Source organism: Pantoea folii (assembly GCF_056678875.1).
Map to the genome: position 1 here is coordinate 55,879 of NZ_JBWXON010000008.1, position 57,671 is coordinate 113,549.

Genomic DNA, 57,671 nt, shown 5'->3' on the forward strand with positions numbered 1-57,671 from the left:
CCAGCGGCATGATCACAATCATCGCGCCCGCCATTAGCACCGGAATATCAATGGTGTTTTTGTTCTGGAAGAACATCATGCCGATTGGCAAGGTGCGCAGTTCATCCTTGTTTACCAGAATCAGCGGAATCAGGAACTCATTCCACGTCCAGATAAACAGCAGCAGCGCCAGCGTCGAGAGCGTCGGCCAGATGGCGGGCACCAGAATGCCCCACAGGATTTTGCGCCGGGATGCACCATCCATCACTGACGCTTCAACCAGTTCACGTGGCACCTGTTGCAGTGCAGTGGCAATCATCAACGTGGTGAACGGCAGTGATAAGGCAATTTGTGGCAGGATCAGCGCCAGATACGTGTTCGTCAGCCCCATCCAGCGCAGTTCGTGGTAGAGCGGGATAATGAAAGCCTCGCTCGGTAGCACCATGCCCAGACCCAGCATCGCCGCTATCACCTTCTTACCAGGGATTTTCAGCCAGGCAAAACCAAATCCCGCCAGAATCCCTAACAAAATGCTGCTGATCACCACCGGAATCACCACCAGCACCGAGTTCATAAAGTAGACGTTGAAGTGCCCCTGCTGCCAGGCCGTCACGTAGTTTTTGAAGTTCAGCGATGAAGGCAGCGTGAACACGCCCTGAAACAGCTCCATCTGGGTTTTGAACGAGGTCATCAGCGCCATTAAAAACGGCAGGATGGTCATCAGCGCGACAATCCAAATCAGTGCGCGTGAGACAACAGGCGTACCGCGCATCAGTGACGCTCCCGAATAGCAAAATGAATACAGGCGTTGATCATCAGCACAATCAACATACTGAACACGGCAACCGCAGACGCGTAGCCAAAGTAGTGCAGATCAAAGCCCTGCTTATACATAAAGATGTTGGTCACCATAGTCGACGTACCCGGCCCGCCTTGCGTCATCACATACACCAGATCAAAGGCCTTCAGGCTGGCAATCACCGTCAGCAGCAGCGCGATGCGCAACTCCGGGCGCAGCGAGGGCAGCGTGATACGCATAAACTTCTGGCGGCGAGAAGAACCATCCAAATCGGCGGCTTCTAACAGCGAAGGATCCATGCGCTGTAATCCAGCCATAAACAGCACCAGACAGAATCCAAAGAAATACCAGGTGGCGACAAAACCCACTGCCGGTAACGCCCAGGTGAAATCCCCCAGCCACGACAGAGCCAACTGCGGCAAGCCAATCGCGCGCAGGAACTGATCGATAGGACCAAACGCGGGGTTATACAGCCAGCGCCACACCACGCCCAATACCGCCATCGGCATGATGTAAGGCAGGAAAAACAGAATACGCAATACGCTGCGCTCTTTGCCGTTGCGCGTTTCATACAGGAAGCTGCACAACAGCAGACCGACGCCAATTGGCAGCAAGGTGTAAAACAACATCAGCAGCGCGTTGTTGCCGAGCGCCACCCAGAACACCGGATCCTGGAACATGCGCACGTAGTTGCTGATACCGGTGAAAATCGGCAAGGAGGTGCCATCCCACTCGGTGAAACTGATGCCGAGCGAGGCCAGCAGCGGCAGGAGTAAAAACACCGCATAGACCAGTACGGCAGGCAGAAGATAGAGCGCATTGCGCCAGGCAGATTTGTTCAGCATAACCTTACTCGCTTGCAGGCTAATTCACGACCCGGCATTGCTGTCGGGCCGGACATCATCAGTGCTTCAGGGTTTTCAGGTAACGTTGATAGTTGTTGTCGAAATTGGTGACCATCTGCTCCGGCGTCTGTCTTCCGGCCAGTAACAGCTGCACGTTCTGATTCAGCTCGGCGTTCATGGTCGGCGTGGCCCAATCCAGATAATGGCCGAGGCCATCATGCTCGTTGAGGGTCACCCAAACCTGATATGTCTCTGCCAGCAACGGGTTATCCGCCGGGATTTGTGCATTCTTGCTGGTGCCTGCCGGCAGGAAGCCCACTTTCAACCAGCGGTTAGCCATCTCATCCGATACGATGTAATCGATAAATTTGGCCGCCGCATCCTGCTGCTCTTTGGTTTTCGCGGTATTGGTGATCGAGAACGCCAGATCGGTACCGCCCACCATTAGCGCATGTTGCACACCCTCACCCATCGGCATCGCCGCGAAGTGCACATCTTTATTGTCTTTGAACTGACCGAGATACCAGGTGCCACTCACCAGGAACGCGGCCTGACCATTCTGGAACAGCGTGGCCGCATCATCATGGCCAATGCCTTCGAAGCCAGGGAAGAAGTAGCCTTTATCTTTCCAGCTTTTCATCATGCTCGCCGCTTTCACCAGCTTGTCGTCTTTGAAGGTGCCGCCGACGTCGTAAATCAGATCGTCGAGGGCTTTGCGATCTTTACTCTCAATCTGTGCTTCCCATACCGTACTCAGCAGCTGCTGGCCCATATTGCCATCCAGCAGGCCGAGCATCATCGGCGGCGTACCCGCGGCTTTCAGTTTCTCCATTGCCGCTTCGAGTTCAGGCAGGGTTTTCGGTACCGCAACACCCGCTTTGTCCAGCAGCGCCTTGTTGTAATACAGCCCCACCATTTCACCGAGACTCGCCACGCCATACAGTTTGCCGCTACCAAAGTCTTGTTTATCAGACCAGCGGTTACGCTTGAGGATCGAATCCGGGAAGCGCGTGCTCCAGCCGTAAGTTTTGGCATAATCGTCCAGCGGCCACAGCAGTTTGTCTTTCACCAGCGAACCCATATCGCCACCGCCCTGATTGACCTGCGCGATTTGCGGGCCATCACCGGCAGTCAGCGCCAGCTTCAGTGGAATGCGTGTGTCTTCAAAAGAGTGAACCGAGCGCTGGATGGTAATGCCCGGATTCTTCTGCTGGAACGCTTTAACTGCTTCATCCACGGCTTCGGTTTGCTGCGGATAGTTATAAATATCCCATTCGTTCAGCGTGACCGCTTGTGCCGTCGCCAGGGTCGCACCGAGCAAAATCCCGGCTGAAACCAGACGCGACACACTGCGCAGTGAGCTTTTCATACGGGACGGACGTTTGGTTGAATCACACATCATGCTCGGTTTCTCCAACAGATGACTGGCATCCCTTCATCGCGACACCTGCATGTCCTGGCAGGTTGATTCAGCAGCAGTAATAACGACGTTAATTCATACTTACTTTATGAACAAAAGAAAGTCAAACACCCTCACTGCGGAATTTTTGCTCTGTGATACAGTGCAAACTGTGAGAAGAAAAGCGGGCTATGCAGTAGAGAATTCTGCAAGACAGCCGCTGAAGCGCACACCATAAGAAGACATGCCTCTGCCGACAGCACAAATCACTTACGCCATTCAGCCGCATTAACCCACTGACAGACCATATGAAAATTCTATACTTATTGAGAGATGTGAGAGGCCTTTGCGGCAAAATCATCCCAGAACACAGGCACCACAGGCTCTGCGCCGCTTCACGTGGCCGTTCACGCCACCGTCCGCCCTCAGGATTTACCTCGATGTTGTGCGGTAGCGCAATTATTACACCTTGAAAACTAAGTCAGCTTTATTTACCGTAAAATCTGTTCATCTCATGACCACAGAGGCACCACCATGACGGCTAAAGGTGTTATTCGCCGCGCCAGCGAGAGCGATTTTCCGGCCCTGTCGCGCATCTGCTTAGAAACGGCCAATGCGGGCACTGATGCCACCGCGCTCTATTCCGACCCGGCACTGCCCGGCCTGCGCTTTGTCATTCCCTACGCGCGCTTTGCGCCTGACTTTGCTTATGCCCTTGAAATAGAGGGTGAAGTGATGGGTTATGCGGTGGCAGCACCGGATACACGCGCCTTCGAAGCAGAACTGGATGCGCAGTGGTGGCCGCCACTGCAACAACAATATCGCGACTACACGCCGCGAGCCCCCCTCGACAGCAAAGTGCTGGACGCCATCCTCCAGCCAGATGCCGCTGCAGAACAACTGGTAGCGCAATGGCCTGCACATCTGCATATCAATCTGCTGCCGCCAGCCCAGCAAGGCGGCTGGGGACGAAAACTGATTGAGCAACTGCTGCAGGACCTACGCGCCGCTGGCGTAGCGGGTGTTTATCTGGGCGTAAGCCTGCAAAACGAGAAGGTGTGCGGCTTTTATCAACGTCTCGGTTTCACGCCCATTATGCGCAGCAACGCCATCTACATGGGCCAACTACTCTGATTGAGGCATCACCATGACCAGCCTGCATCTGCAAAGCGTTAAAAAGTCCTACGACCATGTGAATGTGATTCACGGTATCGATCTCACCATTAACAGCGGCGAGTTCGTGGTGTTTGTCGGCCCTTCCGGCTGCGGTAAATCGACCTTGCTGCGCATGATTGCCGGGCTGGAGGAGATCAGCGACGGCAAGCTGTTGATTGAAGGCGCAGACATGACGCACCAGCCCGCCACCGAGCGTGGCATTGCCATGGTGTTTCAGTCCTATGCGCTCTATCCGAATATGACGGTGCGCGGCAATCTGGCTTACCCGCTGGAAGTGATGAAGAAATCCAAAGCGGAAATTGAGAAAGCGATTAACCAGACGGCGGCGCGTCTGCATCTGACGGAACTGCTGGATCGCCTGCCACGTGCGCTCTCCGGCGGCCAGCGTCAGCGTGTGGCCATCGGTCGTGCCATTATCCGCCATCCACGTATTTTCCTGTTTGATGAACCGCTCTCCAATCTGGATGCTGAGCTGCGGTTACAGATGCGCATTGAGATTGCTCGCCTGCACGCCTCACTGGGCAACACCATGATTTATGTCACGCACGACCAACTGGAAGCGATGACGCTGGCCGATCGCATCGTCGTACTTCGCCAGGGCAAAATTGAGCAGGTGGGTGCTCCGATGGCGTTGTATCACGATCCCGACAATCTGTTTGTCGCCGGGTTTATCGGTTCTCCGAAGATGAACTTCCTGCAGGCGGAAATTGCCACGATCGCACCAGGTGCCGTGCAGTTGCGCGTGCCTGCCTTAGGCATTCACACGCTGACCATGAAGATCGACGCAGCCTGTCATGAAGGGCAAAAAGTCACATTGGGAATTCGACCTGAACACTTCTCGCCGGCTAATCAGGATACCGATGCGCTGAGCTTTAGCGCTGATTTGTCATTCAGCGAGATGCTGGGGCACACCAACTATCTTTACCTGGATATCGGTGAGGAGAAGTTACTGGTGATTGAGGAGCGTAACGCGGCAGAACATGAGATTGGCGACCGCGTCAGCTATCAGATCAATGCTGAGCGCGGAATGTTGTTTGATGAGCAGGGATTGCGCCTGCGTTAAGCGCCTGAACGAAGCAAGCGCCGTAGTTATGCTACGGCGCTCTCCTTATAACGAGTGAACAACGTCGATGCAGATCGCGCCACTACAGCTATTGCTGCTTTAAGACACCGTCTCTTCATCAGCCTGCGCCGCCAGTAAATCCAACAGCTTATTCACCGCAAAACCTGCCGCACCCTGTGCCCACATCCGATTCGACTCAGTGAGGAACTGCAGCGGCGTCATCTGCGGCGTGATCTTCAGGCGATAGGTCTGGAAGCTCTGCGTAATGTGGTCGAGCAGGATGCGCGAGGCCATCTGCGGCTCCATCGCCAGATACACCACGTCAGGATCGTAAGCCACCGACAGATTCGCCAGCGACATGCCCAGATGCTGCCCGGCCTCCGCCAGCGCGCTAAGCACTTCAGGTGTGGGCTGGCTATCCAGATCGCGTAACGTCTGCGGCAGCGCCTCTTTCAGTGAAACTGCCACACGCTGCAAAATCGCCTGTGACGAGGCGACATCTTCCAGCAAACGTTCGGAGCCATCACCGAGCAATGACACACCAATCTCACCGGCTTTGCCATGGCGGCCGCGATAGAGCTGGCGATCCAGCAAGATTCCGGCCCCAATCCCTTTGCCAAAGGTGGCGATCACTGCTGACTGCGCATGGCCCAATTGACCAAATACCAGCGCGGCCATGGCTAAGGCATTGGCATCATTTTCGATAAAGACCGGCAGTGAAAAACGTTCTTCCAGCAGGCGTGCAATCGGCACGTTGTTCCAGCCCAGCGCGCGTGACAAGACGCAAACGCCGTTGCTGGCATCCACCAGCCCCGAGAGTGCAAGCCCAATGGCACCGACTTTCTTTCCTTCCACACCACGCAAAAACTTCGCCAGCGCATCACCCAGTTGCTTGGGGGTCATCGCGCCTGAAGGGATCTGCTGTTCGCCAATAATGTTGCCGCTGAGATCGGTTAAGACGATCAAATTACGTTCGGCGTTAAGCTGAATGCCCACCACACTGGCGTGATCCGGGTTGAGGCCGAGCAGGGTTTTCGGTCGTCCCATTGATACACGACGCAACCCCAGCTCCTGCACAATACCGCCGGAGAGCAAGCGGTTGGTGGCCTGCGAAACCGTGGACATACTCAGGCCGCTACGGACTTTGAGGTCAGACTGGCTGATTGGCGCATTTTCGACAATCAGCCGCAAAATGCGTGCAGTTACGTTGGGAGCGCTCATGGATCTCTTTTTTAAGTTAGAAGAGGCTAAGCCGGTTGCTGGCTGAACTGGCTGGCAAGGCGCAGTGCGCCGCTTAAGGCATCGCCCTGCGGCGGCACAAGCTGTGCAGCAATCTCGGCCGGTAACCAGGGCTGAATCGGCACCGCAAGCCCCCCCATCAGGGCCAGTTTGCCGTGACTGCGTGCCAGCAAGGGTTGCACCATCTGCACGATATCGGCAGCGGCCTGCTGCACCAGCGCAATGCCATGGGGATCGCCCTGCTGTGCAGCGGCAAAGACTTCAGGTACCACGCTGCCCCACTCGGCGGGTGTTGCCTGCTGTGACCAGAGTAACATCTGTTCCGGGCTGTGTTGATGCAACGCCATAATACGTTCAGTCAGCGCTGAAGCAGGCACGATAGCTTCGTGCGCCAGCAACGCTAAGCGCCGTGCACGGCGTCCAAGGATGGCGCCTGAACCGGCATCCGACAGGGCAAAACCCCAGCCACCCAGCAGGGTAAACTGCGCGCCGTCCCAGGCTGCGCCCTGGCTGCCCGTCCCGACAATCAGCACCGCGCCTGGTGCACCATCGTGCGCACCCGCGCAGGCGATCTCGACATCGGTAAACAGATAACGCGCCTGACAACGAGGCTGCCAGCTTTGCAGCCGTGAATGCACCGATGCCACATTGGCCCCCGCCAAACCCGCCACCAGCAGGGTGCGGTCACGCGCATCAGCAGCCAGCCCCGCTTGTTGAAAGAGCGTGTCGATGACCGATTCAATGGCGTTGATGGCGGCATCATACTGCGACCAGACATTGGCGGGCCCGCCCGTTGCTTCCGCCAGCACGTGGCCAGCGTGGTCCGTCAGGCGCCCGCGACAGTGTGTACCACCGCCATCAATACCCAGCAAAAGTGATTGCACGCGCTTCCTCCTGCCTGCCACGAACGGCATGATGCTTATAGATGTGCGAAAGATAGGGGAAAAAAACTTAAATCGCAATCACAAATAAATACGCATTCCGTATAGTTAATTAATATTCATTTAAAACATAAAGATAACAAAAAGTACCAATTTGAGATCGGCGTTACGGATTGACATTAGTTTTTCTGCCGTAATAAGTTAATGGTCAGATTATCAGCAGCCTGATGGGTCGGGCAGCTAACAAGCAACGGGCTTCAGGGGTACAACATGAAAGTGGGCATTATTGGTCTGGGCTTTCGTCTTTCCCATGTGGTGAAAGAGTTCAACAAAGCTGACGCAGAGTTCTCCGTGGTGGGTTACGTCGATCCGGCTCCCGCTGGCTTGCCAAATCTTCACACCTTCGGTATTGATGCCGGGAAGGCGTTCGACAGCGTGGATGCGCTGCTCCAGCACGGTGGTTTCGATCTGTTGCTGGTGGGGTCACCCAACTTTATGCACCTCGAGCATATCCGTCAGGGGCTGGCCGCCGGTTACACCGTGTTTACCGAGAAACCGGTGGTGATCAATGAAGAGCAGACGATGGCGATGGCGCAACTGGTACAACAATATGGCCATGAGCGCATTCTGGTCGGCCTGGTGCTGCGTTACTCACCGCTGTATCACGATCTATTGAACGCACGCGATGAAAATCGTCTCGGTGAAATCACCTCAATCGAAGCCACTGAACACATCAAGCCTTATCACGGCGCCTTCTTCCAGCGCGACTGGCGACGTCTGGAAAAATACGCCGGTCCTTATATTCTGGAAAAATGCTGCCACGACATCGACCTCTATCAGGGATTGGTCGGTGAACGCCCGGTGCGCGTTGCCAGCTTTGGTGGACGTAAGAACTTCACCCCGCAGCATGCACCCACCGGGGCTGTCACGCCGCAATCAGAGGTGTATCACGTGAAGCCCAGCGGCTGGTCGAGCACGGATGCGGTGTTTGACGGCGACGCCGATATCGTCGATTACCAGACGGCGCTGATCGAATACGCCAATGGCGCAACTCTCGCCTTCCACGCCAACCTCAACGTGCCGGATGAATTTCGTCGTTTCTGCGTGATGGGCACCGACGGCATGGCCGAGGGCGACTTTGTGCGTAACTACTTCCGCGTACACAACGCCCGTACCGGCGAGCGCGAAGTCGATACCACCTACAGCGGCAATGCTTATGACGGTCACTATGGTGCCGATGCGTTGATGGCTGAAGAGATCGTCAAACACATTAAACAGGGAACGCCACTGAAAGTATCCGTGGTGGATGCACTGGAAGCGGGTCTGACCGCGATCAAAATCGATGAAGCACGAAAATCGAAAACCGTGGTGGATATGACAGACAGCTGGAAACAATTTGACGCCAGCCTGGGGAAAACCGCGACCGTATAAGGTCAACCTCCCCGCGCAGATCCCCCTTTGCGCGGGGCTTTTCATGGCAGTGCAGAGTGGTGACATCATTAACCGGCCCGCGAGCCGGTTTTTGTTGGCACTTAACCTGCGTTTTCATTCTCCAGCTTCTGCCGTTTGCGCAGATGCGGGAAAATCGTCATCCACACCGCCACCACCACCAGCGTGCCGATCCCGCCAAGTGCTGCGGCAGGCACCGCCCCCATCCACGCCGCCAGCAAGCCTGACTCAAACTCACCCAGCTGATTTGAGGTGTTAATAAAGATGGCGTTGACCGCATTCACGCGACCGCGCATATCATCCGGCGTATCCAGCTGTACCAGCGCACCGCGAATCACCATGCTCACCATGTCGAACCCACCCAGCGCGGCCAGCGCCAGCAGAGAGAGCCATAATTGCGTGGAGAGCGCGAACACCAGCGTGGCGACCCCAAAGCCCGCCACCGAACCAAACATAATCATGCCGACGTGTTTTTCCAGCTTGTGACGGCTCAGCCACACGCCAACAATGAGCGCCCCTACAGAAGGTGCACCGCGCAGCATGCCCAATCCCCAGGGGCCGGTATGCAGAATATCCTGCGCGAAGATCGGCAACAGCGCGGTGGCACCTCCCAGTAACACGGCGAACAGATCGAGAGAGATCACACCCAACACATCTTTGCGCTCACGAATAAAACGCACGCCCGCAAACATGGTGGTGAGATTCATCGGCATCCGCGTTTGGGGCGGACGTTCATAACGAAGGCGGCTGACCAGCACCAGAGAGAACAGATAAAACAGGGCGGAGACGCCGTAAACCACCTCGGGACCGGCCACATACAGCAGGCCACCCAAGGTTGGGCCGACGATCACCGCTGCCTGACCGCCCACTGAACTCGCCGCCATGGCACGCGCAAGAATGGGTGGAGGAACCAGCGCAGGGAGCATCGACGTGATCGACGGCCACTCCAGCGCTTTGGCCACGGAGATCAGAAACACCAATCCCCAAATTTCAATTTTATCCGCCCAGTGCATCAGCGTCAGTGCCACCAGGCCAAGCAGAGCTAGCCATTCAATCAATTGCCCGACCAGCACAATGCGGCGGCGATCAAACTGGTCGGCAAGATGGCCGGCCGGCAGAGCCAGTAATACCGAAGGCAGGAACTGCATCAGGCCAATCATCCCCAACGCCATCGCGCTGTGCGTAAGGGCGTAGATTTGCCAGCTAACCGCCACGGAGAACATCTGGAAACCAAACGATGAACAGGTGCGCGCCAGCCAGAAGGCGACAAACGACCTGTGCCGCAACAGAGAGTCTTCTGCTGCGGATAACGGTGAAGCCATATTTTATCCCATCCTAAATCATCTTCCGGCCAGCATCATTGCACCAGCCTGGTGAAAAGCCGTTTACCGACTCTCATTATCATCTTGCGGCCACAGAGTGCGACATCTGACGCTGGCAAGCAATGGCTAGCCGTGCGCTTTAAAAACAGTTGCTTATCTAAAATTTAACTAAGCATAGAGTTCTGAATATTAGCAGGCTGATTGTTTTCACCTGAAAATATCTGAATCATTCCAGAAATTCCAATAACTCAATATTAAATACATCTTTTAGCCGCCATATCTCTCTATCAGAGACAGCTAAAAAAGGTGACCTTAACAAACATTTCGATCTATATTGGAAGCGTAAAGATCACAGCAACCTTGCCGTCCTTATAATAATTAAGACGTTCCAGTTAATTAATTTATTCATAGAGATAAATGGAAAACAGTTCATACAATCCTTATGTTACTGAGCGTATCCGTCGCCTCGACGGGGCACTGATGGGCGTGTGTTATTCAGCACCCTTTATGCAATGTGAACAGGAAAGCACAGTATTACTTAACGGAAGCAACATAATTTCACTGCACAATCAGTTGCCCGATGCGCCCGAACGAATAATTATCCCTTTAGTGGGAAATAGTCTTGCGCGCTTTTTAAAGGCGCCAGAAAATTATCCCAGCCTGCAAATGAAAAATGTCTCCCTTGCTATCAATTGTGCCAGTTTAGTTAAGCATGAAGCGGCATTACGAGAAGCCGCACAGCATCACGCATTCTGGCTTTATGATTTGGCTCCGCCAGGAACGTGCTGGAAGAATATTGCCTCTTTTCCCTTCAGGGGAATTGTCCTGAACGATGATTTCTTCAATGATAATTATCTCAAGTTCAGCTTTCCCTTTTTGCTCGGATCCTGCCGGGAAAGAGAAGCAGAGGTGATATTACGCACTCCGCAATTAACTCTGCCGTTGTCTGTCTATGAAGACCTGCAACTTTCTGGCTGGCAGGAACAACGCACCAGCAACACCCTGTTTGAAGTGTAAACGCTTACACGAAATGCCGCCTCTTGCCGTTATGTCCCGATCTCTTCGGGCATAACGTTAGAATCTCCTCATAAAATGTCGCACTACTACCATTCCACAAGCGCAAAGCACTAAAAAAATCAAACCCGTTAACGTTTTTAAGATAAAATTTAACGCAAAGGGATCATCTTGCGTAACGGAAGCGCTGCGATCGAACATTTTAAGTCACTTCGTACTCTATGTCGGGAAACAACCTAATGCGTTGTTTCCTTTTAAGTTTATGGCAAAGAAAGAGGTTAATATTATGGGGAAAGCTTCCTCATCTTTTGGCGTGATTCGCTTTTTGACGGTGCTGTTCGCACTGCTCACAGGCGCATTTATGCTGGTAGGCGGTGTATGGCTAGCCGCAATTGGTGGTTCCTGGTACTACGTTATTGGCGGTGTGATTATGTTGATCACCGCTATCCTGCTGTGGCGCCGTAGCGGTGCAGCGATCATGCTGTATGCACTGTTGCTGTTGGCAACGCTGGTGTGGGGCGTTTGGGAAGTTGGTTTCGACTTCTGGGCGCTGGCACCACGTACCGATGTGCTGGTGATCTTCGGCATCTGGCTGATTCTGCCGTTTGTGTATCGCGGTCTGAATCATGCAGGTAAAGGCGCGCTGGGTCTGATGGCCGTTGCGCTGATTGCCAGCGTGCTGGTGCTGGCGTGGGCAGTGTTCCACGATCCGCAGGAGCTGAACGGTGAAATCCCAGCGGCGGCAGATAATGCCCCGCAAGCGCAGCCGCTGAGCAACATCAAGGATAACATCAAGGATGCTGACTGGCCTGCGTACGCGCGTGACCAGCAAGGCACGCGCTTCTCTCCACTGAAGCAAATCAACACCGGTAATGTGAAAGAGTTGCAGGTAGCCTGGCAGTTCCAGACGGGCGATCTGAAAACCCCGAACGACCCAGGTGAAATCACCGACGAAGTGACGCCGATTAAAATCCGCGACACCTTGTATCTCTGCTCACCGCACCAGATTCTGTTTGCGCTGGATGCAAAAACCGGTAAGCAGAAGTGGAAATTTGATCCGGGCTTAAAACCGAATCCAACCTTCCAGCATGTGACCTGCCGTGGTGTCTCTTACCATGAAATGCCAGCAGCAGCGGATGCGTCTAACACCCAGCCTGCGCTGTGTTCACGTCGCATTTATCTGCCAGTGAACGACGGTCGTCTGTTCGCGCTGGATGCCGAAACCGGTGAACGTTGTGCCGCGTTTGGTAACAACGGTGAGCTGGATCTGCAGCACAAACAGCCGGTACTGACCCCAGGCCAGTATGAGCCGACTTCACCACCGATCATCACGGATACCACTATCGTGATCGCCGGTGCGGTCACCGATAACTACTCAACCCGTGAACCGTCAGGCGCTATTCGTGGCTTTGATGTGAATACCGGTAAACTGCTGTGGGTGTTTGATCCGGGCGCGAAAGATCCCAACGCGATTCCAGATGATGAACATACCTTCACCATGAACTCGCCGAACTCCTGGGCACCGGCAGTATACGATCCAAAACTGGATACCGTATTCCTGCCAATGGGCGTGACCACACCAGACATCTGGGGTGGTAACCGTACGCCTGACCAGGAACGTTTCGCGAGCAGCGTACTGGCACTGAACGCCACCACCGGCAAGCTGGTGTGGTCGTATCAGACCGTGCATCACGATCTGTGGGATATGGACCTGCCGTCACAACCGACGCTGGCCGATATCACTGACAAAGATGGCAACACCGTTCCGGTGATTTATGCCCCGGCCAAAACCGGTAACATCTTTGTCCTGGATCGTCGTACCGGTAAGCCAGTTGTCCCCGCACCGGAAACTCCAGTGCCACAGGGCGCTGCGAAAGGTGATCACGTATCCCCAACTCAGCCGTACTCCGAACTGACCTTCCGTCCGAAGAACAATCTGACGGACAAGGACATGTGGGGCGCAACCATGTTCGACCAACTGGTGTGCCGCGTGATCTTCAAGCGTCTGCGCTACGAAGGTCCGTTCACCCCGCCGTCTGAGCAAGGTACGCTGGTGTTCCCTGGAAACCTCGGTATGTTCGAGTGGGGCGGTATCGCGGTAGATCCACATCGCCAGATCGCGATTGCTAACCCAATGGCGCTGCCGTTTGTCTCTAAACTGGTGCCACGCGGTCCGGGTAATCCGATCGAGCCACCAGCCGATGACAAAGGCGGTTCAGGTACTGAAACCGGTATCCAGCCACAGTACGGTGTACCGTACGGCGTCGAGCTGAATCCGTTCCTGTCTCCGTTGGGTCTGCCATGTAAACAACCGGCCTGGGGCTATGTCTCAGCGGTTGACCTGAAAACCAACGAAACCGTGTGGAAAAAACGTATCGGTACCGTTCGCGACAGCGCGCCGGTTCCGGTTCCGTTCAAAATGGGTATGCCAATGCTGGGCGGCCCAATTACCACGGCCGGTAACGTGTTCTTTATTGGTGCGACTGCCGATAACTATCTGCGCGCGTTCGACACCAACACCGGGGAAATGCTGTGGCAGGCACGTCTGCCAGCCGGTGGCCAGGCAACACCGATGACCTACGAAGTGGATGGCAAGCAGTACGTTGTCATTGCTGCAGGTGGTCACGGTTCGTTTGGTACTAAGCTGGGCGATTACGTCATTGCCTACGCACTGCCAGATGCTAAATAAGTTTCTGGTTTGATGTGACAAAGGCGGGCTGCGAAGCCCGCCTTTTTTATTGTCTCACTGCCTGCACTCTGGCGTATCGCATCGTTATGAAGAAGCTAATGGTTGTTCGAAGCGCCATACCTGTCGCCGTTACGGCTTCTTTAACACCCGCGCATTTAACAGCGCGCACAGCGCCATGATCACACAGGTCGCCAGAAACACTGGCCGCATGCCGAAAGCACCACCGACAAACCCGCCAAATAACGGACCTGAGACCTGACCGACATACTGGGCCGAAGTCGAATACCCCAACATTTTCCCCACCTGCCCTTGCGGCACATTGTGGCGAATCAGCGCCGTCACGCACGGCATCAAACCGCCCAACGCCATGCCCATCAGAAAACGCAGCACCACTAATTGCCAGGCTTGAGTAATAAACGCCTGCGGGATTAACAACAGGGCACAAACGACCAGGCCGTAAACCAGCACGCGGCCATGCCCTACCCGATCCGCCAGGCGCCCCAAACGCGGCGCAGAGAGAATACTGCCCAGCGCAGCCGCCGCCATCACCACGCCCGCCGTCACCGTAATCGCATGATCGCCCTGCACGAACTGACCGATATACAGCGTGATAATCGGTTCAATCGACATATTGGCAAAAATCAGCAGCATGCCTGATAACCACATCAGTCGCACCAGTGGCAGATTGACCGGCTTCTCACTCTCATCGTGAGTTTGCACCGTCTTTTTACCCGGCTGACGCGGCGCTTCTTTTAATAAAAAGGTGGTGGCAAGGAAGGCGAGGAAAATCACGGCGCCGGTCAGCCAGAAGGTATGGCGAATGCCAATCAGCGGTGGCAACACCCCGCCCAGCAGTGGCCCCACCACGTTGCCCGCCATAATGCCGGAAGACAACACGCCCAGCGCCCAACCGGTCTGCTCTTTTGGCGTTTGCGCCGCGACCATGATGGTTGAACCCGATGCGTAGCCCCCCAATAATCCCGCCAGCAAACGCAAGGCAACCAGTTGCCACGGCGCCGTCGCCATGCCAATCAGCGGCATGGCAATCGCCATTCCGAGGCTGGCACGAATCAACATCAGTTTGCGGCCATAGCGATCCGCCAGTTTGCCCCACAACGGTGCGGTTAACGCGGCGCTGAGGAAAGTGGCACCATATGCAGCACCCGACCAGCGCGCAATCGCGGCAGGTTCCTGCACGCCAAGTTGCTGCACATAGAGTGGCAGAAACGGCAGCAGCAACGTCATCGCCACAATGGTGCTGAACGAACCCAGCACGCAGACAAACAAATTACGTTTCCAGTGTTGCTGCTCAGGCGCTAACACTGTTGATGATTGCGACATAGTCATTCCCTGTTTTTGCTTTTTTAGCAGGCTAACAGCGGAGCACGACATAAAACAGGGAGAGAGAGATATTTGCCAAACAGCGTAATATTGTTGTCAGGCAACAACAATTAACTGCCGCTCAAGGCATTAATTAACGCATCACACAGCAACGTCACGGGGGATGAAGGTTGCGGCTGCTCTTTGAGCAGCAGATAACTGTGTAAACGATCCATTTGCCACTCAGGCAACACCTGTTGGATCTCGCCGCGCCCCAGCGCCTCTTGCGTCATATACGCTGGCAAATAAGCGATGCCGGTGCCGGCCAGCGCCGCATTCAGCAGCGCCATGCTGTTATTGGCGCGGAAACGGCTATGCACATCCAACGCCAGCCGCTGTTTATCGCGGCGAAACGGCAGTGCGGCAGTATGCGCGGGACCGTGGAACAGCAACAAATCGTGACGTGTCAGGCGCTCTGGATGGTCGATAGCGGGATGCGCTGCCAGATAATCCGGCGTGGCATAGAGTCCCCACTCGATGGTGCTCAGTTCGCGATAATTAGCGACTTCCGGCGCACGCGCACGAATCACGATTGCCACATCCGCGCTGGGCTGCGGATCGTCACTGGTGGTGAGGTCGAGATCGACATTGATATGAATATGACGGCGGATAAAGTCATTTAGAGTGGGGACGACGCACTGGCAGCCATAGGTGATTGGCGCCTGTAAGCGCACATTACCCGCGGGCAGTTGATGAACCTGCTGCACAAACGCATCGGCGCGGTGCATCTCTTCCAGCATGCGGGTACAAAACGGATAGTAAGCCTGACCCAGCTCGGTCAACGCCACTTTCCGCGTGGTGCGCTGCAGCAGTTTGATGCCGAGTCGCACTTCCAGCCGCGCGATTTCGCGACTGACATGCGATTTAGAGACACCTAAGGTTCGCGCGGCTTCGCTAAAGCTTTGCCGCTCAACGACGCGCGCAAACAGCATCATGGCGGTGAGATTATCGCTGTTGTCCATGTTCTCTGGTGGTTAACAAACTGAGAACAGCAGCTTAAAAGTAAAAGCCGCAATAAGCACCGAATTTAATCAGCGAACGGGGTGGAGCGGCGTAATTTATCGCGCAATCCCTTCGCGATTTACTGCGCAATAAATTGCGCCGCTACGTCTACTTTGCAGATCACTATCAGCGTCATCAATCAACTGGCCACCGCCAGCGGGAACAACAAACGTTCCTGTTCAACGCGGCGCTGACGACGCAATTGACCCGGCGTGACGCTGAAGTAGTTCTTAAAGGTGCGGGTATACGCCTGCTGCGTATCAAACCCGTAGCTCATCGCCACCTGCAGAATCGCTTCATCGCTGTTGATCAGCGTGAGCGCGGACTCAGTCAACCGGCGCTGACGGATGTACTCTGCCAGAGAAAAACCGGTGTGCTGACGGAACAGACGTTGCAGATGCCAGCGGGAGTATCCCGAGCGGCGTGCTACTTCATCCAGATGCAAATCGTGCCCTAAGTTGTCTTCAATCCAGTCCAGCAAACTACGGATAAATTCGCGCTGATTCATGGGAACCTCCTGCTTCGACAATATGTCCAGTGCAGTCACTGTAGCGCGTTAAATTTATCCCTTAATTAGCAGAAAATTAGCGCAGAATTAGCAAGAGGGGAAATGGGTGCTCCGCCTTAATAAGTCCAGCGGCAGAAAGGCAGCAAGAGCGTGAATCCTCAGGCTCTTATATAAGTCAGTGACGGGGGTGAATGCTCGCAGCTAACGCCTCTGCAGCGGGAAGTATGACGGAGGGTAATTCTGGCCTAATTATCTGGCGCTACACTGCGTCCATCAGTTTGGGAGAACACTATGCGTGTGCTGCTGGTAGAAGATGATGAAATGATTGGCGCCAACTTGCAGCAGGCGCTGGAAGCGGCGGGCTGGTCGGTGGACTGGGTGCGCGATGGCGTATTTGCCACCAATGCCTGGGCCGAAGGCGGTTATACCTGCGTGCTGCTCGATCTCGGTTTACCGCGTGAAGACGGTATTCACGTATTGAAGCGTGCGCGTACGCGTGGCGATATGACGCCCGTGCTGGTGCTGACTGCGCGTGACACGGTGCAACAACGCATTCAGGGACTCGACAGCGGCGCCGATGACTATTTGCTTAAACCCTTTGATCTGCAAGAGGTACTGGCGCGCATGCGTGCAATCACCCGACGTCGTCACGGAGCGGCGGATTCCCTGTTAGGCAGTGGCGATGTGCAGCTGGATATGATGACGCGCGAAGTGCTGTACAAAGGCCAACGCGAACAGCTGACTGCACGCGAATATGCCCTGCTCTACGCTCTGCTGGAGCGACCAGGTGCCATACTGTCACGCGAACAATTAGAGAACCGCATTTACGGCTGGGGTGAAGAAGTCACCAGCAACGCCGTTGATGTACTGATCCACGGCATGCGCCGCAAGCTCGATAACGAAGTGATTCGCAACGTGCGCGGTTTGGGCTGGCGAGTACCGGCAATATGAAACCTTTCACTTTTATGCGCTCCCTGCGTAACAAACTGCTCGCCACGCTGGTGCTGCTGCACCTGGCGATGATCGGCGGCGTCACCTGGTATTTCTACCATTGTTATGGCGACATGATGGGCACCATGAAGGACGATCAGCTCGCCAAGATTGCTGATGCCTGGTCCTCCAGCCAGCGTATGCCTGCGCTGATGCCAATGGTGATGCAGCAAGAGAAGCTGAAGAGCACCTACATCGTTCAGCTGTGGGACACCAATAATCATCTGCGTGCCAGCTCATGGCCTGCTTTACAGGCGCCGCTGCAGGCAAAAAAAGGCTGGTCCGATTTAAAAGTCGGCGACTGTGGCGATGACTGTGACTGGCGCGTGTATACCCGTCCCGGCGAACTGGGCAGTGAAATCGGTAATATTCAGGTTTTACACAACATCGGCTACATGAAAAGTTTGATGGTGAAGCGGGTGCTGTCCGCCATCATTCCCTTAATGCTGATGATGCCGCTGTCACTGCTGGTGATCTGGCTGGTAGTACGTGCCATCACGCGAGATTTGCGCGTTGCCTCGCGACAGATTGCCGCACAAGAAACAATGCATCCACACTCGGTATCGCCGGATGGCTTACCGGATGAAGTGCTACCGCTGGTGGCTGCTTATAACTCTCTGCTCGATAAGCTACGGGCAGCCTGGTCATCGCAGCGACAGTTCCTTGAAGATGCGGCACATGAACTGCGCACGCCGGTTACCGCCGTCACCTTGCAGCTGGAAAATCTGCGCCAGCATATTCAGCCTGGTGAAGCCAGTCGCCAGTTTGATCAGCTGGAAGCAGGCGTCACGCGCACCCGCCATCTGGTGACGCAGTTGCTGAATATCTCGCGCCAGGAAGATCAGTCGGTGGTGGCCACGGTGGAAACCATCCAGCTCGATGATTTGCTGAAAGAGAGCATCGAGCAGTTGATGGTGGTCGCCGATAAACGCGGCATTGATATCGGTTTTAATGGCACCACGCACTATCGCCTGCACGCCAGCCGTTCCGATTTGCGTAGCCTGTTTGATAACCTCATCGGCAACGCGATGCTGCACACGCCGGAAGGCAGCCTGGTAGATGTGCTACTGCATCGCGTGGGCAATCACACCGTGGTGGATATCGTCGATAACGGGCCGGGCATGCCGGAGTCCTTTATCGAACGCGCCTTTGATCGCTTCACCCGTTCGCCAGATGTACAGGCGCAAGGCAGCGGTTTGGGTCTGTCGATTGTGCGCAGCGTAGCGCAGAAGCATCAGATGCAGGTCGCGCTGTCGAACTGCCATAACGCCCAGGGACAAATCTCCGGCCTGCAGGTGCGTGTGACCTTGCCATAACCGACGTGTCGCTACCGCCTTGAATATCCAGCGCGGTAGCGGCACAACGTATTGCGTCTTTTCCTCATCTAAATCGCCCTACACGATGAACCACGCATTTTTCGCCGCCAAATTTTAAAGGCGCATGATAAATCGTGCCGCTACGTTCTTTTTCTGCATCTGACATTTTTGCGGTTGTACGCGACAACGTAAACGGTTGCGGGGTTCCGTTCGCCACACGGTATTTATGTGATCAAAATCACATATTCAGTGAATCAAAATGCAACACATTTTGACAAACGTGATCAAAATCTATTTCCTATCGCTCTGTTACAGGCACATTACGCACATTTGAAAATTCGGCGATTCAGACCGGATAAAAACAACACACGGCCCATCCCCTGGGATCGATTTCACTCGATTGCGGCGCAACCGCAGCAATCACTAGCATGTGGTTAATAAAATAATGAAATTTAAAGCATTGATAGCAGGGGCCTTACTGGCCAGCAGCTGGACCGGCGCGGCACAAGCGGCAGACAGCGATCCGCAGTATCTTTCAGACTGGTGGCATCAGAGCGTTAACGTCGTGGGCAGTACGCACACCCGCTTCGGGCCGCAGTTCAACAATGACGTGTATCTCGAATACGAAGCCTTTGCTAAAAAAGACTGGTTCGATTTCTACGGCTATGCGGACTTGACCAACTTCTTTGGCGTGGGTAACAGCAACGCTAACGGCATTTTTGACCACGGTTCGCCGCTGTTCATGGAAATTGAGCCACGTTTCTCTATCGATAAACTGACCGGCACCAGCCTGGCGTTTGGTCCGTTTAAAGAGTGGTATTTCGCGAACAACTATATCTATGACATGGGCCGCAACGCTTCACAGCGTCAGAACACCTGGTACATGGGTCTGGGTACCGACATCGATACCCACAGCGATATCGGTCTGTCATTGAACGTGTATGCCAAATACCAGTGGCAGAACTACGGTGCAGCGAACGAAAACAGCTGGGATGGTTATCGCTTCAAAGTGAAATACTTTGTGCCGATTACCGATCTGTGGGGCGGCAAGCTGAGCTACATCGGCTTCACCAACTTCGACTGGGGTTCAGACCTGCGCGATGAGACCGGTCCATCACGTACCAGCAACTCGATCGCGTCCAGCCACATTCTGTCGCTGAACTACGATCACTGGCACGTTTCTACCGTGGCACGTTATTTCCACAATGGCGGTCAGTGGGCGGATGGACAAGAGCTGAACTTCGGCAACGGTCCGTTTGAAGTGAAATCAACCGGTTGGGGTTACTACCTGGTCGTGGGTTACAACTTCTAATTAGCTAGATCCTTAGCGGCGCAATTTTCGCGCGTTACTGAAACGGCAATATCGCTATCAGAAACGCATTAAATTGTGCCGCTACGTAGGCTGACCGGCTGTAAAACCCTGCCCGTCAAATCTGCGGCTTATAGGCATTCACCATCCACGGCACGCCGAACTTATCGGTAAACATGCCGAAACCGTGCGCCCAGAACGTCGGTTCCCACTTTTTCGTCACTTCCCCACCCTCTGACAACGCGTCAAACCAACGTTTACCCTGCGCTTCATCTGGCGTGGATAGACTCACGGAAAATCCGGCATAACTTGCCTGCTGTGCACCGTCGCTCATCATTAATTCACCCTGCCCGATGCGCAGATGGGCATGCATGATCTGTTCAGGCGAGAAGGTCACGCCAGAGGGGCAACCTTCATCTTCGACGGTGGTTTCATCGGGCATATCGCCAAAGGTCATTTTAAACAGCAGTTCGCCGTCGGTGGCCGCAAGATAGAAGGCTATCGCCTCTTCACAGCGACCGTTGTAAAACACATAAGGTGTAATTTGCATGGTCAGTTCTCCACAATTGGAACGTCCAGTGCAAGTGTAGTGCGCAATAAGTAATCAGCTGCGAGCCAGGCCGCACTCTTACCTTTGTTGACAATAGCGGCGGAACAGCTGAGCCATATACGCGCTCATTGGGGTCAGCGCCGTGTCTTTCCGCTGGATCAAATAGAAGGTGGCTTTGGGTAGCGGATCGTCAAGATCGAGGGCAATGAGCTGCCCACCGTGCGTCGGATCTTCGATCACATCGCGCGAGATGATGCTGACAAAATCACTTTTGGCGACCAAACTGGTGCAGGCCATAAAGGTTTCGCAGGTCACCACGATCTTCGGTGCCATACCGCGCTCGCCAAACAGATCGTGCAGCAAGCGGTAATAACTGCCCTGCGGGGTCGGCATGGTCCAGTCGCAGTGCTGCAACTCATTCAGTGAGCGGGCATGCGCCATCGGATGGCCTTTACGCATCACCACCTGATAGTCACGCTCCATTAGCCGCTCAAAAATCAGCTCCTGATCCAGATGATGTTGATCGTAGGTATTAATGGTGAAATCCAGCGCGCCCTGACGCAGTTCATGCACCATCGACACCAGTTGCCCCTCAACGATACGCACCTTCACCAGCGGGTATTCACGATGAAACTGAGTGATCACCTGCGGCATGATAGTGCGCGCAATACTGCCGCCCACGCCGATATTCACCCGCCCCCCTGCCAATCCCAATCGCTGCTGAATATCCTCCTGCGCCACGCGCAATTCTTCCAGCACCAGACTGGCATGACGAAAAAAGTTATCACCGATATCCGTTAGCGTGACGCCTTGCTGACGACGTTCGAACAAACGTGCGCCAAGCGCCAGCTCCAGTTCCTGAATCGCTTTGGTCAGCGCAGGCTGTGAAAGTCCCGATAAGCGGCTGGCAGCGCGAATACTGCCCTGGCGGGCCACATCGACAAAAGCGCGCAGCTGATGAAGTTTGAGGTTGGCAGGCATGATTTTTGTGATAACCGTTGTTTATCAGTGACAAGATATTCGCATCTTATGCGCACCAATACCATTGTGTAGATTCGGGATAATGCATAAAAAACCAACACAAAGGATATGCCGATGAAAAACCTCTCCGACCTCGTCAACGCGCGGATTCCGCAGATGCAAAGCTGGCGTCGCGACCTCCACCATTTTGCCGAATCGGGCTGGCTGGAGTTCCGTACTGCAACGATAGTGGCCGAAGAGCTGCATCGTCTTGGTTATCAGCTCAAGCTCGGCCGCGACGTGATCGATGCCGATGCGCGCATGGGCTTACCTTCTGACGAGGTGCTGGCACAGCAGGAAGCCCGCGCACTGGAACAAGGCGCACTGCCACAGTGGATCTCACATTTCTCAGGCGGCTTCTGCGGCGTAGTCGCCACGCTGGAGACCGGTCGTCCCGGCCCGGTGATGGGCTTCCGTGTCGATATGGATGCGCTGGACCAGAACGAAAGCCGTGATGCCGACCACCTCCCTACCCGTGAAGGATTTGCCTCCTGCAACCCCGGCATGATGCACGCCTGCGGTCACGATGGCCACACTACCATCGGTCTGGCGCTGGCGGGCGTGTTGATGGAGATGAAAGATCAGCTCAGCGGCACGATTAAAATTATCTTCCAGCCTGCCGAAGAGGGCGTGCGTGGCGCTAAAGCGATGGTGGCCGCAGGCGTGGTGGATGATGTGGATCTGTTTACCGCTATCCATCTCGGCACAGGCGTACCTGCTGGCGAAATCGTTTGCGGCAGCGACAGCTTCCTGGCCACCACCAAACTGGACGTCAATTTCACTGGCGTCGGCGCGCATGCGGGCGGTAAACCAGAAGAGGGTCGTAACGCCTTGCTGGCCGCCGCGCAAGCTACACTGGCGCTGCACAACCTGCCACAACACAGCGGCGGTGTCGCACGCGTCAACGTAGGTGTGTTGCAGGCGGGATCCGGACGCAACGTGGTACCCGATTACGCCCTGATGAAAGTGGAAACCCGTGGCGTCAGCAATCAGGTTAACGATGACATCTATCAGCAAGCCCTGCGCGTGATTTCCGGCGCGGCGGCGATGTATGGCGTTGAGTACGACATCAAACTAATGGGTGGCGCACGCAGCTGTACCCCAAGCCAGCCGTGGGTCGATTTTATCCACCAGCAGGCCGATGCCATGGGGATTTTCACCTCGGTAGTGGATACCAAAAAGCAGGCGGCGGGTTCGGAAGATGCCACATACATGCTGGAGCGCGTGCAGCAGCGTGGCGGTCAGTCATCCTATGTGATCTTTGGTTGCGATCTGGCGGCAGGCCACCACAACGCGAAGTTCGATTTTGACGAAGCGATCATGGCTACGGCGGTGCAAACCCTTGCGACGCTGGCGCTGAACCAGGCACAGTTTGGAGGTCAGCGATGAGCCATCACGATTTTATCGATCGTTACATCAACGAAAACCAGCCGCGCTTCACCGCCCTTAGCGATGCCATCTGGGATGTACCGGAAACCCGCTTTGAAGAGACGCAATCCGCCGCCATTCTGGCCGATGCGCTGGAGCAGGAAGGCTTTGCCGTCGAGCGTGGCGTCGGCAATATCGACACCGCCTTTATCGCCAGCATCGGCAGTGGAAAACCGGTGATTGCTATCCTCGGTGAGTTTGATGCGCTGGCCGGTTTGAGCCAGCAATCAGGCTGCGCCACACCACAACCACTGGTGGAAAACGGCAACGGGCACGGCTGCGGCCATAATCTGCTGGGCACCGCCGGACTGGCCGCGGCCTTCGCCATCAAGGCATGGTGGGCGGAGAACAGCCAGCGCGGCACGCTACGCTTTTACGGTTGCCCAGGCGAGGAAGGCGGTTCTGGCAAAACCTTTATGGTGCGCGAAGGGCTGTTTGATGACGTGGATGCCGCTGTCACCTGGCATCCTGAAGGCTTCAGCGGCATGTTCAACCTCAGCACGCTGGCCAATATCCAGGCCGCATTTCACTTCAAAGGCGTGGCCGCGCACGCCGCTAACTCGCCGCATCTGGGCCGCAGTGCGCTGGATGCCGTCACCCTGATGAACACCGGTGCCAATTTCCTGCGCGAACATATCGTGCAGGAAGCGCGCGTGCACTACGCCGTGACCAACACCGGCGGCGTTTCCCCCAATGTGGTGCAAGCCGATGCCGAAGTGCTGTATCTGATCCGCGCGCCAGAACTCGATCAGGCACAGGATATTTATCAGCGGGTGATCAATATCGCCAAAGGCGCGGCCCTGATGACCGACACCACCATGACGGTGCGCTTCGATAAAGCCTGCTCCAACTATGTGCCGAATCGCGCGCTGGAAGCGGTGATGGAGCGCAACTTGCATCAGTTTGGCTTGCCCGAGTACAGCGCGGAGGAGCAGCAGTTCGCCGCCGAGATTCGTGCCACGCTAACGAAGGACGATCTGCGCAATGCGCGTTTGAACGCAGCGCGCACCGGCGGCGAGGCAGGCGTGGCATGGACCGAGGCGCTGGGCGACAAAATTTTGATGGATGAAGTGGCACCGTATGCCATAACGCGCGAGCTGCTGTATGGCTCAACCGATGTCGGCGATGTGAGTTGGGTGACGCCAACCGCGCAGTGCTTTGCGCCTTGCTTCGCCTTTGGTACCCCGCTGCACACCTGGCAACTGGTGGCGCAGGGCCGCACTTCGCTGGGCCACAAAGGCATGTGTCTGGCCGCCAAAGTGATGGCCGCCACCGCGCTGACCTTGTTGCAGGATGAAGAAGCACTGGCGCGCTGCCGCGAAGAGTTCCAGCGCGTGCGCCGCGAACAGCCCTACAGCTGCCCGATTCCGGCAGATGTGACGCCATCAAAATTATAAAAGCCTTAGCGGCATAAAAGATTCAATCCGGCGCAAACCCGGATGCAGTAACCCAAAAATAAAAACTAAAGCTCCAAATAATTCGAGTCGCAGTAAGGCGGCAAGTGCGGGCAGCTCCAGGAGCTGACATCAGTCAGTGACGGGGGTGCCCGCACGCAGACAACGCATCTGCGGCTTGAAGTATGACGGGCGCAAATACAACAGACATGACGAGGAATAACCGATGGAAGTGACCACGGAGAACCGCAGCCCAGGGAAGCTGTTTAGCTGGATTGAGCGGGTCGGCAACAAAGTGCCCAACCCGTTCTTACTGTTTGTCTATTTGATCGTGATATTGATGGTCGCCACCGCGATTATCAGCTACTTCGATCTGGCAGTGAAAAATCCCACCAATGGCGAACTGGTACGGGTAAACAACCTGCTGAGCGTGGCCGGGATTCAATGGATTCTGCCTAACATCATCAAAAACTTCAGCGGCTTTACCCCGCTGGGCTCGATTCTGGCGCTGGTGATTGGTGCGGGTCTGGCGGAGAAAGTCGGCCTGCTGCAATCGCTGATGGTGAAGATGGCCTCACGCGTGAGCCGCCGCTACGCCAGCTATATGGTGCTGTTTATCGCCTTCTTCAGCCATATCTCATCGGATGCCGCACTGGTGGTGATGCCACCGCTGGGCGCGCTGATCTTCCTCGCCGTGGGTCGTCATCCGGTGGCGGGTTTACTGGCGGCTATCGCGGGTGTCGCTTCCGGCTTTACCGCCAACCTGCTGATCGTTACCACCGACGTGCTGCTCTCCGGCATCAGTACCGAAGCGGCGAAAGCGGTGAGCGATACCGTGCACGTGAGTGTGATCGATAACTGGTTCTTTATGGCCAGCTCGGTGATTGTGCTGACGATTGCCGGTGCCATCCTTACTGATAAGTTTGTCGAGCCGCGTCTTCCTGCGTGGAACGGCGGCAACAACGATCGCCTGCCGCCGCTGACCGCGCTGGAGAACCGGGGCCTGCGGGCTGCGGGCATTGCCGCGCTGGTGTTTATCGCCCTGATGGCCCTGCTGGTGGTGCCAGAACATGCCCCCCTGCGTAACCCGAAAACCGGCGGCATCATTCCTTCGCCGTTTATTCAGGGCATTGTGCCGATCATCATCCTGTTCTTCTTTGTGGTGGCGATTGCTTACGGCGCCGTGACAAAGCAAATCCGTCGGGCCGATGACATCCCGCAGCTGCTGGTGGATCCGATGAAGAGCATGGCGGGCTTTATTGTGATGGTGTTCCCGCTGTCGCAGTTTGTCGCCTTCTTTAACTGGAGCAACATGGGCAAATTCATGGCGATCGGTCTGACCGATATGCTGGAAAGTGCCGGCATCAGTGGCGCGCCCGCGTTCCTCGGTTTGATGTTCCTGTCGGCATTCTTGTGCATGTTTATTGCCAGCGGCTCAGCCATCTGGTCGATTCTGGCGCCAGTGTTCGTGCCGATGTTTATGCTGCTCGGATTCCATCCGGCCTTCGCGCAGATGATTTTCCGTATCGCGGATTCTGCCGTATTGCCCCTCGCGCCGATGTCACCGTTCCTGCCGCTGTTCCTCGGATTCCTGCAGCGATACCAAAAAGATGCGCAACTTGGCACCTATTATGTGCTGATCTTCCCGTATCCGGTGGTGTTCTTTATCAGCTGGATCATCCTGCTGCTGGCATGGTACGCACTGGGTTTACCGATTGGACCGGGCGTTTACCCCAGCCTGCATTAATCGCATCGCCATGGACGGCGATCACACTTCTGTGAACTGCAACGTAGATTGCGAAAATGTCACCGTTGCCCCTCTCGGCAACCCGCGATGAATTGATTATCCTGCTATTCCTTCGCTTGCTAACGGTTAATTATTTTTAAAACCCATAAAACCGTGCGAGTTCTGCAAACACCGAGGTTTATCCAATAATGACAACAATCACTTCGACAGGGATGGCGAACGATCACATCGCAGCGGATCGCCGCACCTTAGCCGGGCGCATCGATGCACTGCCCTCATCCGCAGGCTTATGGCGTTTTATTACGCTGCTGGCGCTGGGCGGTTTTTTTGAGCTCTACGATCTGTTTGAAACCGGCTATATCAGTTCTGGTCTACTGGCTGCTGGCGTGTTTCATACCGGCTCGGAAGGGGTCTTCGGCATTGCTGACCAGGCTGCCTTTGCTTCTGCCACTTTCCTCGGCCTGTTCGTCGGCGCCAGCCTGCTAGCCCCATATGCCGACCGCTTTGGTCGCCGTCTGACCTTTATGTGCGCACTGGCATGGTATGGCGTGTTCTCGCTGTTGATGGCCTTCCAGCAGAGCGCTGAAATGATCATCCTGTTCCGCTTCCTGGTCGGTATCGGCCTCGGTGTTGAGCTGGTGACCATTGATACCTATCTGTCCGAATGGGTGCCTGCTCATCTGCGCAGCCGCGCCTTTGCCTACTCTTTCTTTATCCAGTTCCTGTCGGTGCCTGCCGTGGCGCTGATGTCATGGTGGCTGGTACCGCAAACTATTCTCAACCTTGAAGGCTGGCGCTGGGTGGTGATCGCCGGTGCGGTTTGCTCGCTGGTGATCTGGCTGATTCGTAAAAACCTGCCGGAATCGGCGCGCTGGCTGGCGCAGCAGGGCCGTCATCAGGAAGCGCATAAGGTGCTGAGTGAGATGGAAAAACGCTGCGGGATTGCGCCGGGCGAAGATTTCTCTGACAGCGATGCCGCAGCAGCGTTGCCAAAAAAAGGTCGCTTCAGCGAGATTTGGTCACCGGCTTACCGCAAGCGTACGCTGATGCTGGTCGTGATGAACTTCTTCCAGGCAATTGGCTTCTTCGGCTTCGGTAACTGGCTGCCTGCACTGCTGTCCGGCAAAGGCGCAACGGTGACCCACAGCCTGCTGTATGCGTTCTTTATCACCCTGGCTTATCCGCTCGGCTCACTGATTTGCAGTCGCTACGCCGATAAGCTCGAGAACAAATGGCAGATCGTTTTCTCCTCCCTGATGACCGTGGTGTTCGGCACGCTGTTCGCGCTGGCAACCAATCCGGTGCTGATGATCATCTGTGGCTTCCTGATCACCTACAGCAACGCATGGCTGACCTTCAGTTATCACGCTTATCAGACAGAGATTTTCCCAACGCATATTCGCGCTCGCGCAGTCGGCTTCTGCTACTCCTTCAGCCGCCTGTCGACGGTATTCAGCAGTATTTTGATCGGTATTATTTTGCAGTACGCCGGCAGCGAAGGGGTGATCGCCTTTATCGTACTGAGCATGTTGATGGTGATGCTTTCAGTGGGGATTTTCGGTCCGAAGACGCGCGGGCTGGATTTGGAGAATATTTAACAAGACGTAAGGTGTATTGATATCCAGCAGTAAGTAATGGGTGATAACGCAGTCTGGAGCCGCTTAGGGTCTGGCGTTTTGTAAAAAGGCCGCCAATGATGAAAATGGCGGCCCTATCTGGTTAAAGCGGTACGCAAATTTGCGCCCCGCTTTATGTCACTTTACTGCCCTTCCAGCACCTTAATGTCCGCGCTGCCCTGCTTCGACTCGACCGCTTCATCCTTGCGTAGCTTCGCCACATCCTTCGCCGTCACCGACGACTTCACGCCATTACCCCAGCTGCCGCGAATGAAGTTCACCACATCCGCCACCTGGTTGTCGTTCAGACGCCAACCGAATGCCGGCATGGTGATGGCTGACGGGGCGCCCTGCACGCCAGGCAAGGTGCCGCCCACCAATACGATGTGTATCAGCGAGGTCGGGTCCTCCGCCATGACGACCGGGTTGCCGCGCAGTGCCGGGTAGAAACGTTGATAACCGCTGCCGTCGGTCTTATGACAGGCCGCACAGCTATCGACATACACCGAAGCACCTGGCTGGCTGTCATCGCCCTTCCACAACGCTTTGGCGACCGCATCATCCTGCGTGAACACCGTCTGGCTAGCGTCCTTCGCGCCCAGCGACTTCAGATATTTGGCAATCGCGCTGATATCTTCATCGTTGAGATATTGCAGGCTGTGCTGCACCACGTCGGTCATGCCACCAAATACGGCGGTGTGATCGTTGCGGCCAAAGCGCAGGAACTGCTTCAGATCGTCTTCGCTCCAGCGGCCTAAACCATCACGGTTGTCACCGCGCAGATTGCTGGCGGTCCAGCCATCAATCGGTGCGCTACTGCCTGACAGGTAATCATTGCCTTCGCCGTTGGTCAGCGCTTTTTCCTGCATGGTGATGCTACGCGGTGTATGGCAGGCACCGCAGTGACCCAGACCTTCCACCAGATAGCGACCACGAGCTAGCGCCGGATCTTCCTGCGCGGCGGGCTGGAACGCTTTCACGTCTGGCGCGAAGATGCCACGCCAGATGGAGAGCGGCCAGCGCATCGACAGCGGCCAGGGAATGTCGCTGTCTTTGTTGGCCTGCGCCACCGGCTGTACGCCATGCATAAAGTAGGCATACAGCGCCTGCATGTCTTCATCGCTGACTACCGCGTAGGACGGATATGGCATCGCCGGATAGAGCGTCTCGCCATTTTTCGCCACGCCATGACGCACCGCTTTCTGGAAATCGTCGTAGCTGTAGTCACCAATACCGGTGGTTTTATCCGGGGTGATGTTAGTGGAGTAAATGGTGCCAATTGGCGTCGCCATCGGTAAGCCACCGGCAAACGGCTTGCCGCCCTCGGTGCTGTGGCACGCCACGCAGTCACCCGCGCGTGCCAGATACTCACCGCGCTTCACCAGAGCGTCCGAACCTGCTTCGTCCGCCACTGCGGCGAACGTCATCGTGCCCAGAAACAGGGCCAAAATGCTTTTGATCATCGCCGTGTTCCTTATGCCTGAACCAGGGGGCCGGGGTTCTTCAGATACTGTTCGCGGATAGCTTTAGCTGACCAATAGCTCAGCGCCGCCACCATGCCGGTTGGGTTATAGCCGAGGCCCTGCGGGAACGCAGAGGCACCTGGCACAAACACGTTAGGCACATCCCAGCTCTGCAGATAACGGTTCACCGCGCTGGTTTTCGGATCTTCACCCATGATCGCACCGCCGCTCATATGCGTGGTCTGGTACACGGTGGTATCGAAGTGAGAGCCTGGTCCTTTGGCGCCACCGATGATCATTTTCGGGTTCATCGCTTCGGTGATCTTGCGCATCTTACCGACCATAAACTGCGCCATCTTGATGTCGTTGTCCTGCCAGTCAAAGGTCATGCGCAGCAGCGGCTGGCCATAGACATCTTTGTAGTTCGGATCGAGATCGAGATAGTTGGCGCGATACGACTGGTGCGCGCCGTGCGCATCCATCGAAATATGATGGTTATAGGTATCAGCCACAGCGGCTTTCCACTGGCTGCCCCAGTTTGGCGTGCCTTTCGGCGTCGGCAAACCGGAGATCGGTTTGGTACCCGCCTGGTTCACCCAGAACGGGGAGCCGCCAACAAAACCATGTGGGCCGTGGTCGAAGTTGTCTGCGTTGAAGTCATCCACTGCCACGCCCGCACCGCCCGCACCAATAAACGGGTTGGTGGTGGTGTTTTTGTCGAACAGCGCTTTCAGGGTCGAGATGTTCTGATAGGCGAAGTTACGGCCCACCACACCTTCGTTGCTGATCGGGTTGTACGGTTTGCCGATGCCTGACAGCAGCATCAGATGCACGTTGTGGAACTGGAACGCAGACAGGATCACCAGATCCGCTGGCTGCACCACTTCACGTCCCTGACCATCCAGATAGGTCACGCCGGTAGCGCGCTTCTTGTCATCGGTCAGATTGACGCGCAGCACGTAGGAGTTGTTACGCAGTTCAAACTTCGGCTCCTGACGCAGCGCGGGCAGAATATTCACGTTCGGCGAAGCTTTGGAGTACATGTAGCAGGCATATCCGCTGCAGTAACCGCAGAAGTTGCACGGCCCCATCTGCGCACCATAGGTGTTGGTGTACGGGCCAGAGGTGTTGGCTGACGGCATATCATAGGGATGATAACCCACTGATTCAGCAGCCTGGGCAAACAGCTGTGCCGAGTAAGTACGCTTCTGCGCAGGCAGTGGGAAAGCACTGGAACGATCCGGCGCGTAAGGGTTACCGCCTTTCTCTTTGCCTTGCAGCTGGCCTTTGATCGACCAGGCGCTGCCGGATGTACCAAATACTTTCTCAGCCTGATCAAAGAACGGCTCCAGCTCATCATAGCTGACGCCGAAATCCTGAATGGTCATGCCTTCCGGGATGAAGTTTTTGCCGTAGCGCTGCTCGTAGTGGCTGCGCAGGTTCAGCTCCACCGGATCGACACGGAAATGCACGCCTGACCAGTGCAGACCTGCACCGCCGGTGCCGGTGCCCGGCAAAAACGCCGCCAGCTGACGATACGGCACCGCAGTTTGCGAGGCATCGTGACGGATGGTCACGGTGCTTTTCGACAGATCCTGGAACAGCTTTTTACGGATGTTATAGGTCAGTTCATCAATCGACTGCGGATAGGATCCATCAGGATAGGTATCACGATGTGGACCGCGCTCCAGCGCCACCACCGTCAGACCGGCTTCGGTCAGCTCTTTCGCCATGATGGCTCCGGCCCAGCCGAAACCCACCACCACCGCGTCTACTTTTTTCAATTCATTTGCCACGGTTACGCCCTCTCCCCGCGAATATCCACTGACGGGAACGGATAACGTTCACCGCGCTCCACCCAATCCATAAAGTCGGCACGTGCGCCAGGGAAGCCAATCAGCTTCCAGCCCACCATGCCCTGATTTCCACCGTGGATCGGATCGCTGAAGTAACCCTCGCGGGTGTTCTGCAGCAGGAAGGAGAAGAAGGTTTTGCTATTGAGCTGCGGGAACTGTGCCTCACCGCTCTCAAACGTGGTCAGCAGTGCGTCCTGCTGTTCGCCGGTTAGCTCAGCGAACACTTTGCCGTGCTGCTTTTTGCTCCAGCCATCGGCATCGGCCAGACCCAGACGATAAATCTGCTGCGGCACCAGCGGAGACTGATAACCCAGCTCTTTAGGCAGATCGGGATTGAACGGCCCCTGCATATACCAGTTGCTGCCGGTGGCATACGGCGTGTTCATCTGACGATCGATAAACTCCGGCACACCGGCTTCCAGTGCGCCAGGCCCGCGTTCATCATTGGGGATCAGGCGCGCCACTGCCGCGGTGATAAAGGCGAACTCTTCCGCCGTAAACCAGCTTGGCTGATAAGCGCGTGCTTGTTGAGGTGCGACGGGTTGCTCTGCTGCTCCTGCGGCCATCGGCACCACTAACGCGCCCATTGCCGAACCGCCAACGGCCATGGCTGGCGCCAGGGTGATGGTTCTCAGCAGAAAGTCCCTGCGACTGTGACCATTTTTTTGTTCTGACATGACATTGCCTCATTACCACATGAATGCGGTATGAAAGTTAACTCGTTGCGTTGTATTGTTTTTTTAGTTGTGGCTTAAGGGATACAGCGTCACTGTTACCGGTAACAGTGCACATAGTGTAACACCACAACTGTTATTAATTTAGTTTCTCGAAACAAATGCGCACAAAATACTTAACAAGTCATGGTGTCGCTTTACATCGCAGCAGGGATGCTGTCATCGTCAGATACAACCCACAACAGACAAAGCACTGTCTGACGCGGTATAAAAGAGTACACACAACAGCGGAGTGCCTATGTTTAAGTCCTACTTTCCGCGGCCAGCGCTGTTTTTCAGCTCGGCCGCGATTTGGAGTTTGATTGCGATTTTTGCCTGGTTTGGCTTTTTCAATGATTTTCCAGCACGCTGGCCTGCGCTACAGGCCGCAATGCAGCAGCCATTGCCAACCAATGCCAGCCGCTTTATTCATGCGAGCCAACTGTGGTTTTATGCCTATTACTGGATTGTCGCAGCGATTTTCGCCCTTGCATGGAAGGTGATCGAAAACCATCCGTGGCAGCGCTGGTCAGTGTGGGGCGCAGCATTAATCATCTTTGTCACCTGGTTTGGTGTGCAGGTCGGCGTAGCGGTTAATGCCTGGTATGGTCCATTCTATGACTTGATTCAAAAAGCCTTAACCAAAGCCGGATCGGTGCAGATTGCTGAATTTTACCAGCAGGTTCTTGCCTTTTTAGGTATCGCATTGATTGCGGTGGTGATTGGCGTGATGAACTCATTCTTTATCAGCCACTGGGTGTTCCGCTGGCGCACCGCGATGAACAATTACTACATGCACAACTGGCAGCGCCTGCGCCATGTGGAAGGTGCCGCTCAGCGTGTGCAGGAAGACACCATGCGATTTGCCAGCACGCTGGAAGATTGGGGCGTGAGTTTTATTCAGGCGATCATGACGCTGGTAGCGTTCCTGCCGGTGTTGATCACCCTGTCACATCACGTGAAAGATATCCCGCTGTTGGGCAATATCCCGTATGCGTTGGTGATTGCGGCGGTGCTGTGGTCGGTGTTTGGCACCGGACTGCTGGCAATCGTCGGGATTAAGCTGCCAGGGCTGGAGTTCCGCAATCAACGTGTGGAAGCGGCCTATCGTAAAGAGCTGGTGTATGGCGAAGACAACGCCGATCGCGCGTCACCGCCGACGGTGAATGAGCTGTTTAGCCGCGTGCGCTTTAACTATTTCCGTCTCTATTTCCACTATCTCTATTTCAACATCACCCGCATTCTCTATCTGCAGGTCGATAATGTGTTTGGGCTGTTCCTGCTGTTTCCATCGATTGTTGCCGGGACCATCACACTCGGTTTGCTCAACCAGATTACTAATGTGTTTGACCAGGTGCGCTCATCGTTCCAGTATCTGATCTCCTCCTGGTCAACACTGGTCGAACTGATGTCGATCTACAAACGTCTGCGCAGTTTCGAGCAGATTCTGTCGGATATCCCGCATCAAGAGATGATGCGCGAGTCGGCGGAGTAAGGTTGTTGTAGCGGCGTTATTTATTGCGCATCTGTCAGCGGTTATATCGCTAGGTGTGCGCGATAAATCGCGCCGCTACCCTTCTCATCAATCAGCTGCTAACACCGCAAACACCTTCTCCACCGCGTACGCACCCGGATCTTTCACCCCATCCAGACTCTGCTGATTCAGATAGGCCGAACGGCCCGCTTTGGCGCTCTGCATTTGTGCCGTGGCATCGGCGCCTTGCTGAGCGGCTTTCGCGGCCGACGCCAGCGACTCACCCGCCACTAACGCTTCCAGTGCCGGTTGCAGTGCATCCACTAACGTACGATGTCCCGGCTGCGCGCCGCCGTAGTGCTTCATGCGCTCCAGACCATGCATTAAGGCCTGCGGCAGTGCGCTGCCCTCTTCCAGTTTTTGCCCGGCGCTGGTGAACAGAATCGACATCAGTACGCCGCTTGAACCGCCCATCACCGTCGCCAGTTGCTCACCGATCAGCGCCATTAAGGTCGGCAACTCATCCAGCGGCAACTGCTTGTCACGCAGGCCGCGCTGAATCTTCTTCGCACCTGCCGCAAAGGTTGAGCCGGTATCGCCGTCGCCGACTTTGGCATCCAGCGCATTGAGTTCGCTTTCCAGATCGATCAACGTCTGCGTCACGCGCTCAACGTGTTTTGCCACTTCAGCGTTGTCGGACGGATCGAAATCCAGCACGCTGCCGACTTTTTCCGCGCTCTGCAAACTGATCGGAGCGAAATCATAGACCGGCACCCAGCCCAGCACCTGCACCGGCGCATTGAGTGCCTCAAGGAAGGGTTCCTCCAGCGCCAGCAATGACAGCGAGAAGCCTTTCATATCCAGGGCACTGACCAGGGTCGCCGGACCGATAAGGTGGGTAACCCGCGCCGCCAGTGGCGATTGCAATACTTCGCGCGTCAACACCGCCAGCTCCAGCTGGGAGAAGCCGCCGAGGTTGTTGATCAACAGCAGCGCCTGTTTGCCGTCTGGCAGCGACTGCGCCAGCTTATCGGTCATAATACTGCTGATTTTTCGACTATTTTGGGTATCCAGTGTCACCACGCCCGGTTCGCCGTGGATGCCCATGCCCAGCTCGCTGTGGCCCGCTTCGACACGTTCATCACGCTTTTCGCCCGGGATATGGCAGGTAGCAAACGCCAGCCCAATCGATGAGGTGGCGTCGATGGCACGCTGCGCCAGCGCTTTGACTTCATCCAGCGATTGCCCCTGCTCGGCAGCAAAACCGGCGATCTTATGCACCAGCACGGTTCCAGCGATGCCGCGCGGTTGAGGATTTTCGGGCAGCGCAATATCGTCCTGCACCATTACCAACTCGACGTTGTAGCCGAGATTTTTCGCTTTCTCCGCCGCCAGCCCGAAGTTCAACCGGTCGCCAGTGTAGTTCTTCACAATCAGCAGACAACCTGCATCGCCCGTGACATTGATGATGGCATTGAGCACCGCATCGACGCTCGGTGAGGCAAAGATATCGCCGCACACCGCCGCCGTGAGCATGCCTTTGCCGACAAAACCGGCGTGCGCCGGTTCATGGCCCGATCCGCCGCCGGAGATCAGCGCCACTTTGCTCTTATCCCAATCTGTGCGCACCACCACGCGGATCTCATCACCGAGATCGAGGCGGCTCAGGTTATGCCAGGGCGTGCTCAGCAAAACCCCTTCGATGGCTTCGTTCACCAGATCGTTTTTCTCATGCATAAAAAACTGGCTCATTGCTTCCTCTCCATTGGTGTTGTCGAGGTAAAAGGTAGCGTATATCGCGGGGCGAGCGGGGAAGGAAAGTGCGGAAATGCAAAGGGCGGCACACGCCGCCCTTGAGTTTCAGATAACTGCCGCTTACAGCGCGATGCGCAGGACGCTATCCGGATTTTTTGGTGGCTCTTTACGGGTGCCCGGCTGCTTAATGCTAACAAACAGCGCTTTACCGTCTGCTGACAGCGCCAGGCTGTTTGGCAGGCCCGGTGCTTTCACCGTGCGCTTCACTTTATAAGAGCTGGCGTCGATGATGCTGATTTCACCCGCTTTGCGATGGGTCACGTACAGCTCGTTGCGATCGGCATTGAACAGCACCGCCAGCGATTCTGGCACATCAATCTTATGAATCACCTGCTGAGTGCGGGAATCCAGCACCAGCACCTGAGGCTGTTTAGAGTCGCTCAGGAAAATGCGATGGCCCTGGGTATCCAGCGCAATATTCAGGAAGAAGTGATCTTTGTCGCCATCAATTTTCTGACGTTTTTCAATCGCGTTCAGGCGCGTATTGATGGTCACCAGTTCGCCATCGGCGTTGGTTACGTACAACTTCTGTGCCGCAGAATCGATGGCCAGGCCAGTACCCATTTTACCGGTGTTCGGTACGGTGCTAACCAGCTTCAGGGTTTTGCCATCCACAACCCACACCACGCTCTGCTCACCGAGGCCGGTGACATACACGCGGTCGGTGGCCGCATCCGCAACCACTTCACGCGGCTGCAGTGGACGGACGGTTTCGCTGCGCTGACGTGCATCCAGCACCAGCGAGTTCAGCACTTTACCGCTGCTGGCATCCACCGAGGTCAGTGCCGCATCGCGTGTATTGCCAAAGAACAGCGTGTTGGTTTTCTGGTTGATGGCGGCGCCAAAGGTCGGCAGATCGGTATTGATGGTCTGCTTCACCGACAGATCCTGCGGATCGAGACGATAAACGGTGCCGCCTTTGGTGCTGGCGTTTTGCGCCGTGGCGAGGAACAGCGCGTTATCGCTGTTGCTGAATGCCAGTTCGTAAGCACCTTTGGAAATCACCTGGTTCAGCGGCTGAGACTCCGCTGCCAGTACCGCAGAGGAAGATAACAGCGCCGTTGCCAGCAGCAATGGACGCAACGCCCATGTTGTTTTAATCGCTTTCATAACTTCTCCATAGCAAATCCACCGCCTCATGGCAGTGAAGTGAAAGCCCGACAATGCAACCAATTTCAGAATGACAGCCCGAGGCGAGCCGACGAAGGATGTTAGTTTTTGAGAATAGTAATCATTTAGGTAGGAAAGTAACAGAATTTTATGCAGTTACCAACGCCGCCAGGGCGCCCTAAGGCACCCTGTCAGCACAGATCGTTAACGCAGACTTATTTGATCAACTCAGCAGTCATGTGCACGCCGTTGTTGAAATTGGCTTCAGTCACTTTATAGGAAGCACCAGCTTTGTGCGCCTGAGCAGCGATTTGCGCTTCTGCACCATCCAGCGTTGAAGCACATGCGGTGACGCTTTGCGCGAAGCTGGCGAATGGCAGAGCAGAGAGAGCGATAACAGCAGCAAAAGTTTTGATAGATTTCATGGTCAATTCCTCAATGATTTTTTATCGGATAAGGCGTCATCGCCTTGTTGAGATAAATAGTAGGCGTGAATTCGATCACAAAAAAGCAGAGAGATTTGCCGTAGTTATTCGATTAATTTGAATATAAAAAGCACATTTGGATTAACCTGTGTGCAAAGGGTTAAAAAACTGGTTTTTTAGAGTGGTGCAGGATTTATGTCTGAAACAGCTGCTTTTCAATCTGTCACCGTTTATGGCTTGAGGCAGGCATTTCAAAGAGATTGCTAACAATACGCACAAGTGTTCAGAAGCAGGCTGGGGCCGCTTTGGGACGGGCAATCCGCAGCGCCGAACAGAATGAGTCTGCCAGGATAGCCCGCAGGACGCGGGCGGAAGGCGGGGCGGCACAGGGACGTGCCATCCCCCGCCGTTCCGTCAGGCAGACGAATGACGTGAGGGCACCGCGTAGCGGCGCGAGGACGCCAGTCCCAAAGCGGCCCCAGCCTGCGTGATTACGCGTGACTAAACACCGGTGCCGCAGGTCAATTAACCGTGATGTCGAACGCGGGTGAAAATAGTGATAGCCGCCAGCAGCATCAGCACGCCGCTGGCGAGGAACACACCGCCCGCGCCGTTGAGATCAAACATCCAGCCACCGGCCGCAGCACCTGCGGTGATCGCCAACTGAATGGTCGCCACCAGCAAACCGCCGCCGGATTCCGCATCATCCGGCACCGCACGGGAGATCCACGTTGACCAGCCGGTCGGCATCGAACCGAATGCCAGGCCCCACATCGCCACGCCGGCACCGACCAGCCACGGCAGATTGCCAAAACTCACCAGCACCACCGCTGTCACACTCATTACCAGCGCCATGCCGGTCAGCGTCAGCGACACGCTGCGCGTCACCAGGTAACCCGCCAGTGAGGTGCCGAAGAAGTTCGCCACGCCAAACGCCAGCAGCACCAGCGACAGCTGATTGATATTGAGCTGCGCGCTGCTTTCCAGGAACGGACGCAGATAAGTAAAGAAGGCAAAGTGTCCGGTGAACATCATGATCACCGCCAGCATGCCCCAGCGCATCAAGCCGTTACGCAGCAGATCCAGCACGCCGCCGCTGCGCGCTTTATTCTCTGGTGGCATCGCAGGCAGTGTGAAGAACTGCCAGAACAGCGCCAGCACGCCCAATGCACCGGTCAGCAGGAAGATATTACGCCAGCCAATAATGCCGCCGAGATAACTGCCCAACGGTGCGGCAATGATGGTCGCCAGCGAAATGCCGCTAAACACTATCGACAGCGCCTTTGGCACCTGATCGCTGGGTACCAGCCGCATAGTGATGGCAGTGGAAAGCGTCCAGAAGCCGCCAATCGCCATGCCGAGCAGCACGCGCGCCAGCAGGATCATTGGCAGATTTTCTGCAAAGGCCACCAGCAGCGCCGAGGCAATCAGCAGCAGCGTAAAGGCCAGCATCACGACACGACGATCGAGACGACGCGTAAGGTTGCCGACCACCAGACTGGTGAGCAATGCCACCAGCGCAGTCACGGTCACCGTTTGGCCCGCTTGCCCTTCGCTCACCTGCAGCGAGTCGGCAATCGGTGTCAGCAAGCTCACCGGCAGAAATTCGGCAGTGATCAGGCCGAACACGCCAAACGCCATGGCAAACACCGCGCCCCATGCGGGTTTATCCACCGCTATACTTGTTTCGACTACTTCAGTATCCAGACTCATTTGCGATCCCCATCACAAAAATTCAGGTTGTAAGCATAGTGAGATGACGCAAGACGATCTATGATACAAAAACTTTGTTTTTTGATAATTCGTCTGGATTCGTATGAGCCGCTATGAAGATCTGACCAGTGAACTGCTGATGGGCATGCGCCTGTACGGCGTGAAATATCAGCGTATCGCCTTACATAACCCTTTTGGTTTGCAATACGATGACGCGCCGGGCAAGGCACAATTGCACTTTGTTGGCCGTGGATCGTTAATGATCCGCTCAGCGTCTGGCGTGATCTATCCGTTGCAGGCAGGCGATGCGATGCTGATCCCGCACGGCAAAGCGCACGCGTTGATCTCCAGCGAAGACGCCATTTGTGAACCGATTGGCACCTTCAACAGCAAACCGATCTGTGGCAGCGTCTGTGACATCGCTGACAGCAGCGAAGGTTGCCCGGACGACAGCGATGTCATTTTATTTAGCGCCTGCATGGCGTTTGAACTCGGCGGCATGCAGCCGCTGGTACACACCATGCCGGATGTCATGCTGGTGAGTACCTTGCTGGCGCAGTACCCGGAAATCCAGCCGATTCTCGATGCGATGGAGCGTGAAACCCGCGAGCGCAAAGCCGGTTTCGCCGGGATTCTGTCCCGACTGGCGGATGTGGTGGCGGCGCAGATTGTGCGCGGCTGGGTGGAAAACGGCTGCGGCAAAGGCAGTGGATTAGTGCAGGCACTGCGCGATCCGCGTCTTAGCCTGGCGATGGCAGCCATGCATCGTGAGCCGGGCGAAAACTGGACGGTGGAGCGGCTGGCACGCGAATCGGGCAGTTCACGCTCAGTGTTTGCCGCCCGTTTTCAAACGGCTACCGGCATGACGCCGCTGCGCTACCTCACTGAACTGCGCATGCGGCTGGCGGTGGAACGTATCGTCAATGAGGGCGAAGCGGTGGAAAGCGTCGCCTTCCACCTCGGATACGGCTCGCTGGCGGCGTTTAGCCGGGCGTTTAAACGCATTGTCGGCTCACCACCCGGCGCATTAAGGGCAGCGCGCGAGACGCTTTAACGAAACACGCTGATCGCTTCCACCAGGCGATTCGCCTGACGCGTCATGCGCCCGGACGCTTCGGCGCTTTCCGCCACGCGAGCGGCATTCTGGTGCGTGATATCGTCGAGATCTTCCACTGCAGTACTCACTTCACTTAACGCGATGGACTGTTCCGCCGTGGCAGAACTGATCTGGGCAATCAATGCCGTGACATTTTGCACCTGGTCGACAATATCCTGCATGGTGCGCCCGGCCGCATCAGCGTGATTACTGCCCGACTGCACGCGACCCGCGCTGGTCTCCACCAGTGTTTTGATTTCACTGGCGGCTTTGGCGCTACGCTGCGCCAGGCTGCGCACCTCGCCCGCGACCACCGCAAACCCTTTGCCCTGCTCACCGGCACGCGCCGCTTCCACCGCGGCGTTTAACGCCAGAATGTTGGTCTGGAAAGCGATGCCGTCAATCACGCTGGTAATATTGGCGATGCGTTTCGAGCTGTCGGCGATCTCCGCCATCATCCCCACCATCTCCTGCATCACTTCACCGCCTTTCAGCGCGGCGTGGCTGGTATTTTCTGACAGCTTGTTTACTTCATTAGCCGTATCGGTGTTGCTTTTCACCGTGGCGGTCATTTCATTCATGGTGGCGGCGGTCTGCTGCACGTTGGCCGCCGCCTGCTCAGTGCGACGGCTCAATTCGTCGTTGCTGCGCGCTATCGCACCGCTGGCACTGAGTACATTGATCGCCTGGCCGCTCACATCATCCACCAGCCAGCGGAACATCAGGCCGAGCTGTCCGATGGCACGCAGCGTGATGCCGATTTCATCCACACGATCTAACTGATCCACCTTATGACTGGCGCCAGTGGCGACGCTTAATGCCTGGCGGCAGATGCGCTCCATCGGACGGGAAATCTGCTGCTCCAGCCATAGGCTCGCCAGCAGCAATAAACCTGCCATGCCTGCGGCAAAGCCGCCCAGCGCCATTGGTGACATCCCCAGCAGCCAGACGCCGATAACAGACAGCGGCAGTACGGCCAGCAAAGTAGAGCGAATACGCCAGCGCAGCGGCATAATTTTTAACAGTGATCCGAGACGACGCCAGCCGGTGCCGACCAGCAACCCTTTATGGAAACGGCGGCCTTTGGCCCGCCCTTCGCGGAAATCACGGTACAGCGCTTCGGTCTGACGGATCTCTTCGGCGGAAGGTTTGGTGCGTACCGACATGTAACCCTGCACCTTACCTTCGCGCACCACCGGAATCGCATTGGCTCGCACCCAATAGTGATCACCGTTCTTACGACGATTTTTCACCAGCGCGGTCCAGGGTTCGCCCTGTTTCAGCGTAGCCCACATATCGGCAAACGCTTCCGGCGGCATATCCGGGTGACGCACCATGTTATGCGGTTGACCGTTAACCTCCTCCGGCTCAAAGCCGCTGACCTCAATAAAGGCGTCGTTGGCATAGGTAATGTGGCTATTGAGGTCGGTGGTCGACATCAGCGTGGCGTCATCGTCAAAGATGAATTCACGCTGAGTGATAGGCTGGTTGTTCCGCATGTGTGTTGTCCTTGCAAAATGCAGGCTAAAGGAAAAAATCAATTACACTTTTTTACCTTTTCGGCAGCGCAGGGAGCGGTCTTTAGCGATGAGAATTAATTTTTATCTTGAATTAAAGCCACAGTGAACAATATCCCTGTTTTTTGTAGCAGAAATTCATCGATAAAATTTTATTTAGAGTATATGAAATCAAGGTTTTGCCGAGGCGCAAGATGAGAAAGGTGCACAGCAATATGCACCTCAGCCCATCCTGCAATTAATGGCGATCAGGCCGAATACCGTATCCGTTTAACAACGCCATATAACGCGACTTGTCCAAATACCGCAGCCCTTTAATGACGACATTAAAGGCAACGCTTGAAATGTCCTCATTTAAAACTGCCACCTTACGCCCACGTTATAGCGCCAACCTTTGGCACCGTTGCCGCTGATCTCTTTGCGATAATCCGCCTCTGCATACAGTGACACATCTTTCTGCAACGTGGCGGTCCCGCCTGCGCCCACTTCCCACATCTGACCAAAGTGGCCGCTGGTGAAAGTGGCGCTCAATGCCGGGTTTTCCAGCGAGGAGACGTTGGTGTCCGCCGTGCCGCCCCAACCTTTGTAGTAATTGGCGCGCAGGTAAGGGGTGTACTGGCGGTTGCTGTCATCCGTCCAGGTGCGATCGAGTCGTGCGCCCAAACGTCCGATGGTCTGGTTGTAATCGCCGTAACGCACCTTGTTGCCGTCTTCATCGGTAAAATCGTTCATATTCAGCTTCATGTACATCAACTGCGCCTGCGGTTCCAGTTTGTAGCCATCGCCGAGAGCAAACGGATAACCGCTCTCGAGTGAGGCCGTCCAGCCATGACCTTTTAGCTTCGCCTCTTGTTTTTGCCGTGCGATATCGGTTTCACCACGATGCCAGTCGAATGACAGCACGCCATCCAGATAAAACCCGTTCTGTCGCTGCCAGGTGCCGTAAAAGGCCAGGCTATCGCTATCGAAGGTGGTGCTGCTGTAACCGTCGGCGGCATCCGGACGGATGCGCGTGTTACCTCGGGTATAGGCTAAGCCACCGCGCAGGCTGTCTTTCTCACCGTCGAGGCGTAGCACGTTACCACCCACCTGCACCGCGCTGTAATCCAGATCGAAGTCATAGCCGTAATCGCGGAAGCGCTGGTCACTTTTGTATTTCAGGTTGGAACCGATGTAGCGCAGGAACATTTCGCCGCCATCGCCTTCCGGTCGTGTCTGCTCATGACGCAACTCACCAAGACGCTTATGCAAATCGTCGATAATCGCCGAGGTATAATAAGCAAGGCCAACCGGGGCGGAGATATAGGACGGCACCTGCGGCACCACAGCGGGACGCGCATCGTAGCTTTGCCCGCTGCCGAACGCATCGGTAATAAAGGTCGATGGGCAGCTGGCGCCATCTTCACACACGTAATAATTCGCCAGCCGGTAATCCCAGTAATTGTTGCCACTGCCGCTGACTAAACGCTGGCTGGGATCGGTACTGCCCGGTGCGAAGGTGTAGAGCCGGTATTGCCAGGGCCCTGCGCCGAGATAACCATCTTTAAGGGCAAAACTCTCAGGGCCAGCGCTACCCGCGACCTGTGCCAGAGAAATCCCCTCGTTGCCTTCAATGCCGCCATTGCGATTCAGGTCCGTTAGCGCGCCGGTACTGCTGTCGGTCAGTTTAATATTCACCAGCGTGGTGCCGGTGGCATTACCCGTGACATTGAGATGGTCGGTGAACTGGTTGTTCAGCGCGCCACCTGCGTTAAGGTCAGTGATCAGATTAAGCTGGCCGCCACTGGAAGCCAGCGAACCATTGATATTCAAGGTGTTGCCCGGCGATCCCGCGCCGTTAGTCAGGTCGAGAATACCGGCGTTGTTCACCGTAAGTGAATCCGCCGTGCCCCCCGCTAACGTCGGATGCACATTGTTGCCCGCATACAGCGTTGAATTCTCATCGATATTAATGGTGCTGTGCGCCAGTTTGAGGTTGTCAGTGAGCGTCCATTGGGTATCGGCAAAATTGATGGTGCTCCAACCGCTGCCGAGGTTTACCCCTTTATTGAGATCGTCAGCGCCCAGGCTGCCACCACGTGAATCGATCTGATTAAACGTCAGCGTGTTTCCGGTTCCGCTGCCGCTGGTGAGGTGGTAGGTGGTGCCGAGATCCACCTTACTGACCTCCGCATTATTGTTATTGTCATTGCCCATGGTCAGGCTGCCGTTAAGCGATCCGCCCGTCCAGCGGAACACATCGGCCCCGCCACCGGGGTTGATATCGCCGCGCACCTCCCCTTCGGTCAGCAGGATTTCATCATTAGCATTGCTGCCTGCCACCGCCACGGTTTGTGGATTGACGGTGATGATTTTACCGAAGTTTTCGAAGAGGGTTTTACCGCCGCGCAAATCCACCACCGGCGCCGTCAGGCTGTTGGAGGAGAACGTCCCGGTGTTGACGATAGTGCCCGCCGTGCTGGAGATCAGGGCCGATCCGCCCGCCGGATTATCGATCGTGACATCTGCGGCGGTAGTGACATTGCCGGTGGTGTTGGCGCGGATGCCGCTGCCGCCCGCGCCGGTGACATTAAATTGATAGCCGGAGCCCAGTGTTAAATCGCCGCTGGTGGTCGATCCATCCGCATTAGCGATGTTCAGACCCGTACCGCTGCCGGTCACATTGGTGGTGACCGTTGAGGCCGGATCAAACGGCACCGCAGTGCGGATCCCGTTGCCATTCGCCACGTTGAGCGTCAGGTTGCTCAGGCTAACATTGCTAAGTTCTGCCCGGTTTTCGATGCCATTGCCGCTGCCCAGTACGTTGACCGTGGCGTCGCTGGCGCTAAGCGCGCTGGCACCGTTATCGACCAGGATGCCGTGCGCAGTGCCACGCGTGGTGATCACGGTATCGCTGCCGGTTAACGCCAGCTGTGCGCCGTCACTGATGCGCACGCCTGCCACACCGTTATCGACATTGATCACGCCGCCTTTGGCCAGCGTGCTGCCGCTGCCAGACACATCCAACCCGGTGCCATTCGCCACATTGACCGTACCGTTATTGGTCAGCGTGCTGCCCACGCGTGAGCGAATACCGATAGTGTTGCTGCCGGTAAGATCCACCGTACCGTTGTTCACCAGTGTGGCGCCGTTGGTGACATCAAAGCCGATGGCGTTGCTGCCTGCGCCGTTGAGATTGCCATTGCTGGTGACGGTGGTGGCTGCTGAGGTACCATCCAGCGCGTTGCTGAGATCGGTGCGCAGATTATTGACCAGCACACCGACAGCACGATTGCCGCTCAGGTTAATGCTGCTGCCGCTATCGAGTGTTGCCGCGGCGCCGCCTTCGGCACGGATCGCCGTGCTGTCCTGGCCGCTGGCGGTAAGATTGACATTCGCCGTGTTCAGCGTGCTGCCACGGCCAGAAACGATCACGCCGGTGCTGTTGGCAGCACTGGCGGTGAGCGTCACTGGGTTGCTGAAGCTCAGCCCAGCGCCATCATCAATACGGTATCCGGTGGAATTCAGCGTATTCACGTCCAGCGCGTTGGCGGCAGAGTTGATACGTGAACCACTGCCCGCCGCGTGATAAGCAATCTGATCGCTGCTGTTGAAGTTAGGCGTCGAGCCAGTCGCGATATTCACCAATGCGCCGTTGAGCGCTTCCGCGCCTATCGCACCTGTGCCGTTAAGATTCAAGCTGCCACTGTTGAGGTTAGCAATCGCCCGGCTACCGCTGGCGCTCACGCCCCGGCTGCGACTGGTGGTGCTGCCGCCATTAACGTCGATGTTGCCGCTGTTGTTGGCCGTGGTATTGGCCGTGCTGCCGCTGCTGTTCACCGCAATGCCGGTACCGCCATCGTTGATGCTGATGTTACCGCTGTTAGTACCGGTCGCACCGCTCTCCACGCGAATGCCAGTGGCGTTAGCGCCGCTGAAAGCAATGTTGCCAGTGTTATTGAGCTGTGCGCGATTGCGCGCCAGATAGCCAATCAATCCACTTTGCGATGAATTCAGTGCCGCAGCAGAACTTAACGTCGTGCTGGTCACCGGCGCACCGCTATTACTGCCTGCCAGCGTATGCTTTTGCCCATCGACAATCGCGCCAATCGCGTTGTTGCCGGTGAGGTTGATGGTAGTGTCATTGTCGATGGTGCCCGTTGCCCCGCCTTCAATATTCACACCAGTGGCGCCTGCACCACTGACGTTGAGCGTGGCATTGCGGGTGTTCACTTCGGTACCGCCGGTGCCGCTGCCGTTCACCGCCACAGAACCCGCGCCCGATGCGGTGAGTGACAGATCGGTGCCGTCAAAATCCGCGCCCTGCTCAACGCGGAACAGTGTCGAGTTGGTGGTGGTGACATTGAAGGGATTGTTGCCTGCTATGTTAATCCGCGCATTGGGGCCATAGGCGAAGAAAGCGATTTGATTACTGCCGTTACTGAACGTCGGTATTGCGTTAGCCGCTACTTCCACCGTGGCATTGCCGCGTGCGTGCACGCCAATCGCGCCCGTGCCGCTCAGATTCACCGGGCCGTTGACGTCTGCACTGGCCTGTCCGGTGCCCTGGCCCTCTACCCACACGCCAAAGTTGCGTGTACCGCTGGCGGGATCGGCCCCCCCGGCAACGTTAATGGTCCCCGTTGAACTTGCAGAAGCGTTATTGCCACTGGTCGCCACGACTTTCACGCCCGTGCCATTGACGCCGTTAAGGTTAATGGTGCCACTGTTATCGATGGTGCCGCTGCTGTTGGTCACCGACATCCCGACGTTTTCACGCGGCACGGTCGCGGCAGCACCATTCACATCAATGGTGCCGTTATTGACCATCGTGACCCCGCTGGCACCGGTCGCCGACATGCCCGCCGCGTTCTGCACCTTTGAGCCAATCACGATGTTGCCGTTGTTGGTGGCAGAACCGTTTGCCACCAGCGCGATCCCGCTGGTCAGGCCGCTCTGATTCATGGCGGTATCCGCCACGTTGTCGGTCAGGCTGTTTTGAGGACCACGACCAATATAAATCTGCCCATCGGCATTGTTGGTGAAGGTGGAGGTCGGCGATGTCAGCAGTACGCCCGATGCTGTACCGCGCGCGCTGGAGCCGTTCACGCCGACGTTGATATTGCCGCTGTTGCGGGATGTAGCGTCATCCTCCAACCGAATACCGGCTACGCCATACTGCGAGTTACTACCGATCGTCGCCAGATTGACGATGCCGTTGTTGTTAAACGCACTGCCGCTCTGCACAAGCACCCCATTGGCACCGTAGCCGGTGGAGCCAATACCCGTGCCATCCTGGCGATTGAGGAACCCACCGTTGATCACGCCAGTCGTGCTGGTACTGCCGTTGCTGTTGCCAGAAAGCACCAGTGCCGTGCCGTTATTGGCGAGGGTGCCGCGGCTGGCGAGCTTGCCATCAATCACCGCCTGCGCGCCGTTGGAGGCTTTAATCGCCCCGCCTGTCGAACCCACGACTTCCAGTGTGTTGCCCGCCACGAGATTGACGCGAGCGTCTGGGCCATCGGCATTGACCACGATGCGGTTGCCAATCGGCTGCGTGACTTCATCCGGCGGTGTGGCGCTGACGTCGTACACAATATTGCCATTGGTGACGGTCACCGCTTTGTTGAATTCGGTCAGGTAGTTGGCTTTATCAAGATTGCCCGCCTGCAACTGACCAATCAGCCAGTTATTGTAAGTCTGCAATTCGCTGGCGCTGGTGACGGTGAAGGTGTGTGTGACGCCATCCAGCGTTTGCACATTCACGCTGCCGTTGTAAGTCGCCAGATTTTGCACCTGAAAGGATTGCGTGGCGCCTGCACCATCCGGTGTCGCGGCAGTGCCGAAGAAGCTGATGCGGTTGTTGGAATTCCAGTTCAGCGTGCTGTTGCTGCCCACCTGAAACAGCGTGGTCTGCTTCGCTGCCATGCTCCAGCTGTTGGTGCTGGCGCTGCTGGCGGCATTCGCTTGCCCAAGATTTACATCAAGCAGGCCACCGTTGGAAACATCCGCGATGCGCGTGTTGATGTATTGATCGCCGTTAACGTTGACTACGTCCGGCACGGCGGTATCGGAAGTCACTGGCGTTTGTGCCACCAGGCTGGCGGAGTTGTAGACCTGGAAGGTGGTGTTACCGCCCGTGGTAGAATCGGGAACGGTGATGGCGAAGTTCTGCGGACCGGGATCAAGACGCGTCTGATTCAGAAACTGCGCACCCGATGTGATATTGACCTGACCGAGACTGGAGTTCACTGAACCGTCCGTTCCCGGTGCGAAATCAGGATTGCCGTCCAGCGTTTCGTTACTGCCATTAACGTCAATACGCTGCTCGCCAAAGAGGTTGTCATTAATTTTCGGTGAATAGCTTCCCAACGTAATGGCTTGCGCACTTATCGCCGGATAAAACAGCGCCTGCGCGGCTAATATTCCGAACGCAATCGGGTTTAATTTAAACTTCATACTTCCTCCAGTGGGCGTGCAGCGTCCACGCTGTTATTGCAACAGCGTTAAATTCATCGCGAGGGATGCAACGGCAGGAATAACACCAACCCCGATGAGCAATTAATTTCTGAGAGCCACTGTGTGAAGAAAGTCTGGTGCAGCGAATAAGCGGTTAAAACTGTTTTTATAGATTAATTGGCTTTAGGTATAGACTTTTCTGCCATCGGACGCAAAAGGTAAATAGGGGTAACCCATTGTCATAATGGCGAAATAATTGTGAGGCGGGGTAAATTATTGGCAATAATTGAGTCCAGGAGTTTCCAATAATTAGCCTGCTATCTTATTAATATTTTCTTTATTTTTTTTTAGCAGTTTACTTACGAATGGCACGGCATGTTCGGCGATATCCGCGTCAGGCTAAGCGATACGGCGAATCGCAAAAATGTGACACGCATCACATTTAAAATCATCCAATCATCAAGGTTTTGCCGGCGTACCCCCCTAGCAGCACGACATATCAGGCTTCATTCCAGCTTCACCGTAGCGGCATAATGTCGTGTGCTGCTACGGTGAATAACAATGGCGTTAGCTGAGATCGACGCCTTTGGTTCCGCCCCACCAGGTAAAGGCAAATCCACCGACCCACGCCACGATTAATCCGGCGAGATACACCGCCATACCGGCAAAGATCCCCTGTGAAGAGGTCATCAGCGGCAACGTAACTAATCCGGAAGGCCCAAATACCGTATTCATCCCCACCGGCAGACCAAGCCAGGCTACCAGACCAATGAAGAATCCACCCAGCGCACCGCCACAACAGGCAGTAATAAATGGCTTCAGGCGCGGCAGCGTAACGCCATAAATCAACGGTTCGCCCACGCCCAACAGGCCCGGCACTATTGCGCCCTTGATTTGCGTACGCAGCAGCGAGTGCTTATCGGCCTTGCACCACAGCGCGAGAGAAGCCCCAACCTGACCCGCACCCGCCATCGCCAGAATCGGGAATAATGAGTTAAAGCCCTGGGTTTCCATCAGCGCAAAATAGACCGGGATGAAACCCTGATGAATCCCGAACATCACTGCAATTAAAAACAGACCGGCCAAAATAGCGCAGCCAAAGGGATTGTTATTGAGATGAATAAACAACCATGACATGCCTTTAAATAACTCACCGCCAATCGGCATAATCACCATAAAGGTGATGGCGCCGGTAATTAATAACGTGAGTAACGATGTTAAAATCATGTCGAGATTATCGGGGATAATTTTACGCAGTTGTTTCTCAATCCACGCACCGAATATCGCCGCCAATAATACGCCGATAATATTGCCGCGCGGGTCAATCGCCATGCCAAAGAAATCTGACATTCCGCTGTAATAACCCACGGTGGCTTTTGGCATATAACCGAGCACAAACAGTGAAGCGATAATGGCACCGTTCACGCCGGTGCCACCAAAGGCTTTCTGCGCGTTATAACCAATGAGGATGCTCAGGAAGGTGAACAGCCCCTTGCCGAACACTTTCATGTAGGCCACGGTATCCAGCAGCCACTGCGCATGTTCACCGGGCTGGTTGAGGTGGAAAATCTGCTCAATCAGTGTGGCAAATCCCAACAGCAAACCGGCACCAATAAAGCCGGGAATCAATGGCGTGAAGATGGTGGCGAAGCAGGAGAGAAAACGGTGCAGCGCGCTGGTTTGCTTCGCTTTCATCTGCTGCTTTTGGGCAGCAGCAATAGTGCTGAGATCCTGCGGTTTTTCCGTTTCATCGCTATCCAGTAATCCCTGCATTTTCTCAGCGGCGGTTTGCGCTTTGCCGGGCCCCAGTACGATTTGCAGCTGCGCATCACTGTCGATCACCCCCAATACGCCGGGCAGCGTTTTCAGTTGGGCATGATCGACTAATGTGGCATCCGCGAGCGTCAGGCGCAGACGCGTCATGCAATTGCCGCACTGCACAATGTTATGTGCGCCTCCCACCGCTTGCCGAATATCGCGCAGTAATCCTTCGGTGATGGCAGCCATTATTGCGCTCCTGCGTCACGCAACGCGTTACGGATAAAGCCGCTGTTTTGCTTCAGCAGCGCCTGGGCCTCGCTGGCATCCAATCCTGCCAGCACCATCACAATCGCCGTTTTGCAGTGACCGTGACACGCGTTCAGCGCCTGCTGCGCGGTGGCATCGTCGCAGTCAGTGGCCTGTTTGACGATGTTGATTTGGCGCTGCACCAGTTTTTGGTTAGTGGCTTCGACATCCACCATCAGGTTGCCGTACACCTTGCCACTGCGGATCATCGCGCCGGTGGTCAGCATATTGAGCACCAGCTTTTGTGCCGTACCGGCTTTCATACGCGAAGAACCGGTGACCACTTCTGGCCCCACTACCGGGGTGAGTGCCACATCCGCAGCCTGTGACATTGGGCTGTTAGGATTGCAGGTTAACGCCGCGCTAAATGCGCCCTGCTGTTTCGCATAGGCTAACGCGCCCAATACATAGGGTGTACGGCCACTGGCGGCAATCCCCACCAGTACATCATTAGCGTTGAAATCGATGTCCTTTAAATCCTGTGCGCCCTGTTCTACGTTATCTTCCGCGTTCTCCACCGCCTGCAAAATCGCGGTGTGGCCGCCAGCAATTAAACCGACGACCTGCGAGCGCGGCGTGCCAAAAGTCGGTGGGCACTCGCTGGCATCGAGAATACCGAGGCGGCCTGACGTGCCCGCTCCGCAATAAATGAGGCGCCCGCCTTTACTGAAGGCTGCAGTAATCGCATCCACCACCTGCGCAATCTGCGGCACAATCGCTTCCACTGCCAGTGCCACTTTTTTGTCTTCATCATTAATGACGCGCAACATCGCTTCGGTGGGTAGCTCGTCAATGTTTTGGCTCGCTGGGTTACGCCCTTCGGTGATCATCTGGCTCAGGTCGATCTGCATCACGCACTCCTGTAAAAGAATAATTTATTCGAAAAACTATATACTATTTTGAATTGTTAATTCCTGATCGGTCATCATGTTTTTGTACTTTTTGCAGAGGCTGGCAAAAAAAAACCCGCCGGATGGCGGGTAGATGTTTAGCTATGTTGGTTACGCGTTCGCTAATTCTCTGCGCGCTAACTCCGCCAGGAAACCGCTGCGCGAACCATATTCGCGGTGGGATTCGACATAACTGTCAATTTTGCTGAGTAGATTTTGTGGCAAAGTGATATTGAGCTTTACCGCTTTACCTTCATAGCCACTCAGATCGATCTCCACAAATGCCCAGTAACCTCCCTGACAGGCTTCATCATGAATGTGAGTCTCAATATCTGCCGCTTTAGGGATGGCTTTGCTGGCATCCGCTAAAGATTCTACGTGTACATCAATCGCGTTAAATGCATCGCGCAGCGCATCATCTACGCTTTTGCCTGCAAAAAAACATCCCTCCACATCTGGCACAAAACCTGACCAGCTGTTGTCCTCTGTCCTATGCAGATAAACGGGGAATCTCATGTTCAGTCCTCACTAAAAAGGAATATTTGAGTGGTTATAGTGGGTATAAAATTAAGCATGATTCAGGCAATGGAAAATACAGGACGCGTCTTGGATAGTAAAAAAACAGCTGAATGACGTGCATTGTGCAATAACGCAGTCTGGGGCCGCTTAGGGTCTGGCGTCCTCACGCCGCTAACGCGGTGCCCTCACGTCATTCGTCTGCCTGACGGAACGGCGGGGGATGGCACATCCATGTGCCGCCCCGCCTTCCGCCCGCGTCCTGCGGGCTATCCTGGCAGACTTATTCTGTTAGGCGCTGCGGATTGCCCGTCCCTAAGCGGCCCCAGCCTGCTCCTGAACTTTTGTGCGTTTTGCTAAAAAGGCACCAATATAACTGGCCGTAGCCCCTCTGCGGCGGCAAGGACTATCCGCAGCGCTGAGGCTTTTACGTTGGGCCAGGAGCCAGGCGCAGGGATACGACTGGCAGTTCGGGTTGGCCAGGATGGCCTTACCCGAACGATCCGTCGGCACGACGTGGAAGCCGAAGGCACCGCGTCAGCGGCGCGAGGACTGACCTTGTAGCCGCAGAGGGGCTAAGGCCCGCACCCACGTACAAACAAAAAAGGCTGCCATTTATGAAAATGGCAGCCTTACAGGAACTCTACTTAACTAACAATCCATTCACCAAATGGCGAGGCTTGAGCGGCGCGATGATGAAACACTCACTTTATCGTGCCTTAACTGGCTTTCTGTGTGCGCAGTTCCAGCTCGTAGGCTTCGGCCTGCCTGGTGTCGAACTGGTTTTCCCAGCGTGCAATCACCAGCACCGCCAGCGCATTACCGATCACATTCAGCGCAGTACGCGCCATGTCCATGATGCGGTCCACACCGGCGATAAACGCCAGGCCTTCCAGTGGAATACCCACGCTGCCCAGCGTTGCCAGCAGCACTACGAAGGAGACGCCCGGCACGCCAGCAATCCCTTTCGAGGTCACCATCAGCGTCAGCACCAGAATGATTTCATCGGTCAGCGACAGGTCGATACCGTACAGCTGCGCGATAAAGATCGCCGCGATGCTCTGATACAGCGTTGAACCATCGAGGTTGAATGAGTAACCGGTCGGCACCACGAAGCTGGTGATGGCTTTCGGCGCACCGTAGGCTTCCATCTTCTGCATGATGCGTGGCAGCACGGTTTCTGAACTGGAGGTGGAATAGGCCAGAATCAGCTCATCTTTCAGGATGCGCATCAGCGTGGTAATACGCAGTTTACACATGCGCGCGACCGTTCCCAGCACCACGAAGGCAAAGAACAGAATCGCTACGTACACCAGTAGCACCAGCTTGGCCAGCGGATAGAGCGAGGCAAAACCAAAGTTGGCGATAGTGACCGCAATCAGCGCAAACACACCGACTGGTGCATAACGCATGATCATGTGCGTCACTTTAAACATGGTTTCAGACACTGAACGGAACACGGTCACCAGCGGATCACGATGTTCTGAAGGCAGCGCTGACAAGCCCATACCAAACAGCACCGAGAAGAAGATAATCGGCAGCATGTCGCCCTTCACCAGCGAGGCGAAAATGTTCTGCGGGATCAGCGACAGAATGGTGGTCACCAGGCCGTGAGGCGCCCCCTGTACCGCTTCCGTTGTGGCTTCGTATTTAGAGATGTCCACCGTTACCAGCGTAGACATATCAATGCCGCTACCTGGCTGGAATACGTTGGCCAGCGTAATGCCGACCACAATGGCAATGGTGGTGATCACTTCAAAATAGACGATGGTTTTGACACCAATACGCCCCAGTTTTTTCGCATCGCCAACGCCAGCAATGCCGACAATCAGGGAGGAAATTACAATCGGCACCACAATCATCTTGATCAGATGAATGAAGATGTCGCCTGCAGGGGTGAGAATGTTAGTGATTAACCATTCACGATCGTCTGGCTGATTATGCAGCACGGTTCCGACGATAACGCCGAGAATCAAGGCAATCAAGATTTGCCAGGCAAGGGTGAGCTTAAAACCTTTCATAACGCGTTACTTTCCTCAGTAAAAACCCCTTTGCTCCTCTGCGAAGCTGCAGAAGACATGACGCACAGGGAAGTGAGCAAAAGCCCGATAAAATAGAGGGTTATAGTGGACTGCATCAGACACTGCTGCGTAAGCATTTTGCGCCTGCGCGATGATGCAGCCTGAGTGGATACCTGCTGAACAGGGCCGAGATAAGTACCATTTTCACTGCGGTAATTGCAACCCCTGGGGGGTTAGCGTAAATCCTGCGCAACTGAGTAGCATAAAATGCTGACATTAACTTTTAGTCATAACTCGCTGTTATGAAAAGTGTTAATTCGATAATTTTCCGCATAGCTATTCAATTTCGGGCAAAAAACCGCCTGGCGCGTTTGCTGATTATTTAACCAGAGACAACGTCTGATTCCGCGAAAAATCCCAGACTGGGCCTCATTGGTTTCCGTGATGAACAGTATGAATTCGGGCGCTTTTCAGGCATACAAAAGGTCGTGATCCAGACTACAAAACAGAAACAAAGCCCAGTCACGCTCTTCAATTAACCTTTGATTGACATATGATTAACATCTTCAAGGAGGTCAGCCATGAGCCAAATACATAAGCATCCTGTACCCGCTGCCGTTGCAGCGAATGCCCTGATTAATGCCGACCAGTATGCGGCGCTGTATCAACAATCGGTTGACGATCCCGACGCCTTTTGGGGTGAACAAGGTAAAATCCTCGACTGGATCAAACCTTACAGCAAGGTGAAAAATACCTCTTTTGCACCGGGCAATATTTCTATTCGCTGGTATGAAGATGGCGCGCTGAATCTCGCCGCCAACTGCCTCGACCGCCATTTGCAAACGCGTGGCGATCACCCGGCGATTATCTGGGAAGGCGATGACGCCAGCGAAAGCAAAACCATCACGTTCCGTGAACTGCACGGCGACGTGTGCCGCTTTGCCAACGTGCTGCTGAGCCTTGGCGTGAAGAAAGGCGATGTGGTCGCCATCTACATGCCGATGGTACCGGAAGCGGCCGTGGCGATGCTGGCCTGTGCGCGTATTGGCGCAGTGCACTCCGTCATTTTCGGCGGTTTCTCACCGGAGGCGGTGGCCGGTCGCGTAGTGGATTCCAACGCTAAACTGGTGATCACCGCAGATGAAGGGGTGCGCGCCGGACGCAGCATTCCGCTGAAGAAAAACGTCGATGATGCACTGAACAACCCGAGCGTCACCAGCGTGAAAAACGTGGTGGTATTCAAGCGCACCGGTAAAGACACCGGCTGGCATGAAGGCCGCGATCTTTGGTGGCACGAGTTGGTGGCGAAGGCCAGCGATCAGCACGAACCGGTCGCGGTTGAAGCCGAGCATCCACTGTTTATCCTTTATACCTCCGGTTCCACCGGCAAACCGAAAGGCGTGCTGCATACCACCGGGGGTTATCTGGTGTATGCCGCCAGCACCTTCAAATATGTGTTTGATTACCATCCGGATGATGTCTACTGGTGCACCGCCGATGTCGGCTGGATCACCGGACACAGCTATCTGATTTACGGCCCACTGGCCTGCGGCGCCACTACCCTGATGTTCGAAGGTGTGCCGAACTGGCCGAAGCCGAGCCGTATGGCTGAAGTCGTCGATAAACATAAGGTGACGCTGTTGTATACCGCGCCAACCGCCATCCGCGCCCTGATGGCCGAAGGCGACAAGGCGATTGAAGGTACCAGCCGCAGCAGCCTGCGCATCATGGGTTCCGTCGGTGAGCCAATCAACCCGGAAGCCTGGGAGTGGTATTACAAGAAGATTGGCGACAGCCGCTGTCCGATTGTGGATACCTGGTGGCAGACCGAAACCGGTGGTTTCATGATTACGCCGCTGCCAGGCGCGATTGAGCTAAAAGCCGGATCGGCCACCAAGCCGTTCTTTGGTGTGCAGCCCGCCTTGGTGGATAACGAAGGCAATGCGCTGGAAGGGGCGACTGAAGGCAATCTGGTGATCAACGATTCGTGGCCAGGACAGGCGCGTACGCTGTTTGGCGATCACGATCGCTTCGAACAAACCTACTTCTCCACCTTCAAAAACCGCTACTTCAGCGGAGACGGCGCACGCCGTGACGAAGATGGTTACTACTGGATCACCGGCCGCGTCGATGACGTGCTGAACGTCTCAGGCCATCGTCTCGGCACTGCAGAGATTGAATCGGCGCTGGTGTCACATCCGAAGATTGCGGAAGCGGCGGTTGTGGGGATTCCTCACAGCATTAAAGGCCAGGCGATCTATGCTTATATCACGCTGAACCACGGCGAAGAGCCCTCGCCAGAGCTGTATACCGAAGTGCGTAACTGGGTGCGTAAAGAGATCGGCCCGATTGCCACGCCGGATGTGCTGCACTGGACCGACTCACTGCCGAAAACCCGCTCCGGCAAGATTATGCGTCGTATTCTGCGCAAAATCGCGGCGGGCGATACCAGTAATCTCGGCGATACCTCAACCCTGGCCGATCCGGGCGTGGTAGAGAAATTGCTGGAGGAGAAGCAGTCCATCACCATGCCGTAACCGGCATCGACGCGACGGAGAGTGTCAGCCTGTTCACGGCAGGCTACTCTCCGTCATCCCTACCTTACGCCGTACGCTTTTCACCATCGCAAAACCTATATAACTAGAATATTCAGCAGTTTAAATCATTTAACCGTGAGATATCTGCCTGCCTTTCCTCTGGAGAAACTGTGATGAACGAAGCCCTAAATCAACCGGAAGCAGTCTGGCAACAAATCGAGAGTAACCCGCGTTTTCAGGAACTGGTGCACAAGCGCCAGGCCTTTGCGCTGTTGCTCAGTATCATCATGCTGGTGTTGTACGTCGGATTTATTTTGCTGATTGCCTTTGCCCCTGGCTGGCTCGGTACGCCGCTGCATGAAGGCACCAATGTCACACGCGGCATCCCCATCGGCGTTGGCCTCATTGTGGTGTCGTTTCTGCTCACTGGCGTCTATGTCTGGCGCGCTAACGGCGAATTTGATCGCCTGACCAAACAAATCCTGAGCGAGGTGAAATCATGAAGCGCCTGTTCTCAGCCTTGTTAGCGATAGTGCCTGCCAGCGTGTTTGCCGCCGACGCCATTACCGGCGCAGTGCAAAAACAGGCCACCAACTACGAAGCCATCATCATGTTTGTGGTGTTTGTGGCGGCGACGCTCGGCATCACCTATTGGGCCTCCAAACGCACCCGTTCACGTAGCGATTACTACACGGCGGGCGGCAATATTACCGGCTTCCAGAACGGTCTGGCGATGGCGGGTGACTTTATGTCTGCGGCCTCGTTCCTCGGTATCTCGGCGCTGGTTTACACCTCGGGCTACGATGGGTTGATCTACTCGCTCGGCTTCCTGGTGGGCTGGCCGATGATTCTGTTCCTCATTGCGGAGCGCTTACGTAACCTCGGGCGCTATACCTTTGCCGATGTGGCGTCATATCGCCTGCAGCAAAAACCGATTCGTACCCTGTCGGCCTGTGGCTCGCTGGTCGTCGTGGCGCTGTATTTGATAGCGCAAATGGTGGGTGCAGGCAAACTCATCCAGCTACTGTTTGGCCTCGATTATCACATCGCCGTGGTACTGGTGGGGATTTTGATGGTGATGTATGTGCTGTTTGGCGGCATGCTGGCCACCACATGGGTACAGATTATCAAAGCCGTGCTGCTGCTGTTTGGGGCCAGCTTTATGGCGATTATGGTAATGAAAGCCACCGGCTTCAGCTTCAACACGCTGTTTACCGAAGCGATGGCGGTCCATCCGAAAGGTGCCGCGATCATGCAACCGGGCGGTCTGGTGAAAGATCCGATATCGGCGCTGTCTCTTGGTCTTGGATTGATGTTCGGCACCGCTGGCTTACCGCATATTCTGATGCGCTTCTTTACCGTGGCGGATGCACGTGAAGCGCGTAAGAGCGTGTTCTGGGCCACCGGCTTTATGGGCTATTTCTACTTCCTCACCTTTATCATTGGTTTTGGCGCGATTCTGCTGGTCGGCGCAAATCCAGCCTTCAAAGATGCTTCTGGCGCGCTGATTGGTGGCACCAATATGGCGGCGGTGCATCTGGCGAATGCGGTGGGCGGCAGCCTGTTCCTTGGCTTTATCTCGGCAGTGGCTTTCGCCACGATCCTGGCCGTTGTTGCCGGGCTGACGCTGGCCGGTGCTTCTGCGGTTTCTCATGACCTGTATGCCAGCGTGATTCGCAAAGGTCAGGCGACTGAGCGTGATGAGCTGCGGGTGTCGAAAATTACCGTGCTGATTCTTGGCGTGGTGGCGATTGTGTTGGGTATCGCGTTTGAGAAACAGAACATCGCCTTTATGGTCGGACTGGCGTTCTCGATTGCGGCCAGCTGTAACTTCCCGATTATTTTGCTCTCAATGTACTGGTCGAAGCTGACCACGCGCGGCGCGATGATTGGCGGCTGGCTGGG

General features: G+C 55.5%; 41 protein-coding genes (2 of these 41 only partly in view). 17 read left to right on the forward strand and 24 right to left on the reverse strand.

The window, feature by feature from the left end; genetic code table 11:
• The 3 genes in view from AC1MDE_RS11325 to AC1MDE_RS11335 are tightly spaced (at most 58 nt apart) and all read right to left on the reverse strand, a layout consistent with a single transcriptional unit that may run on beyond the window.
• A protein-coding gene (locus AC1MDE_RS11325; RefSeq protein WP_034826777.1) for a carbohydrate ABC transporter permease crosses the window boundary here: on the reverse strand, positions 1-751 show its 5' portion. The gene continues 65 nt to the left of window position 1, outside the view; only the first 751 of its 816 coding nucleotides appear in the window; the start codon lies at positions 749-751; its stop codon lies beyond the left edge, outside the window.
• A complete protein-coding gene (locus tag AC1MDE_RS11330) occupies positions 751-1,623 on the reverse strand; it encodes a carbohydrate ABC transporter permease (protein WP_038643559.1) in 873 nt (290 codons plus the stop codon). The genes AC1MDE_RS11325 and AC1MDE_RS11330 overlap by 1 nt, the downstream gene beginning before the upstream one ends.
• Before the next feature lie 58 nt (positions 1,624-1,681).
• Positions 1,682-3,025, reverse strand: a complete 1,344-nt coding sequence (locus AC1MDE_RS11335; RefSeq protein ID WP_153012331.1) for an extracellular solute-binding protein — start codon at positions 3,023-3,025, stop codon at positions 1,682-1,684.
• A gap of 531 nt (positions 3,026-3,556) precedes the next feature.
• Between AC1MDE_RS11335 and AC1MDE_RS11340 the strand changes: the two genes are divergently transcribed.
• Positions 3,557-4,156 (forward strand): N-acetyltransferase family protein, encoded by a 600-nt coding sequence (locus AC1MDE_RS11340; protein ID WP_479401237.1) that lies wholly within the window; start codon positions 3,557-3,559, stop codon positions 4,154-4,156.
• Between the two features lie 13 nt (positions 4,157-4,169).
• Positions 4,170-5,261, forward strand: coding sequence for an ABC transporter ATP-binding protein (locus AC1MDE_RS11345; RefSeq protein WP_058961836.1), 1,092 nt, complete (start codon positions 4,170-4,172; stop codon positions 5,259-5,261).
• Positions 5,262-5,360: 99 nt separating this feature from the next.
• Here AC1MDE_RS11345 and AC1MDE_RS11350 read toward each other — a convergent pair whose 3' ends face one another.
• On the reverse strand, positions 5,361-6,482 hold the full coding sequence (locus AC1MDE_RS11350; protein WP_058961835.1) for an ROK family transcriptional regulator: 1,122 nt from the start codon (positions 6,480-6,482) through the stop codon (positions 5,361-5,363).
• A gap of 26 nt (positions 6,483-6,508) precedes the next feature.
• Complete coding sequence (locus AC1MDE_RS11355) at positions 6,509-7,384, reverse strand: glucosamine kinase nucleotide-binding domain-containing protein (RefSeq protein ID WP_176505788.1); 876 nt, start codon at positions 7,382-7,384, stop codon at positions 6,509-6,511.
• A 267-nt stretch (positions 7,385-7,651) separates the two neighbouring features.
• Between AC1MDE_RS11355 and AC1MDE_RS11360 the strand changes: the two genes are divergently transcribed.
• Positions 7,652-8,812, forward strand: coding sequence for a Gfo/Idh/MocA family protein (locus tag AC1MDE_RS11360; RefSeq protein ID WP_160834344.1), 1,161 nt, complete (start codon positions 7,652-7,654; stop codon positions 8,810-8,812).
• 101 nt (positions 8,813-8,913) lie between these two features.
• On the opposite strand, the gene AC1MDE_RS11365 is transcribed toward AC1MDE_RS11360, so the two are convergent.
• Positions 8,914-10,152 carry an MFS transporter gene (locus AC1MDE_RS11365; RefSeq protein ID WP_097118986.1) on the reverse strand — a complete coding sequence of 413 codons (1,239 nt, stop codon included), beginning with the start codon at positions 10,150-10,152 and terminating at the stop codon, positions 8,914-8,916.
• A 417-nt stretch (positions 10,153-10,569) separates the two neighbouring features.
• Between AC1MDE_RS11365 and AC1MDE_RS11370 the strand changes: the two genes are divergently transcribed.
• Positions 10,570-11,169 (forward strand): hypothetical protein, encoded by a 600-nt coding sequence (locus AC1MDE_RS11370; RefSeq protein ID WP_479414787.1) that lies wholly within the window; start codon positions 10,570-10,572, stop codon positions 11,167-11,169.
• Between the two features lie 283 nt (positions 11,170-11,452).
• Entirely contained in the window at positions 11,453-13,855 is a 2,403-nt protein-coding gene (locus AC1MDE_RS11375) for a glucose/quinate/shikimate family membrane-bound PQQ-dependent dehydrogenase (protein ID WP_479414788.1), read from the forward strand.
• Positions 13,856-13,984: 129 nt separating this feature from the next.
• Here AC1MDE_RS11375 and AC1MDE_RS11380 read toward each other — a convergent pair whose 3' ends face one another.
• From AC1MDE_RS11380 to AC1MDE_RS11390, 3 genes are all read right to left on the reverse strand, one after another.
• Positions 13,985-15,196 carry an MFS transporter gene (locus AC1MDE_RS11380; RefSeq protein WP_480344561.1) on the reverse strand — a complete coding sequence of 404 codons (1,212 nt, stop codon included), beginning with the start codon at positions 15,194-15,196 and terminating at the stop codon, positions 13,985-13,987.
• Between the two features lie 110 nt (positions 15,197-15,306).
• On the reverse strand, positions 15,307-16,197 hold the full coding sequence (locus AC1MDE_RS11385; RefSeq protein WP_034826801.1) for a LysR family transcriptional regulator: 891 nt from the start codon (positions 16,195-16,197) through the stop codon (positions 15,307-15,309).
• 179 nt (positions 16,198-16,376) lie between these two features.
• Complete coding sequence (locus tag AC1MDE_RS11390) at positions 16,377-16,745, reverse strand: helix-turn-helix domain-containing protein (protein WP_034826803.1); 369 nt, start codon at positions 16,743-16,745, stop codon at positions 16,377-16,379.
• 291 nt (positions 16,746-17,036) lie between these two features.
• Here AC1MDE_RS11390 and AC1MDE_RS11395 point away from each other — a divergent pair, with 291 nt between their 5' ends.
• The 3 genes from AC1MDE_RS11395 (at position 17,037) to AC1MDE_RS11405 (ending at position 20,363) form a co-directional block, all read left to right on the forward strand.
• Positions 17,037-17,696 carry a response regulator gene (locus AC1MDE_RS11395; protein WP_034826805.1) on the forward strand — a complete coding sequence of 220 codons (660 nt, stop codon included), beginning with the start codon at positions 17,037-17,039 and terminating at the stop codon, positions 17,694-17,696.
• Entirely contained in the window at positions 17,693-19,051 is a 1,359-nt protein-coding gene (locus AC1MDE_RS11400; protein WP_034826807.1) for a sensor histidine kinase, read from the forward strand. The genes AC1MDE_RS11395 and AC1MDE_RS11400 overlap by 4 nt, the downstream gene beginning before the upstream one ends.
• Before the next feature lie 445 nt (positions 19,052-19,496).
• Positions 19,497-20,363, forward strand: coding sequence for a nucleoside-specific channel-forming protein Tsx (locus AC1MDE_RS11405; RefSeq protein ID WP_034826809.1), 867 nt, complete (start codon positions 19,497-19,499; stop codon positions 20,361-20,363).
• Between the two features lie 115 nt (positions 20,364-20,478).
• On the opposite strand, the gene yjdN is transcribed toward AC1MDE_RS11405, so the two are convergent.
• Together yjdN and AC1MDE_RS11415 are read right to left on the reverse strand one after the other, a co-directional pair.
• Positions 20,479-20,910, reverse strand: coding sequence for a VOC family metalloprotein YjdN (gene yjdN / locus AC1MDE_RS11410; RefSeq protein WP_034826811.1), 432 nt, complete (start codon positions 20,908-20,910; stop codon positions 20,479-20,481).
• A gap of 78 nt (positions 20,911-20,988) precedes the next feature.
• A complete protein-coding gene (locus AC1MDE_RS11415) occupies positions 20,989-21,891 on the reverse strand; it encodes a LysR family transcriptional regulator (RefSeq protein WP_034826814.1) in 903 nt (300 codons plus the stop codon).
• Between the two features lie 114 nt (positions 21,892-22,005).
• Between AC1MDE_RS11415 and AC1MDE_RS11420 the strand changes: the two genes are divergently transcribed.
• The 4 genes from AC1MDE_RS11420 to AC1MDE_RS11435 all read left to right on the forward strand — a co-directional run bounded on the left by AC1MDE_RS11420 (position 22,006) and on the right by AC1MDE_RS11435 (position 28,097).
• Positions 22,006-23,319 carry an amidohydrolase gene (locus tag AC1MDE_RS11420; RefSeq protein WP_058962222.1) on the forward strand — a complete coding sequence of 438 codons (1,314 nt, stop codon included), beginning with the start codon at positions 22,006-22,008 and terminating at the stop codon, positions 23,317-23,319.
• Positions 23,316-24,755 (forward strand): M20 family metallopeptidase, encoded by a 1,440-nt coding sequence (locus AC1MDE_RS11425; RefSeq protein WP_479401245.1) that lies wholly within the window; start codon positions 23,316-23,318, stop codon positions 24,753-24,755. The genes AC1MDE_RS11420 and AC1MDE_RS11425 overlap by 4 nt, the downstream gene beginning before the upstream one ends.
• Before the next feature lie 223 nt (positions 24,756-24,978).
• Positions 24,979-26,499, forward strand: a complete 1,521-nt coding sequence (abgT, locus tag AC1MDE_RS11430) for a p-aminobenzoyl-glutamate transporter (RefSeq protein WP_479414791.1) — start codon at positions 24,979-24,981, stop codon at positions 26,497-26,499.
• Between the two features lie 188 nt (positions 26,500-26,687).
• A complete protein-coding gene (locus AC1MDE_RS11435) occupies positions 26,688-28,097 on the forward strand; it encodes an MFS transporter (RefSeq protein ID WP_480344562.1) in 1,410 nt (469 codons plus the stop codon).
• A gap of 161 nt (positions 28,098-28,258) precedes the next feature.
• On the opposite strand, the gene AC1MDE_RS11440 is transcribed toward AC1MDE_RS11435, so the two are convergent.
• Genes AC1MDE_RS11440 through AC1MDE_RS11450 form a run of 3 tightly spaced genes read right to left on the reverse strand, consistent with a single transcriptional unit; the run spans position 28,259 to position 32,111 of the window.
• Complete coding sequence (locus AC1MDE_RS11440; RefSeq protein ID WP_058962218.1) at positions 28,259-29,578, reverse strand: c-type cytochrome; 1,320 nt, start codon at positions 29,576-29,578, stop codon at positions 28,259-28,261.
• A gap of 11 nt (positions 29,579-29,589) precedes the next feature.
• Complete coding sequence (locus AC1MDE_RS11445; protein WP_058962217.1) at positions 29,590-31,374, reverse strand: GMC family oxidoreductase; 1,785 nt, start codon at positions 31,372-31,374, stop codon at positions 29,590-29,592.
• 2 nt (positions 31,375-31,376) lie between these two features.
• The gene (locus AC1MDE_RS11450) at positions 31,377-32,111 is read right to left on the reverse strand and encodes a gluconate 2-dehydrogenase subunit 3 family protein (protein ID WP_058962216.1); all 735 of its coding nucleotides are present in this window, start codon (positions 32,109-32,111) and stop codon (positions 31,377-31,379) included.
• A 295-nt stretch (positions 32,112-32,406) separates the two neighbouring features.
• Between AC1MDE_RS11450 and sbmA the strand changes: the two genes are divergently transcribed.
• The gene (gene sbmA / locus AC1MDE_RS11455) at positions 32,407-33,642 is read left to right on the forward strand and encodes a peptide antibiotic transporter SbmA (RefSeq protein ID WP_479397967.1); all 1,236 of its coding nucleotides are present in this window, start codon (positions 32,407-32,409) and stop codon (positions 33,640-33,642) included.
• A gap of 87 nt (positions 33,643-33,729) precedes the next feature.
• Here the strand turns inward: sbmA and AC1MDE_RS11460 are convergent, their stop codons facing one another.
• The 4 genes from AC1MDE_RS11460 to AC1MDE_RS11475 all read right to left on the reverse strand — a co-directional run bounded on the left by AC1MDE_RS11460 (position 33,730) and on the right by AC1MDE_RS11475 (position 38,684).
• Positions 33,730-35,373, reverse strand: coding sequence for a dihydroxyacetone kinase subunit DhaK (locus AC1MDE_RS11460; protein ID WP_480344563.1), 1,644 nt, complete (start codon positions 35,371-35,373; stop codon positions 33,730-33,732).
• Positions 35,374-35,496: 123 nt separating this feature from the next.
• A complete protein-coding gene (gene yncE, locus AC1MDE_RS11465; RefSeq protein ID WP_160868432.1) occupies positions 35,497-36,546 on the reverse strand; it encodes a 7-bladed beta-propeller protein YncE in 1,050 nt (349 codons plus the stop codon).
• A 215-nt stretch (positions 36,547-36,761) separates the two neighbouring features.
• On the reverse strand, positions 36,762-36,971 hold the full coding sequence (locus AC1MDE_RS11470) for a YdgH/BhsA/McbA family protein (RefSeq protein ID WP_034826853.1): 210 nt from the start codon (positions 36,969-36,971) through the stop codon (positions 36,762-36,764).
• Positions 36,972-37,496: 525 nt separating this feature from the next.
• Entirely contained in the window at positions 37,497-38,684 is a 1,188-nt protein-coding gene (locus AC1MDE_RS11475; RefSeq protein WP_034826855.1) for an MFS transporter, read from the reverse strand.
• A gap of 103 nt (positions 38,685-38,787) precedes the next feature.
• On the opposite strand from AC1MDE_RS11475, the gene AC1MDE_RS11480 reads away from it, so the two are divergent.
• Positions 38,788-39,738: an AraC family transcriptional regulator gene (locus tag AC1MDE_RS11480; protein WP_097118970.1), complete on the forward strand. Its 951-nt coding sequence runs from the start codon at positions 38,788-38,790 to the stop codon at positions 39,736-39,738.
• On the opposite strand, the gene AC1MDE_RS11485 is transcribed toward AC1MDE_RS11480, so the two are convergent.
• The 6 genes from AC1MDE_RS11485 to gltP all read right to left on the reverse strand — a co-directional run bounded on the left by AC1MDE_RS11485 (position 39,735) and on the right by gltP (position 53,229).
• Positions 39,735-41,279 carry a methyl-accepting chemotaxis protein gene (locus AC1MDE_RS11485; RefSeq protein ID WP_058960097.1) on the reverse strand — a complete coding sequence of 515 codons (1,545 nt, stop codon included), beginning with the start codon at positions 41,277-41,279 and terminating at the stop codon, positions 39,735-39,737. The genes AC1MDE_RS11480 and AC1MDE_RS11485 overlap by 4 nt on opposite strands.
• Positions 41,280-41,651: 372 nt before the next feature.
• A complete protein-coding gene (locus AC1MDE_RS11490; RefSeq protein ID WP_480344564.1) occupies positions 41,652-47,735 on the reverse strand; it encodes an autotransporter outer membrane beta-barrel domain-containing protein in 6,084 nt (2,027 codons plus the stop codon).
• A gap of 567 nt (positions 47,736-48,302) precedes the next feature.
• Positions 48,303-49,742, reverse strand: coding sequence for a PTS N-acetylmuramic acid transporter subunit IIBC (gene murP / locus AC1MDE_RS11495; RefSeq protein ID WP_058960095.1), 1,440 nt, complete (start codon positions 49,740-49,742; stop codon positions 48,303-48,305).
• Positions 49,742-50,653, reverse strand: a complete 912-nt coding sequence (gene murQ / locus AC1MDE_RS11500) for an N-acetylmuramic acid 6-phosphate etherase (RefSeq protein ID WP_058960094.1) — start codon at positions 50,651-50,653, stop codon at positions 49,742-49,744. The genes murP and murQ overlap by 1 nt, the downstream gene beginning before the upstream one ends.
• A gap of 150 nt (positions 50,654-50,803) precedes the next feature.
• Positions 50,804-51,208, reverse strand: a complete 405-nt coding sequence (locus AC1MDE_RS11505) for a type II toxin-antitoxin system HicB family antitoxin (RefSeq protein ID WP_479401250.1) — start codon at positions 51,206-51,208, stop codon at positions 50,804-50,806.
• Positions 51,209-51,927: 719 nt separating this feature from the next.
• A complete protein-coding gene (gltP, locus tag AC1MDE_RS11510) occupies positions 51,928-53,229 on the reverse strand; it encodes a glutamate/aspartate:proton symporter GltP (RefSeq protein ID WP_058960091.1) in 1,302 nt (433 codons plus the stop codon).
• 581 nt (positions 53,230-53,810) lie between these two features.
• Here gltP and acs point away from each other — a divergent pair.
• The 3 genes from acs to AC1MDE_RS11525 all read left to right on the forward strand — a co-directional run.
• Positions 53,811-55,766: an acetate--CoA ligase gene (gene acs / locus AC1MDE_RS11515; RefSeq protein WP_058960090.1), complete on the forward strand. Its 1,956-nt coding sequence runs from the start codon at positions 53,811-53,813 to the stop codon at positions 55,764-55,766.
• A 173-nt stretch (positions 55,767-55,939) separates the two neighbouring features.
• On the forward strand, positions 55,940-56,269 hold the full coding sequence (locus AC1MDE_RS11520) for a DUF485 domain-containing protein (RefSeq protein ID WP_479402894.1): 330 nt from the start codon (positions 55,940-55,942) through the stop codon (positions 56,267-56,269).
• Positions 56,266-57,671, forward strand: the 5' portion of a protein-coding gene (locus AC1MDE_RS11525; RefSeq protein ID WP_182058968.1) for a cation acetate symporter. The gene runs 247 nt beyond the window's last position; only the first 1,406 of its 1,653 coding nucleotides appear in the window; its start codon is at positions 56,266-56,268; the stop codon falls past the right edge of the window. Before AC1MDE_RS11520 ends, AC1MDE_RS11525 begins: the two co-directional genes overlap by 4 nt.

Excerpts from the sequence above, each read along its gene's own strand:
- AC1MDE_RS11480 (WP_097118970.1), top strand. The coding sequence starts at position 38,788 with ATGAGCCGCTATGAAGATCTGACCAGTGAACTGCTGATGGGCATGCGC.
- AC1MDE_RS11365 (WP_097118986.1), bottom strand. The coding sequence starts at position 10,152 with ATGGCTTCACCGTTATCCGCAGCAGAAGACTCTCTGTTGCGGCACAGG.
- AC1MDE_RS11460 (WP_480344563.1), bottom strand. The coding sequence starts at position 35,373 with ATGAGCCAGTTTTTTATGCATGAGAAAAACGATCTGGTGAACGAAGCC.
- AC1MDE_RS11330 (WP_038643559.1), bottom strand. The coding sequence starts at position 1,623 with ATGCTGAACAAATCTGCCTGGCGCAATGCGCTCTATCTTCTGCCTGCC.
- AC1MDE_RS11435 (WP_480344562.1), top strand. The coding sequence starts at position 26,688 with ATGACAACAATCACTTCGACAGGGATGGCGAACGATCACATCGCAGCG.
- AC1MDE_RS11440 (WP_058962218.1), bottom strand. The coding sequence starts at position 29,578 with ATGATCAAAAGCATTTTGGCCCTGTTTCTGGGCACGATGACGTTCGCC.
- AC1MDE_RS11420 (WP_058962222.1), top strand. The coding sequence starts at position 22,006 with ATGAAAAACCTCTCCGACCTCGTCAACGCGCGGATTCCGCAGATGCAA.
- murQ (WP_058960094.1), bottom strand. The coding sequence starts at position 50,653 with ATGCAGATCGACCTGAGCCAGATGATCACCGAAGGGCGTAACCCAGCG.
- yjdN (WP_034826811.1), bottom strand. The coding sequence starts at position 20,910 with ATGCAAATTACACCTTATGTGTTTTACAACGGTCGCTGTGAAGAGGCG.
- AC1MDE_RS11335 (WP_153012331.1), bottom strand. The coding sequence starts at position 3,025 with ATGATGTGTGATTCAACCAAACGTCCGTCCCGTATGAAAAGCTCACTG.
- murP (WP_058960095.1), bottom strand. The coding sequence starts at position 49,742 with ATGGCTGCCATCACCGAAGGATTACTGCGCGATATTCGGCAAGCGGTG.
- AC1MDE_RS11395 (WP_034826805.1), top strand. The coding sequence starts at position 17,037 with ATGCGTGTGCTGCTGGTAGAAGATGATGAAATGATTGGCGCCAACTTG.
- AC1MDE_RS11490 (WP_480344564.1), bottom strand. The coding sequence starts at position 47,735 with ATGAAGTTTAAATTAAACCCGATTGCGTTCGGAATATTAGCCGCGCAG.
- sbmA (WP_479397967.1), top strand. The coding sequence starts at position 32,407 with ATGTTTAAGTCCTACTTTCCGCGGCCAGCGCTGTTTTTCAGCTCGGCC.
- acs (WP_058960090.1), top strand. The coding sequence starts at position 53,811 with ATGAGCCAAATACATAAGCATCCTGTACCCGCTGCCGTTGCAGCGAAT.
- AC1MDE_RS11470 (WP_034826853.1), bottom strand. The coding sequence starts at position 36,971 with ATGAAATCTATCAAAACTTTTGCTGCTGTTATCGCTCTCTCTGCTCTG.
- abgT (WP_479414791.1), top strand. The coding sequence starts at position 24,979 with ATGGAAGTGACCACGGAGAACCGCAGCCCAGGGAAGCTGTTTAGCTGG.
- AC1MDE_RS11370 (WP_479414787.1), top strand. The coding sequence starts at position 10,570 with ATGGAAAACAGTTCATACAATCCTTATGTTACTGAGCGTATCCGTCGC.
- AC1MDE_RS11520 (WP_479402894.1), top strand. The coding sequence starts at position 55,940 with ATGAACGAAGCCCTAAATCAACCGGAAGCAGTCTGGCAACAAATCGAG.
- yncE (WP_160868432.1), bottom strand. The coding sequence starts at position 36,546 with ATGAAAGCGATTAAAACAACATGGGCGTTGCGTCCATTGCTGCTGGCA.
- AC1MDE_RS11425 (WP_479401245.1), top strand. The coding sequence starts at position 23,316 with ATGAGCCATCACGATTTTATCGATCGTTACATCAACGAAAACCAGCCG.
- AC1MDE_RS11475 (WP_034826855.1), bottom strand. The coding sequence starts at position 38,684 with ATGAGTCTGGATACTGAAGTAGTCGAAACAAGTATAGCGGTGGATAAA.
- AC1MDE_RS11350 (WP_058961835.1), bottom strand. The coding sequence starts at position 6,482 with ATGAGCGCTCCCAACGTAACTGCACGCATTTTGCGGCTGATTGTCGAA.
- AC1MDE_RS11390 (WP_034826803.1), bottom strand. The coding sequence starts at position 16,745 with ATGAATCAGCGCGAATTTATCCGTAGTTTGCTGGACTGGATTGAAGAC.
- AC1MDE_RS11405 (WP_034826809.1), top strand. The coding sequence starts at position 19,497 with ATGAAATTTAAAGCATTGATAGCAGGGGCCTTACTGGCCAGCAGCTGG.
- AC1MDE_RS11375 (WP_479414788.1), top strand. The coding sequence starts at position 11,453 with ATGGGGAAAGCTTCCTCATCTTTTGGCGTGATTCGCTTTTTGACGGTG.
- AC1MDE_RS11485 (WP_058960097.1), bottom strand. The coding sequence starts at position 41,279 with ATGCGGAACAACCAGCCTATCACTCAGCGTGAATTCATCTTTGACGAT.
- AC1MDE_RS11415 (WP_034826814.1), bottom strand. The coding sequence starts at position 21,891 with ATGCCTGCCAACCTCAAACTTCATCAGCTGCGCGCTTTTGTCGATGTG.
- AC1MDE_RS11340 (WP_479401237.1), top strand. The coding sequence starts at position 3,557 with ATGACGGCTAAAGGTGTTATTCGCCGCGCCAGCGAGAGCGATTTTCCG.
- AC1MDE_RS11380 (WP_480344561.1), bottom strand. The coding sequence starts at position 15,196 with ATGTCGCAATCATCAACAGTGTTAGCGCCTGAGCAGCAACACTGGAAA.
- AC1MDE_RS11360 (WP_160834344.1), top strand. The coding sequence starts at position 7,652 with ATGAAAGTGGGCATTATTGGTCTGGGCTTTCGTCTTTCCCATGTGGTG.
- AC1MDE_RS11385 (WP_034826801.1), bottom strand. The coding sequence starts at position 16,197 with ATGGACAACAGCGATAATCTCACCGCCATGATGCTGTTTGCGCGCGTC.
- AC1MDE_RS11450 (WP_058962216.1), bottom strand. The coding sequence starts at position 32,111 with ATGTCAGAACAAAAAAATGGTCACAGTCGCAGGGACTTTCTGCTGAGA.
- gltP (WP_058960091.1), bottom strand. The coding sequence starts at position 53,229 with ATGAAAGGTTTTAAGCTCACCCTTGCCTGGCAAATCTTGATTGCCTTG.
- AC1MDE_RS11345 (WP_058961836.1), top strand. The coding sequence starts at position 4,170 with ATGACCAGCCTGCATCTGCAAAGCGTTAAAAAGTCCTACGACCATGTG.
- AC1MDE_RS11505 (WP_479401250.1), bottom strand. The coding sequence starts at position 51,208 with ATGAGATTCCCCGTTTATCTGCATAGGACAGAGGACAACAGCTGGTCA.
- AC1MDE_RS11400 (WP_034826807.1), top strand. The coding sequence starts at position 17,693 with ATGAAACCTTTCACTTTTATGCGCTCCCTGCGTAACAAACTGCTCGCC.